This is a genomic window from Caldanaerobacter sp. (genome assembly GCF_049701115.1).
In the GTDB taxonomy this organism is placed as follows: Bacteria; Bacillota; Thermoanaerobacteria; order Thermoanaerobacterales; family Thermoanaerobacteraceae; genus Thermoanaerobacter.
This window is the reverse complement of the sequence record NZ_JBNATX010000001.1, coordinates 57479-115149: the sequence shown is the minus strand read 5'-3', so window position 1 is coordinate 115149 and position 57671 is coordinate 57479. Positions and strand designations below refer to the sequence as shown.

Annotated in this window: 65 protein-coding genes (1 of these 65 cut by a window edge); all 65 read right to left on the bottom strand. The window is 37.4% G+C overall.

The annotated features are described in order from the left end of the window. A protein-coding gene (locus tag ACPLVE_RS00660; protein ID WP_424609161.1) for a M16 family metallopeptidase crosses the window boundary here: on the bottom strand, positions 1-299 show its 5' portion. 958 nt of this gene lie to the left of the window's left edge; 299 of the gene's 1257 nt are visible here — the first part of the coding sequence; its start codon is at positions 297-299; the stop codon falls past the left edge of the window. A gap of 46 nt (positions 300-345) precedes the next feature. Further along, positions 346-1065, bottom strand: coding sequence for a polysaccharide deacetylase family protein (locus ACPLVE_RS00655; protein WP_424608905.1), 720 nt, complete (start codon positions 1063-1065; stop codon positions 346-348). A gap of 104 nt (positions 1066-1169) precedes the next feature. Continuing rightward, positions 1170-3296, bottom strand: a complete 2127-nt coding sequence (pnp, locus tag ACPLVE_RS00650; RefSeq protein ID WP_424608903.1) for a polyribonucleotide nucleotidyltransferase — start codon at positions 3294-3296, stop codon at positions 1170-1172. 64 nt (positions 3297-3360) lie between these two features. Next, the gene (gene rpsO, locus ACPLVE_RS00645) at positions 3361-3642 is read right to left on the bottom strand and encodes a 30S ribosomal protein S15 (protein WP_424608902.1); all 282 of its coding nucleotides are present in this window, start codon (positions 3640-3642) and stop codon (positions 3361-3363) included. 74 nt (positions 3643-3716) lie between these two features. Further along, entirely contained in the window at positions 3717-4667 is a 951-nt protein-coding gene (locus tag ACPLVE_RS00640; RefSeq protein WP_424608900.1) for a bifunctional riboflavin kinase/FAD synthetase, read from the bottom strand. Positions 4668-4680: 13 nt separating this feature from the next. Beyond that, positions 4681-5538: a tRNA pseudouridine(55) synthase TruB gene (gene truB / locus ACPLVE_RS00635; RefSeq protein ID WP_424608898.1), complete on the bottom strand. Its 858-nt coding sequence runs from the start codon at positions 5536-5538 to the stop codon at positions 4681-4683. After that, the gene (locus tag ACPLVE_RS00630) at positions 5535-6488 is read right to left on the bottom strand and encodes a DHH family phosphoesterase (protein ID WP_424608897.1); all 954 of its coding nucleotides are present in this window, start codon (positions 6486-6488) and stop codon (positions 5535-5537) included. Before ACPLVE_RS00630 ends, truB begins: the two co-directional genes overlap by 4 nt. After that, on the bottom strand, positions 6485-6844 hold the full coding sequence (gene rbfA, locus ACPLVE_RS00625; RefSeq protein WP_424608895.1) for a 30S ribosome-binding factor RbfA: 360 nt from the start codon (positions 6842-6844) through the stop codon (positions 6485-6487). The genes ACPLVE_RS00630 and rbfA overlap by 4 nt, the downstream gene beginning before the upstream one ends. Before the next feature lie 15 nt (positions 6845-6859). After that, positions 6860-8980 (bottom strand): translation initiation factor IF-2, encoded by a 2121-nt coding sequence (gene infB, locus ACPLVE_RS00620; RefSeq protein ID WP_424608893.1) that lies wholly within the window; start codon positions 8978-8980, stop codon positions 6860-6862. Beyond that, positions 8967-9290 carry a L7Ae/L30e/S12e/Gadd45 family ribosomal protein gene (locus ACPLVE_RS00615; RefSeq protein WP_424608891.1) on the bottom strand — a complete coding sequence of 108 codons (324 nt, stop codon included), beginning with the start codon at positions 9288-9290 and terminating at the stop codon, positions 8967-8969. The genes infB and ACPLVE_RS00615 overlap by 14 nt, the downstream gene beginning before the upstream one ends. Further along, a complete protein-coding gene (gene rnpM, locus ACPLVE_RS00610) occupies positions 9280-9552 on the bottom strand; it encodes an RNase P modulator RnpM (protein ID WP_424608889.1) in 273 nt (90 codons plus the stop codon). The genes ACPLVE_RS00615 and rnpM overlap by 11 nt, the downstream gene beginning before the upstream one ends. A 13-nt stretch (positions 9553-9565) precedes the next feature. Next, on the bottom strand, positions 9566-10606 hold the full coding sequence (gene nusA, locus ACPLVE_RS00605; RefSeq protein ID WP_424608887.1) for a transcription termination factor NusA: 1041 nt from the start codon (positions 10604-10606) through the stop codon (positions 9566-9568). A 24-nt stretch (positions 10607-10630) separates the two neighbouring features. Continuing rightward, positions 10631-11086: a ribosome maturation factor RimP gene (gene rimP, locus ACPLVE_RS00600; RefSeq protein ID WP_424608885.1), complete on the bottom strand. Its 456-nt coding sequence runs from the start codon at positions 11084-11086 to the stop codon at positions 10631-10633. Positions 11087-11193: 107 nt separating this feature from the next. Further along, the gene (locus ACPLVE_RS00595) at positions 11194-15396 is read right to left on the bottom strand and encodes a PolC-type DNA polymerase III (protein WP_424608883.1); all 4203 of its coding nucleotides are present in this window, start codon (positions 15394-15396) and stop codon (positions 11194-11196) included. Between the two features lie 15 nt (positions 15397-15411). Next, complete coding sequence (locus ACPLVE_RS00590) at positions 15412-16032, bottom strand: glycosyltransferase family 2 protein (RefSeq protein ID WP_424608881.1); 621 nt, start codon at positions 16030-16032, stop codon at positions 15412-15414. After that, the gene (gene ispG / locus ACPLVE_RS00585) at positions 16032-17096 is read right to left on the bottom strand and encodes a flavodoxin-dependent (E)-4-hydroxy-3-methylbut-2-enyl-diphosphate synthase (protein ID WP_424608880.1); all 1065 of its coding nucleotides are present in this window, start codon (positions 17094-17096) and stop codon (positions 16032-16034) included. The genes ACPLVE_RS00590 and ispG overlap by 1 nt, the downstream gene beginning before the upstream one ends. Positions 17097-17111: 15 nt before the next feature. Continuing rightward, complete coding sequence (gene rseP / locus ACPLVE_RS00580; protein ID WP_424608878.1) at positions 17112-18110, bottom strand: RIP metalloprotease RseP; 999 nt, start codon at positions 18108-18110, stop codon at positions 17112-17114. Between the two features lie 6 nt (positions 18111-18116). Next, entirely contained in the window at positions 18117-19265 is a 1149-nt protein-coding gene (locus tag ACPLVE_RS00575) for a 1-deoxy-D-xylulose-5-phosphate reductoisomerase (protein WP_424608876.1), read from the bottom strand. Between the two features lie 12 nt (positions 19266-19277). Beyond that, positions 19278-20063, bottom strand: coding sequence for a phosphatidate cytidylyltransferase (locus tag ACPLVE_RS00570; RefSeq protein ID WP_424608875.1), 786 nt, complete (start codon positions 20061-20063; stop codon positions 19278-19280). Positions 20064-20065: 2 nt separating this feature from the next. Continuing rightward, the gene (locus tag ACPLVE_RS00565; protein WP_424608873.1) at positions 20066-20809 is read right to left on the bottom strand and encodes an isoprenyl transferase; all 744 of its coding nucleotides are present in this window, start codon (positions 20807-20809) and stop codon (positions 20066-20068) included. A gap of 49 nt (positions 20810-20858) precedes the next feature. Continuing rightward, positions 20859-21041 carry a hypothetical protein gene (locus tag ACPLVE_RS00560; protein ID WP_424608871.1) on the bottom strand — a complete coding sequence of 61 codons (183 nt, stop codon included), beginning with the start codon at positions 21039-21041 and terminating at the stop codon, positions 20859-20861. Then, complete coding sequence (frr, locus tag ACPLVE_RS00555) at positions 21038-21592, bottom strand: ribosome recycling factor (RefSeq protein ID WP_424608870.1); 555 nt, start codon at positions 21590-21592, stop codon at positions 21038-21040. The genes ACPLVE_RS00560 and frr overlap by 4 nt, the downstream gene beginning before the upstream one ends. 1 nt (position 21593) lies before the next feature. Beyond that, positions 21594-22307: a UMP kinase gene (gene pyrH, locus ACPLVE_RS00550; protein WP_424608868.1), complete on the bottom strand. Its 714-nt coding sequence runs from the start codon at positions 22305-22307 to the stop codon at positions 21594-21596. 95 nt (positions 22308-22402) lie between these two features. Further along, a complete protein-coding gene (gene tsf / locus ACPLVE_RS00545; RefSeq protein ID WP_424608866.1) occupies positions 22403-23005 on the bottom strand; it encodes a translation elongation factor Ts in 603 nt (200 codons plus the stop codon). A gap of 72 nt (positions 23006-23077) precedes the next feature. Further along, on the bottom strand, positions 23078-23785 hold the full coding sequence (rpsB, locus tag ACPLVE_RS00540) for a 30S ribosomal protein S2 (RefSeq protein ID WP_424608864.1): 708 nt from the start codon (positions 23783-23785) through the stop codon (positions 23078-23080). Positions 23786-23932: 147 nt separating this feature from the next. Continuing rightward, a complete protein-coding gene (locus tag ACPLVE_RS00535) occupies positions 23933-24214 on the bottom strand; it encodes a hypothetical protein (RefSeq protein ID WP_424608862.1) in 282 nt (93 codons plus the stop codon). Between the two features lie 11 nt (positions 24215-24225). Further along, the gene (locus ACPLVE_RS00530) at positions 24226-25590 is read right to left on the bottom strand and encodes a DUF342 domain-containing protein (protein ID WP_424608860.1); all 1365 of its coding nucleotides are present in this window, start codon (positions 25588-25590) and stop codon (positions 24226-24228) included. Positions 25591-25605: 15 nt separating this feature from the next. Next, on the bottom strand, positions 25606-26346 hold the full coding sequence (locus tag ACPLVE_RS00525) for a FliA/WhiG family RNA polymerase sigma factor (protein ID WP_424608859.1): 741 nt from the start codon (positions 26344-26346) through the stop codon (positions 25606-25608). 24 nt (positions 26347-26370) lie between these two features. Continuing rightward, positions 26371-26859 carry a chemotaxis protein CheD gene (locus tag ACPLVE_RS00520; RefSeq protein WP_424608857.1) on the bottom strand — a complete coding sequence of 163 codons (489 nt, stop codon included), beginning with the start codon at positions 26857-26859 and terminating at the stop codon, positions 26371-26373. After that, positions 26840-27475: a chemotaxis protein CheC gene (locus ACPLVE_RS00515; RefSeq protein WP_424608856.1), complete on the bottom strand. Its 636-nt coding sequence runs from the start codon at positions 27473-27475 to the stop codon at positions 26840-26842. The genes ACPLVE_RS00520 and ACPLVE_RS00515 overlap by 20 nt, the downstream gene beginning before the upstream one ends. Further along, the gene (locus ACPLVE_RS00510) at positions 27472-27897 is read right to left on the bottom strand and encodes a chemotaxis protein CheW (protein WP_424608854.1); all 426 of its coding nucleotides are present in this window, start codon (positions 27895-27897) and stop codon (positions 27472-27474) included. The genes ACPLVE_RS00515 and ACPLVE_RS00510 overlap by 4 nt, the downstream gene beginning before the upstream one ends. 15 nt (positions 27898-27912) lie before the next feature. Next, positions 27913-29856 carry a chemotaxis protein CheW gene (locus ACPLVE_RS00505; RefSeq protein ID WP_424608852.1) on the bottom strand — a complete coding sequence of 648 codons (1944 nt, stop codon included), beginning with the start codon at positions 29854-29856 and terminating at the stop codon, positions 27913-27915. Further along, entirely contained in the window at positions 29834-30430 is a 597-nt protein-coding gene (locus ACPLVE_RS00500) for a CheB methylesterase domain-containing protein (RefSeq protein WP_424608850.1), read from the bottom strand. Before ACPLVE_RS00500 ends, ACPLVE_RS00505 begins: the two co-directional genes overlap by 23 nt. A 3-nt stretch (positions 30431-30433) precedes the next feature. After that, positions 30434-31057 (bottom strand): flagellar brake protein, encoded by a 624-nt coding sequence (locus ACPLVE_RS00495; RefSeq protein ID WP_424608848.1) that lies wholly within the window; start codon positions 31055-31057, stop codon positions 30434-30436. After that, a complete protein-coding gene (locus ACPLVE_RS00490) occupies positions 31058-31912 on the bottom strand; it encodes a MinD/ParA family ATP-binding protein (protein WP_424608847.1) in 855 nt (284 codons plus the stop codon). A gap of 4 nt (positions 31913-31916) precedes the next feature. Continuing rightward, the gene (locus ACPLVE_RS00485; RefSeq protein ID WP_424608845.1) at positions 31917-32942 is read right to left on the bottom strand and encodes an AAA family ATPase; all 1026 of its coding nucleotides are present in this window, start codon (positions 32940-32942) and stop codon (positions 31917-31919) included. Continuing rightward, entirely contained in the window at positions 32932-34953 is a 2022-nt protein-coding gene (gene flhA / locus ACPLVE_RS00480; RefSeq protein ID WP_424608843.1) for a flagellar biosynthesis protein FlhA, read from the bottom strand. Before flhA ends, ACPLVE_RS00485 begins: the two co-directional genes overlap by 11 nt. An 11-nt stretch (positions 34954-34964) precedes the next feature. Continuing rightward, on the bottom strand, positions 34965-36056 hold the full coding sequence (gene flhB, locus ACPLVE_RS00475; RefSeq protein ID WP_424608841.1) for a flagellar biosynthesis protein FlhB: 1092 nt from the start codon (positions 36054-36056) through the stop codon (positions 34965-34967). Next, the gene (gene fliR, locus ACPLVE_RS00470) at positions 36053-36838 is read right to left on the bottom strand and encodes a flagellar biosynthetic protein FliR (RefSeq protein ID WP_424608839.1); all 786 of its coding nucleotides are present in this window, start codon (positions 36836-36838) and stop codon (positions 36053-36055) included. The genes flhB and fliR overlap by 4 nt, the downstream gene beginning before the upstream one ends. Positions 36839-36844: 6 nt before the next feature. Next, the gene (gene fliQ / locus ACPLVE_RS00465; protein WP_424609160.1) at positions 36845-37102 is read right to left on the bottom strand and encodes a flagellar biosynthesis protein FliQ; all 258 of its coding nucleotides are present in this window, start codon (positions 37100-37102) and stop codon (positions 36845-36847) included. 23 nt (positions 37103-37125) lie between these two features. Continuing rightward, entirely contained in the window at positions 37126-37791 is a 666-nt protein-coding gene (fliP, locus tag ACPLVE_RS00460; protein WP_424608837.1) for a flagellar type III secretion system pore protein FliP, read from the bottom strand. Continuing rightward, on the bottom strand, positions 37791-38135 hold the full coding sequence (gene fliO, locus ACPLVE_RS00455) for a flagellar biosynthetic protein FliO (RefSeq protein WP_424608835.1): 345 nt from the start codon (positions 38133-38135) through the stop codon (positions 37791-37793). The genes fliP and fliO overlap by 1 nt, the downstream gene beginning before the upstream one ends. 11 nt (positions 38136-38146) lie before the next feature. Then, positions 38147-38506 (bottom strand): response regulator, encoded by a 360-nt coding sequence (locus tag ACPLVE_RS00450; RefSeq protein ID WP_424608833.1) that lies wholly within the window; start codon positions 38504-38506, stop codon positions 38147-38149. Positions 38507-38524: 18 nt separating this feature from the next. After that, the gene (gene fliY, locus ACPLVE_RS00445) at positions 38525-39616 is read right to left on the bottom strand and encodes a flagellar motor switch phosphatase FliY (protein WP_424608832.1); all 1092 of its coding nucleotides are present in this window, start codon (positions 39614-39616) and stop codon (positions 38525-38527) included. Continuing rightward, complete coding sequence (gene fliM / locus ACPLVE_RS00440; RefSeq protein WP_424608830.1) at positions 39609-40601, bottom strand: flagellar motor switch protein FliM; 993 nt, start codon at positions 40599-40601, stop codon at positions 39609-39611. Before fliM ends, fliY begins: the two co-directional genes overlap by 8 nt. 15 nt (positions 40602-40616) lie before the next feature. Beyond that, complete coding sequence (locus ACPLVE_RS00435; RefSeq protein ID WP_424608828.1) at positions 40617-41024, bottom strand: flagellar basal body-associated FliL family protein; 408 nt, start codon at positions 41022-41024, stop codon at positions 40617-40619. A gap of 12 nt (positions 41025-41036) precedes the next feature. After that, the gene (locus ACPLVE_RS00430) at positions 41037-41231 is read right to left on the bottom strand and encodes a flagellar FlbD family protein (RefSeq protein ID WP_424608826.1); all 195 of its coding nucleotides are present in this window, start codon (positions 41229-41231) and stop codon (positions 41037-41039) included. 46 nt (positions 41232-41277) lie between these two features. Further along, a complete protein-coding gene (gene flgF / locus ACPLVE_RS00425; RefSeq protein WP_424608825.1) occupies positions 41278-42519 on the bottom strand; it encodes a flagellar basal-body rod protein FlgF in 1242 nt (413 codons plus the stop codon). 78 nt (positions 42520-42597) lie between these two features. Then, entirely contained in the window at positions 42598-42927 is a 330-nt protein-coding gene (locus ACPLVE_RS00420; RefSeq protein ID WP_424609159.1) for a TIGR02530 family flagellar biosynthesis protein, read from the bottom strand. Positions 42928-42957: 30 nt separating this feature from the next. Further along, positions 42958-43353 (bottom strand): flagellar hook capping FlgD N-terminal domain-containing protein, encoded by a 396-nt coding sequence (locus tag ACPLVE_RS00415; RefSeq protein WP_424608823.1) that lies wholly within the window; start codon positions 43351-43353, stop codon positions 42958-42960. Positions 43354-43369: 16 nt separating this feature from the next. Next, complete coding sequence (locus ACPLVE_RS00410; RefSeq protein ID WP_424608822.1) at positions 43370-44575, bottom strand: flagellar hook-length control protein FliK; 1206 nt, start codon at positions 44573-44575, stop codon at positions 43370-43372. 15 nt (positions 44576-44590) lie between these two features. After that, a complete protein-coding gene (locus ACPLVE_RS00405) occupies positions 44591-45169 on the bottom strand; it encodes a MotE family protein (RefSeq protein WP_424608820.1) in 579 nt (192 codons plus the stop codon). 12 nt (positions 45170-45181) lie between these two features. Continuing rightward, entirely contained in the window at positions 45182-45625 is a 444-nt protein-coding gene (gene fliJ, locus ACPLVE_RS00400; protein WP_424608819.1) for a flagellar export protein FliJ, read from the bottom strand. 5 nt (positions 45626-45630) lie between these two features. Further along, positions 45631-46944, bottom strand: coding sequence for a flagellar protein export ATPase FliI (gene fliI, locus ACPLVE_RS00395; protein WP_424608817.1), 1314 nt, complete (start codon positions 46942-46944; stop codon positions 45631-45633). Beyond that, on the bottom strand, positions 46937-47701 hold the full coding sequence (locus ACPLVE_RS00390; protein WP_424608815.1) for a FliH/SctL family protein: 765 nt from the start codon (positions 47699-47701) through the stop codon (positions 46937-46939). Before ACPLVE_RS00390 ends, fliI begins: the two co-directional genes overlap by 8 nt. Continuing rightward, positions 47694-48701 (bottom strand): flagellar motor switch protein FliG, encoded by a 1008-nt coding sequence (gene fliG, locus ACPLVE_RS00385; protein ID WP_424609157.1) that lies wholly within the window; start codon positions 48699-48701, stop codon positions 47694-47696. The genes ACPLVE_RS00390 and fliG overlap by 8 nt, the downstream gene beginning before the upstream one ends. Positions 48702-48710: 9 nt before the next feature. After that, positions 48711-50231 (bottom strand): flagellar basal-body MS-ring/collar protein FliF, encoded by a 1521-nt coding sequence (gene fliF / locus ACPLVE_RS00380; RefSeq protein ID WP_424608813.1) that lies wholly within the window; start codon positions 50229-50231, stop codon positions 48711-48713. Positions 50232-50258: 27 nt separating this feature from the next. Then, entirely contained in the window at positions 50259-50555 is a 297-nt protein-coding gene (gene fliE, locus ACPLVE_RS00375; RefSeq protein ID WP_424608811.1) for a flagellar hook-basal body complex protein FliE, read from the bottom strand. Between the two features lie 14 nt (positions 50556-50569). Beyond that, complete coding sequence (gene flgC / locus ACPLVE_RS00370; RefSeq protein ID WP_424608809.1) at positions 50570-51010, bottom strand: flagellar basal body rod protein FlgC; 441 nt, start codon at positions 51008-51010, stop codon at positions 50570-50572. Between the two features lie 6 nt (positions 51011-51016). Beyond that, on the bottom strand, positions 51017-51412 hold the full coding sequence (flgB, locus tag ACPLVE_RS00365) for a flagellar basal body rod protein FlgB (protein ID WP_424608808.1): 396 nt from the start codon (positions 51410-51412) through the stop codon (positions 51017-51019). A 219-nt stretch (positions 51413-51631) separates the two neighbouring features. Next, positions 51632-52384 (bottom strand): GTP-sensing pleiotropic transcriptional regulator CodY, encoded by a 753-nt coding sequence (gene codY / locus ACPLVE_RS00360; protein ID WP_424608806.1) that lies wholly within the window; start codon positions 52382-52384, stop codon positions 51632-51634. Positions 52385-52414: 30 nt separating this feature from the next. After that, positions 52415-53791: an ATP-dependent protease ATPase subunit HslU gene (gene hslU, locus ACPLVE_RS00355; RefSeq protein ID WP_424608804.1), complete on the bottom strand. Its 1377-nt coding sequence runs from the start codon at positions 53789-53791 to the stop codon at positions 52415-52417. A gap of 16 nt (positions 53792-53807) precedes the next feature. Next, on the bottom strand, positions 53808-54338 hold the full coding sequence (gene hslV / locus ACPLVE_RS00350) for an ATP-dependent protease subunit HslV (RefSeq protein ID WP_011025718.1): 531 nt from the start codon (positions 54336-54338) through the stop codon (positions 53808-53810). Positions 54339-54415: 77 nt separating this feature from the next. Then, a complete protein-coding gene (gene topA, locus ACPLVE_RS00345; RefSeq protein WP_424608802.1) occupies positions 54416-56500 on the bottom strand; it encodes a type I DNA topoisomerase in 2085 nt (694 codons plus the stop codon). A 50-nt stretch (positions 56501-56550) separates the two neighbouring features. Continuing rightward, positions 56551-57639, bottom strand: coding sequence for a DNA-processing protein DprA (gene dprA / locus ACPLVE_RS00340; protein ID WP_424608800.1), 1089 nt, complete (start codon positions 57637-57639; stop codon positions 56551-56553). Positions 57640-57671 lie beyond the last annotated feature (32 nt).

Here is a 57671-nt window from a genome sequence, read left to right as displayed (position 1 = left end):
ATGTCAATTCCTTTTTCCAAATGACTGCCCAACACCTTTATGTAAAAGCAAGTATCTTCTTTTTCAGTAAAACCATTCAGCTGCCCACCTATGCTGTCCATTTCTTCGGCTATTTGTCTCGCACTTCTTTTATGAGACCCTTTAAATACAAGGTGTTCTATGAAATGAGAAACGCCATTTATCAGCTTTGATTCATACATCGAACCTGCTTTTATCCATATGCCTATGTATACAGAATTTACATGAGGGATTTTGCAGCTCACCACATTTACTCCTTCTATCTTCTTTTGTTGATACAATTTCATCCCCTCTGCTTTTGAAAATTTACTATATATTATAGCAAATTTATCTTTCCTCTACAATCACTTCTGAAACCTTAGTTATTTTAAAACCTTTTTCTTTAAGCTTTGCTATTATATCCGGAAGGGCTTCTACAGTATTTTTTGTAGGATGCATTAAGACTATTGCCCCATTGTGATACTTTGTCATCACTCTTTCTACAATAGTCTGGGGACTAGGATTGTTCCAATCTATTGTATCTAAACTCCAGAGAATCACCTTATATCCTAAACCTTCTGCAATTTTTACAACCTGCTCATTAAAATCTCCATAGGGAGGAGCAAAGAGAGAGGGCTTTTCTCCGGTTATTTTTTCTAACACTTCTTCACTTTTCTTTAGGTCTTTTTCACAGTCTTCCCTTGAGAGGCTTGTGTATTTAACATGAGAGTACCCATGACTTCCTACTTCGTGGCCTCTTTTATAGATTTCTTTCACCACCTCAGGATTTTTTTCAGCCCATTTTCCTTCAAAAAAAAAGGTTATATGTACATCATTCTTTTCAAAAATATCCAGCATCTTAGGTATGTATTCGTCTCCCCAAGCTACATTGCAGGCAAAAGCTATTTTTTTATCTTTTGTGTCACCGCGATATATGGGTTCGTTAGTGTTAAATACGGAGACAGCCTTTGTAAGTATGTAAATTAGAAGCATCAATACAAGCAAACCCGAAAGGATTAAAATCCAAACAGCTTTTTTATTGGGGTATTTTATATAAAAGATTTTCATTATAACACCACCTGTCTTCTATTCTCAATTTAATTTTATTCAGCCAGGCAGCGTTTATATTACTAAAAAATAAAAAACATAAACCGTGGGGGCGGTTTATGCCTTTATTTTTTCCTAATATCGACTTTCTTACGGTTTTGAGGGTCTTCTTCTTCAGGCAAAGCATCTTTGTGGGATAATACAATCCTACCCATGTTATCAATATCCGTGACTTTAACCAGAATGCTGTCCCCAACTTTTACTACATCTTCCACTTTGCGAACTCTCTTTTTTGAGAGATTGGATATGTGTACCAATCCTTCTTTGCCTGGTGCAATTTCTACAAAGGCTCCAAAAGGCGCGATCCTTAAAACTTTTCCTAAATAAATTTCTCCCACAGCGATGTCTTTTGTTATAGCTTCGATCATTTGTTTAGCCTTCTCCCCTGCTTCTAAATTAGGCGCCGTTATATAAAGCCTGCCATCTTCTTCTATGTCAATCTTTACACCCGTCTCAGATATTATTTTGGTGATGGTTTTTCCTGAAGGTCCTATTATGTCTCTTATTTTTTCAGGATTTACGACCATTCTTACTACTCTTGGTGCATATTTAGAAAGTTCTTTTCTCGGTTCCTTTATGACCTCAAGCATTTTTTGGAGCACATAAAGCCTTGCTTTTCTTGCTTTTTCTAAAGCAATTTCCAGGATGCTTCTGTCAATCCCAGGTATCTTTATGTCCATCTGAATAGCAGTTACACCTTTTTCTGTACCTGCTACTTTAAAGTCCATGTCTCCAAGAAAATCCTCAATCCCCTGTATATCTGTTAAAACTAAGACTTCATCCTCTTCTTTTATAAGCCCCATTGCAATCCCAGCTACTGGCGCTTTGATGGGAACTCCCGCATCCATTAAAGCCAGCGTGCTTCCACATACCGACGCTTGAGAAGTAGAACCATTAGAACTTAATACTTCAGATACCAAACGTATTGTATAAGGAAATTCTTCTTCTGAAGGAATTACAGGTTCCAGTGCTCTCTCTGCTAAAGCTCCGTGTCCAATTTCTCTTCTACCAGGGCCTCTTAAAGGTTTCACTTCCCCAACGCTATATGGTGGGAAGTTGTAATGGTGCATGTAACGCTTGAATTCTTCGTCCCCAATTCCTTCTAAAATCTGTATATCGCCAATTGCTCCAAGAGTAGCGACAGTTAGAACCTGAGTCTGCCCTCTTGTGAATATCGCAGATCCGTGGGTTCTTGGCAATACTCCTACTTCGCACCATATAGGCCTTATATCATCAAGCCCTCTTCCATCCACCCTTGTCTTTTCTTCTTTGATCATTTTTCTCATCTGTTCTTTCATTATCTTATAAAGAACTTCATCAATATCCGCAAGGTTGTCAGGATATTCGTCCTTAAAATGTTCAAGAACTTCCTGCTCTACCTTGTCTAAGTTGTCATTTCTTTCTTTCTTTTCAGGAGTTCGCAAAGCCTGATATATTTTCTCTGTTGCATATTCTCTTACTTTTTGTTCCAATTCTTTATCAACTTCATGCAAAACTACCTCTGCTTTAGGAACTCCCACTTCTTTTACGATACCTTCTATAAATTCTACGATCTGTTTTATATACTCATGGGCATACATTATTGCATCTAATATTGTTTCTTCAGGCACTTCTTTTGCTCCCGCCTCTACCATCACTATCGCATCTTTTGTTCCTGAGACTACTAAATGCATGAGACTTTTTTCTCTTTGCTCATGGGTTGGATTTATTACAAATTCTCCGTCTACCAGTCCAACTGCAACAGAGCCCGTCGGTCCATTAAAAGGTATGTCCGATATAGAAAGAGCCACAGAAGAACCTATCATCGCTACGATTTCGGGTTGGGCATCAGGATCTACTGACAGAACCGTAGCGATTACTTGTACATCATTCCTGTATCCTTCCGGAAATAAAGGCCTTATAGGTCTGTCTATCAAACGAGCCGACAGAATAGCTTTCTCGCTAGGTTTTCCTTCCCTTTTGATAAATCCTCCAGGAATTTTTCCGATAGAATAAAGTCTTTCTTCATATTCAACTGTCAAAGGGAAAAAATCGATACCTTCTCTCGGCTCCTTTGAAGCACAGGCAGTAACAAGCACAACCGTGTCGCCATATTTCACCCATGCAGCACCGTTAGCTTGTTGTGCAACCTTGCCTGTTTGAACTACAAGTTTCCTGCCTGCCAGCTCCATTTCAAAGGTTCGTTCTTCCATATTTCTTTTCCTTTCCTCCTTTCATTTGTAAAATTTATCAGAAAATAGAGCGAAAATAACCGCTCTATTTTCTGAGGTCTAATTTTTCAATTATAGCACGATATCTGTTTATATCCTTTTTCATCAAATAGTTCAGAAGTGCTCTTCTCTGCCCTACCATTTTAAGAAGGCCTCTCCTTGAGTGGTGGTCCTTTTTATGAACCTGTAAATGTTGTGTCAGTCTGTTTATCCTCTCGGTGAGAAGAGCGATTTGAACCTCTGGAGAACCCGTATCGGTATCGTGTAGCTTGAACTTCTCAATTATCTCCGTTTTCTTTGCTTTGTCGAGCAACTTTTTCACCTCCATTTATGTTAATTCGCCTTACGCACAGAATATCGCCGGAGGTGCGAATACTCTAAGCGTAAGGTAAATTCGCTATTTTATTTTATCACATAATGTTTTTGTTGTAAAATATTTTTAAAGTTTTTTGCGTATTCTATATCCCTAAATACCTGTTCTTTTAACTCATCTGAGCTTTTAAACTTGATCTCATCCCTTATTCTTTTTACAAACTCGATTTCTATGTTTTCTTCATAAAGCTGTTCTTGAAAATCTATTATATGGGTCTCAATAGTCAAATTCTTTTCTCCAAAAGTCGGTTTAAATCCTACATTTGTTACGGAAATAAAATCCTTTCCCCTTATTTTTACTATCGTCACATACACTCCTTTTTTTGGCAAAACCATTTCTCCGGGTATTTCTATATTGGCAGTGGGGAATCCGAGCATTTTTCCTATTCCCATTCCTTTTATTACTTTCCCTTTAATTGCAAAATAGCGGTTCAAAAGTAGAGCAGCTTTTTCTACCTCTCCACTTTTTATAAGTTCTCGAATAAGACTGCTGCTCACTACAATCCCCTCATAAACAACTTTAGGCACTACATGCACTTCATAAGAGTAAAGTGAAGAGTATGCTTTTAACACCTCTACATCTCCCAAACCTTTATGACCAAAGCGGTAATCCGGACCTATTACAGCTACCTTCATATTGAGTTTTTTTATGAGAATCTCCTCTATAAATTTCTCCGGAGAAAAAAGAGAGAGTTCTCTTGTAAAATCAAAGAAAATGCCGTAGTCAATCGAAAAAGAATTTAAAATTTCCATTTTCTGGTCTAAAGTGGTAATGAGTTCTGGTGGATTATCGGGCTCTAAAATTTTAGATGTATGTTGCTTAAAAGTGAATACAGCGCTTTTTAATCCCTTATTCCTTGCTATAAAAATGGCCTCATTTATTAGTTTTTGATGACCTATATGGAACCCATCAAAATTTCCAAGAGCTATAACTTTTTCTTCTGCATAGTTTGAAAAATTAGACTCGTCAATTACTTTCAAAATTGGTTCCCCCTCAAAAGAGTCTTTTTACTCGTATTCTTTTCTTTTCTGCAACTCCAATACCTATAAAATTTCTATGACCATCATATAGCTTTACCTGCGAATTTTCAATATTATATATGTTCTCTACAGGCTGTCCTCTTAAAATCCTGGAAGACGAATGCCTATCCAGAACTACCGAGGGTAATTTCAAAAAAGTATCTACAGGCAAAATTGAAGCTTTACCTTCTTCTATTTCTTCAATAGTATAGGAATTATCAAGAGTAAAATCTCCCGATTCTGTCCTTATAAGGAAAGACATGTAACCTAAAACTCCAAGCTCTTTGCATATATCCCTCACAAGAGCCCGGACATATGTGCCTTTAGAACATTTTACATCCAAAAGGAGATGATTGGGTTTCCTGTATTCCACTATATCAAGTTCGTAGATGGTTACTTTTATAGGCGGGATCTCTATCACTTCGCCTCTTCGAGCATATTCATAAAGTTTTTTCCCTCTTACCTTTTTAGCAGAATAAATTGGAGGTATTTGCTGTATCTCACCTTTAAATTTATTGATGACTTTCCTCAATTCATCTAAACTAAAAGAAGGGGTAGGACCAGTTTCAATAATTTTGCCGCTCTTATCTAATGTATCTGTAGAAATTCCGAAAGTTATTTCAAATCTATATCTTTTGTGGTGCTCCATTAGATAAGAAGAGAATTTTGTTGCTCGTCCTATACATAGAGGTAAAACCCCTACAGCATCAGGATCCAGCGTTCCTGTATGACCTACTTTTTTTGTATTGTAAATCCTTCTCACAAAGTCTACTATGTCGTGGGAGGTCATCCCTGGAGGCTTTAACACGTTTAAAACTCCATCGATACTCATACTTCTAACTCCTTAAAGATTTCTTCAAGGATTTTTTTCTTTACCTCCTCTATAGTCCCCTTCACAGTACATCCAGAAGCTCTTATATGCCCCCCTCCTCCAAATGTCGAGGCAATTTTGTTCACATCTACCCTATCTTTTGACCTTAAACTCACTTTTACTTCCCCATCTTTTTCTACAAGAAGCACTGCCACCTCTACTCCTTCAATGTTGCGCCCATAGGTCACGATATTCTCTAGATGAGAAAGGTCGGTTCCAGTCTCTTCAAAATCTTTTTTTAGAATTTCCATATAAGATACTAATCCATCTTTGTAAAGAATTAAACTATTTAGCGCTCTTCCTAAAAGCTTTGCTTTATTAAACTTTAGGGAGTTGAACACCTTTTCTGCCACCAGCGCAAAATCTGCCCCATTGTTTATCAAATCTCCGGCTATATGATGAGTCATAGAAGTAGTGCTCTCGTAAGTAAATCCTCCTGTATCGGTTAAAATAGCCGTATAGAAGCTCGTAGACACCTCTTTATCGAGATCCAAACCGAGAAGTTTTACAATCTGGTATGCAATCTCAGCTGTAGCAGCAGCGTTTGTATCTACATAATTCAATTTCGCATAAAGGGTATTAGAAATATGATGGTCAATATTGGCTGTCACAGGGCAGCTTTCTATAAATTTTTCTGCTGCCCCCAGTCTTCCTTTTTCTGCACAATCAAATATCAGTGCTAAGTCTGCTTCTACATCAAAAGGGAGAGATATTTTATCTATATTTGGCAAAAAGCTGTACATCTCTGGAATTTGATCGTCTATAAATGCATACACTTTTTTATCCAATTTTTTTAGAGCCTTGTACATTCCTGTAAGGGTACCCAAAGCATCTCCATCGGGTGCCAAATGGCTTAAAAGTACTATAGTATCAGCCTTTTTTATCTCGTTTATTATATCGAGAAGAATCAATTGCTCTCACCCTCTTGCTTGTTTAATTCTTTTAAGATTTCAGAAATTTTAGCTCCATACTCTATAGAGCGATCCAATTCAAATATTATCTCTGGTGTGTACTTCATTTTTATTCGACGACCTATTTCGTGTCTAATGTATCCAGCTGCACTCTTTAAACCTTCAAAAGTTTCCCTCTTGTCTTCTTCACTTCCGTATATGCTGACATACACTTTTGCATATCGTAAGTCTTTAGTAACTTCTATGTCTGTTATGCTAACCATGGCTTTAATTCTTGGATCCTTAATCTCTTCCATTATCATTTTGCTTATTTCTCTTTTCAATTCCTCAGACAGTCTATGACTTCTGTACTGCATTTTTACCATCCTTTCTTATTGTCGAGGGACCTCTTCCATTGTATAAGCTTCTATGATATCCCCCTCTTTTATGTCGTTAAATTTTTCTATCCCTATTCCGCACTCGAATCCCTGCTGAACTTCTCTTACATCATCTTTGAATCGCTTTAAAGAAGCAATCTTGCCCTCATATATTACTATGCCATCTCTCACAACTCTTACATCAGCATTTCTTGTAATCTTTCCACTCAAAACATAGCATCCTGCCACATTACCTACTCCAGGTATTCTAAACACAGCCCGCACTTCGGCTCTGCCAAGTTCTACCTCTTTGTATTTTGGTTCCAGCATTCCTTTCATAGCTGCTTTTATATCCTCAATGGCGTCATATATTATTCGGTAAAGTTTAATATCAACTTTTTCCTTTTCCGCAAGTGCCTTTGCATTTGTCTCTGGCCTTACATTAAAGCCTATTATTATCGCATTCGAAGCAGAAGCCAGCATGACATCTGTTTCTGTTATAGCACCCACAGCACCATGTATTACTTTTATTTTTACTTCATCATTGCTCAAGTCTTCTAAGGACTTCCTTAAAGCTTCCACAGAACCCTGAACATCCGCCTTTACTATTACGTTTAGTTCTTTTACAGTACCTTCTTGTATCTGTTTAAATAAATCTTCAAGAGAAACCTTTTGCTTCTTTTTAAGTTCTATTTCTCTTTGCACTTCTTTCCGCTTTTCTGCAAGCTCCCTTGCTTTCTTTTCATTTTCTACCACCACAAACTTATCTCCAGCCTCGGGTACTTCAGAAAATCCCAAAACTTCTACAGGCATAGAAGGGCCTGCTTTTTTGATTTTCTTACCTTTATCATCAAACATGGCTCTCACTTTACCATAAGTAGTTCCAGCAATCACAGCATCTCCTACTTGGAGGGTTCCATTTTGAACTATAACCGTAGCTACTGGTCCCTTCCCTTTCTCAAGTTTTGCCTCTATCACCGTTCCCCGAGCAGGTTTATTAGGATTTGCTTTTAAATCTTCCATTTCTGCTACCAAAAGTATCATCTCTAAAAGGTCATCTATTCCTATATTCTTTTTAGCAGAAACAGGAACACAAATGGTATTTCCTCCCCATTCTTCTGGAACAAGCCCTAATTCACTAAGTTCTGTCTTTACTCGGTCTGGATTGGCGGTCGGAAGGTCAATCTTGTTTATCGCCACAATTAGAGGAACGTTTGCTGCTTTTACGTGGTTTATAGCCTCAATGGTCTGTGGCATTACCCCATCGTCAGCAGCTACCACCAATACCACTATGTCTGTGACACTGGCTCCTCTTGCCCTCATTGCAGTAAAGGCCTCGTGTCCTGGAGTATCAAGGAAGACTATTTTCTTCCCATTTACTTCTACTACTGAAGCTCCTATATGCTGTGTGATACCACCCATCTCCTTCATTGTCACATTTGTTTTTCTAATAGCATCCAGCAATGAGGTTTTACCATGGTCTACATGTCCCATAACTGTGACTATAGGAGGACGGGGCTTTAAATCTTCCTCCTTGTCAGGTGTATCCTCAAACAAAGTTTCTAACTCATCTTTTACTTCTTCTTTATCAACTAAAAATCCATACTCTTCAGCTATTTTTGAAGCCATTTCGAAGTCGATCTGCTGGTTTACAGTGACCATAATTCCCTGAGCTATTAACTTTTTTATTATATCTGTTGGGTTTACTTTCATCTTCTCTGCCAATTCTTTGACCGTAAGTAATTCAGGAATCGTTATGATTTTAACCTCTTCTTCTTTTGGAGTAGCTTCAGACGTAAACTTCCTCTGTAATTTTTTATTTTTTTTCCCGCCTTTTTTGAAACTCTTCTTATAAGCCCTTGTTTCCTCTCTGTCCTCGTAAAAAGAATCCTCTTCGATTCCTTTTTCTTCTTTTTCTTCAAAATTTGCTTCATCAGTTTTGATTTTTTTCTCACCCTCAGGTTTCTCTGTAAGAAGGTCCTTAATAAGTTCTACCTCGTCATCTTCCAGAGTGCTCATGTGATTTTTTACCCTTATATCCAGATCATTTAATTTGGAAATAAGGTCTTTACTAGAAATATTTAATTCTTTTGCTAATTCATATACCCTTGTTTTGGACATATTATTCACCTCCATGGTTTTCCCCCCTTGCAGCTTCTTGAAGTAGTTTCATAAATCCTTCATCAGTAATAGCAATGATTCCAACTGCTTCCCTTCCTATTGATTTGCCTAAATCTTGTTTGTTCGAATAGACAAGATAGGGGACTCTTTTCGCTTCACAAAGATTAACAAACTTTTCCGCACTTCTTCTGGACAAATCTTCTGCCATTATTACTAAAAATACCTTACGAGTCTTCAAATATTTCTCCACGCTGTAACTTCCAGAAACTAATTTTCCAGCTTTCCTTGCAAGCCCAAGTATAGAATGAAACCTGTTATTCTTCATCCATTATCTCCCTCTTTAATTGTTCGTATATTTCCTGTGAAATGGGAACTTCTAAGGCTTTCTCCAGTCTTTTGTGCTTAAAAGCTTTTTCAAGACATTCAACTTTTCTACATATATAGGCTCCTCTTCCGGATACTTTTCCTGTAGGGTCTATTTGCACCACAGAATCATGAGCACGTCTGACTATTCTGATAAGCTCTTTTTTTGGTTTCATTTCCTGACAGCCAAGGCACATCCTCATCGGAACTTTTTTTACCTTCATTTCCTCACCCCATTTAACTTTTAACCATCGATTCGCTCTTTATATCTATTTTCCATCCGGTAAGTTTTGCCGCTAATCTCGCATTTTGGCCTTCTTTACCTATTGCAAGAGATAACTGATAATCAGGTACAATTACCCTGGCAACTTTTTCTTTTTCGTCTACAATTTCTACGCTTACCACCTTTGCTGGGCTTAAAGCATTCATTATGAACTCATGAGGTTTTGAACTCCATTTCACAATATCTATTTTTTCTCCTTTTAATTCGTTGACAACCGCCTGAACCCTTGCTCCCTTGTAACCCACACATGCTCCTATAGGGTCTACATTAGGGTCTCTGCTGAAGACTGCCATTTTAGTTCTTGATCCTGGTTCTCTTGCAATAGCTCTTATTTCCACGATACCCTGCTGTATTTCTGGAGATTCTAACTCAAAGAGTCTTTTCACAAGGCCCGGGTGAGATCTGGATATTATTATCTGAGGCCCTTTAGTCGTCTTTTTTACTTCTACAATATATACCTTTATTCTATCGCCAGGTGAAAATGTTTCTCCTGGGATTTGTTCTGAAGGTGAAAGTACTGCCTCTACTCTTCCCAGGTTCACGAGTACACTGTTCTTTGTGACTCTAGTAACAATCCCCGTCACTACTTCAGTCTCTTTTGCTAAAAATTCTTCGTAAATTACATTCCTCTCTGCCTCTCTTATCCTTTGTATTACCACTTGTTTTGCGTTTTGTGCAGCAATTCTACCAAAATTCTTTGGAGTAACCTCTACGTCTACAATATCACCGACCTGATACTTTTTATTTATTTTTCTTGCATCTTCTAAACTTATCTCTAAAAGGTCATTTTTTACTTCTTCTACTACTGTTTTTTGAGCATACACCTTTACATCCCCTGTATCTCTATCCATCACGATTTTTACATTCTGAGCTGTCCCATAATTTTTTTTATAAGCAGAAACTAAAGCGGCTTCTATGGCTTCAAACATCGTCTCTTTTGGAATTCCTTTTTCTTCGCATATTGAGTTTAATGCCTCAATAAATTCTGCATTCATCGTGCTTTTTCTCCCTCCTTAATTTTAAAACTTTATTACAGGTTTAACAAGCCTCACGTTTTTCATATCAAATTCTCTTTTTTCTTCTCCAGAAAAGAGAATTATTTTATCGCCGGTATAATCCAATAATTCACCTATAAATTTTTTCTTTTTGTCAATCGGTTGGTAAAGGTGTACTTCTACTTCTTTTCCAAGATTCCTTTTAAAATCTCGAGGAGTTTTTAGAGGCCTATCAAGTCCTGGTGAAGACACTTCTAATATATAACTATGGTCTATAGGATCTACTTCATCTAATCTATCACTTAGGTATTCGCTCACCAGCTGACAGTCATCCAGTGTTATTCCTCCCTCTTTGTCTATATACACCCTTAAATACCAATGTTTTCCTTCTTTTTTGTACTCTACATCCACCAGCTCGAAATTATTTTCTTCTAAAATAGGCATCACCAATTCCTTTGTAATTTCCTCAATTCTAGACATTACACGACCTCCTTAAATATAAACTAAAGAGTGGGGAATTCCCACTCTCTTTTAAGTCTTCTAAATTGCCATACTAATTATATCATACACCTTTTGGCAAAGCAACATCAAAATAGACTTAATTGATTGGATTCTGGTAAATCCTCTAAACATCCGTATTGTTTTAATATTTCAATCACAGTTTTGCTAACCTTGGTCCGACTTCTAAAGTCTTCAATTGATATAAATTTTCCGTTTTCTCTTTCTAAGGCAATCGCCCTTGCTGCCTGTATTCCCACACCTTCAAGAGAATTAAGAGGAGGTAAAAGTCCCTTTTCCGTAATCAAAAATTTCTCTGCATCAGATTTATAAAGGTCCACATTTGTGAATTTAAGTCCTCTCAGATACATCTCAAGGGCTACTTCTAACACTGTCAGCAAGTTTTTTTCTTTCGGGGTTGCGTTGTTGCCTTTTGCTTCAATTTCTTTTATTGCTCTTTTTATGTTTTCTTTGCCTCCCAAGACTATATCTAAGTTAAAGTCATCTGCTCTTACAGTAAAATAAGTAGCGTAAAAAGCTTCAGGATAATAAACTTTAAAATACGCGATTCTAAAAGCCATGATCACATACGCAACTGCATGAGCCTTAGGAAACATGTATTTTATCTTTTGGCAAGATTCTATAAACCAATCAGGGACTCCATGCTTTTTCATCTCTTCAATTTCTTCCTGAGTTAAGCCCTTCCCTTTCCTTACATTTTCCATTATCTTAAAAGAAAGCTTTTTATCCATACCCTTATTTATAAGGTAAAGCATTATATCGTCTCTTGCAGCAATTACTTCCTTCAGAGTAGCTATGCCATCCCTTATTAAATCCTGGGCATTGTTAAGCCACACATCCGTTCCATGAGAAAGGCCACTTATTCGTACAAGCTCATCAAAAGTTGTAGGACGCGTTTCAATTAGCATCTGCCTGACAAATTTTGTTCCAAACTCCGGAAGCCCTAGTGTTCCAACAGGAGTACCAAGTTCTTCAGGATCTATTCCCAGAGCTTCTACGCTGGTAAAAAGACTCATGGTTTTTTTGTCATCCAGAGGTATTTCTCTGGCGTTTACTCCTGTCAAATCTTCCAGCATTCTTATCACGGTCGGATCATCGTGCCCTAATATGTCCAGCTTAAGAAGTTTACCACTCAAAGAATGATAATCGAAGTGGGTAGTTATGACATCTGTGTCTTCTGCATCTGCCGGCCTTTGTACAGGTGTAAAATCGTAGATGCTTTTATCTTTAGGAACTACCATCACTCCCCCAGGATGTTGTCCCGTTGTCCTCTTTATTCCAGTACAGCCTATGGTCAACCTCTTTATTTCTGACTTGTGAACAGTGAGATTTCTCTCTTCAAAGTACTTTTTTACATATCCATATGCTGTCTTATCTGCCAAAGTTCCTATAGTACCAGCCCTAAAAACATGACCTTTCCCAAAAAGCTCTTCGGTATACCTGTGAGCTACAGGTTGATATTCTCCAGAGAAGTTCAAATCTATATCAGGCTCTTTGTCTCCCTCAAACCCCATAAATACTTCAAAGGGTATGTCGAAACCATCCTTTTTCATTAAGGTTCCGCATTTAGGGCAGTATTTATCTGGCATATCAACGCCACAGCCAAAGCTCCCATCTGTTATGAATTCAGAATGCTTGCATTTTGGACACACATAATGGGGCGGAAGAGGATTTACTTCTGTGATTCCGCTCATTGTAGCAACAAGAGAAGAACCTACAGAACCTCTTGATCCGACGAGATATCCGTCCTGTAAAGATTTCGATACCAACTTTTGAGCTATTATATACATGACAGCATAACCATTATTTATTATGGCGTTGAGCTCTCTCTCAAGACGTTCCTGTACAATCTGCGGGAGAGGCTCACCATATATTTCATGAGCCCTTTCTAAAGTAATCCTCCGCAGTTCCTCCTCGGCTCCTTCAATTACAGGCGGAAAAGTCCCTTCCGGTATTGGTTTTACATCTTCAATAATATCGGCAATTTTATTTGGATTTTCGATAACCACCTCTTTCGCTACATCTTCTCCTAGATATTCGAATTCTTTGAGCATCTCTTCGGTGGTTCTAAAATAAAGAGGAGGTTGTTTATCTGCGTCTTTATACCCTTTTCCAGCCATTAGTATCTTTCTGTACACATCATCCCACGGATCTAAAAAATGAACGTCTCCTGTTGCAACAACTGGCTTTTTATATTTTTTCCCCAATTCATATATTTTTCTATTTATTTCTTTAATCTCTTCTACACTTTTTACTTCTCCTCTTTCTATTAAAAATTCATTATTTCCAACAGGTTGAATCTCCAGGTAATCGTAAAAATTCACTATGTCTTCTATTTTCTTTTCTTCCAAATTGGAAACCAATGCCCTGAAGACCTCTCCTTGCTCGCAAGCAGACCCTATTATTAAGCCGTCTCTCATCTTTACAAGTAAACTCTTTGGAATTCTGGGAGTACGGTGGAAAAATTCTAAATTAGACCTAGATATTATCTCATATAAATTGCGCATGCCCTTCTGATCTTTTACTAAAATTGTCACGTGGTATACAGGCAATTTTTTTATGTCTACTTCCCTTTCCATCAAGACAGAATTTACCTCAGATAGCTTTTTTATACCTATCTCTTCTAATTTTTTTAACATCTTTATAAAGATTTCTGCTGTAGCCCTAGCATCGTCTACTGCCCTATGGTGATGGAGAAGCTTCACTTCGAAGAATTCAGCCAATGTATCAAGTTTGTAATTTTTTAAGTCTTGATAAAGGTGTCTACTAAGTTCAAGAGTATCCAAAACAGGATTTTCAACGATTAACCCTAACTTTTTAGCCTTTGATTTTATAAAGGATACGTCAAAATTAGCGTTATGAGCTACAAGAACAGAACCTCTTGCAAACTCTAAAAACTTAGGGAGGACTTCTTCTATTAAAGGAGCATCTTTTACCATAGTTTCATCTATTCCTGTGAGTTTCGTGATAAAAGAAGATATAGGTACCTGGGGATTTACAAAAGTTTCAAAATAATCAATTATTTGTTTGTTTTTGATTTTTACAGCTCCAATTTCTATTATTTCGTCGTTTATGTTGGAAAGTCCTGTTGTCTCTATATCAAAAACCACAAACTCATCCTGTAAGGTAGCATCAGTTTCCCCTGTAACAATTGGAATCCCATCATCCACCAGATAACCTTCCATTCCATATATGACCTTTACACCATATTTTTGGGCTGCCTCCATGGCTTCAGGAAAAGCTTGAACGACTGCGTGATCCGTTATAGCAACAGCTTTGTGTCCCCACTCTGCCGCCCTTTTTATAACTTCGGTGGCAGAAGGGACTGCATCTAAGGTGCTCATCTGAGTATGAAGGTGTAATTCCACTCTTTTTTCTTCAGCCAAATCCATCCTCTTTTTAGGCGGAACGACTTCCAAATCTTTTAAGTCAATTACAAGATCTCCCTCATATTTGTCATAAAGGACGTTTCCTCTTATTTTAACAAAAGTGCCAACTCCTATTTCGTCTTTTAAAATATCAAATTTCTCTTGGGTAAGAAAAGTTTTTACCAGTATAGAACTTGTAAAATCTGTAATATCAAATACCATAAGGACCTTCGATTTTAACTCTCTAAAATCCATAGCAAATATCTCGCCCTCAATTACAACCTCATCTGTTTCCGCAGTTACATCTTTAATTGGCACAGGAGAAGATTTAATTTCTCTTCCAAGCAGAACCTTTTTATCTTTAAGTTCTTTTCCTTCTTTCTTGAGCTTTTCTTCTCTTTGTACAATTTTCTCGATAGCCTTTATGTCTTCCTCGATTATCTTTTCAGTGATTTCCATATCCTCTGAGAGGACAAGTTCTACACTTACATCGAGTTTGTATCTTTTCCTCAAAAACTCCTTCACGGCAAAGTCTAATCTACTATCTTTTGCCATTTCGTATACTGCTTGTGTAGGTGCGTTTATGGTTATTTTATTCGTCCCTTGCTTTTTAATATAGCAAGTCTTCAAAAAACCTAAGGAAGAAGGATATTCTTCGCTTAACTCTAATATAACTAAATCCCAATTTTTAATGACATCTTCTACTGTATTAAAAAAGGGAGTTTCTAAAACAACCTCTATCTCATTTACAGTAGGAAAGTTCTCTTTCAAAAATGACTGAAATTCAGCCAGTTTTTTCCCGTCGTTAGAGGAATAAAAGAGAAAAACTGTTAACTTTCGTTTATCCCTTTCTATTCGTACCTTTTTCACCTGCATATCTTCTAAGAAAGCTGCTGGAACCACCTTCTATCCCTCTCTTTATAACCACATTTTTAAAATTTCAAAATACATCTTCATTCTTGCAGCAAAACCTTTTACAAACCCTAATTTTTCCTCCTTCATCACATGAGTCATGTTTTCTAAAGGCACAGTAACTACTCTTAACCTGTTTTTTTTAGCATATCTATTTAAGGCAACTTCAACGCCAAATTTGCTAATCTCCATTTCCTTAATGTCTTCTATAAATTTTCGCTTTATAGCTCTTTGTCCAGAAAGGAATGGAGCTATCTTTTGAGCCAAATCAGTAGAGGTTCTACCTCCTGAAAAAATTCCCACAGTCATGTCTGCTTCATCTTTTATCACAGGCATTACAAGAGCGTAAAAATGTTTCTCGGTAAATCCTATCAAATCAGCATCCAACATGACGATTATATCACCTTTTGAATTTAAAACTCCTTCTTTTAGAGCTTTTCCCTTTCCCTGATTTTTTTCGAGGTTTATCAATTTAACCCTGTACTTTTGAGCTTCTTCCCTTGTGTTATCTGTGGAGCCATCATTTACAACTACTATCTCATCTATTATTTCAATTTTTTCTAACACAGATAATACCCGTCCTATGTTTTTCCCCTCGTTATAAGCAGGAACTATTACCGAAATCATTATTTTTCTTCCTCCTTGGCCATCTCCTCAATTTCTTTGAGAAGTTCCTCTAAAAGGTCTTGTTCCTTGACTATTTTATATATTTTACCTCTTTTGAAAAGTACTCCTTCCCCGTCTCCTCCAGCAATTCCAATGTCAGCTTCTTTTGCTTCTCCAGGTCCATTCACCACACAGCCCATTACAGCTACTCTAAGAGGTTTTTTTATGTGACTCGTCCTTTTTTCAACCTCATTAGCTAATCTTATCACATCGATCTTTGTTCTGCCACAAGTAGGGCAGGATATTACTTCTACACCTTCCTTCAAAAGACCTAAAGCTCTAAGAATCTGACGACCAACTCTAACCTCATGAATAGGATCGCCTGTCAAAGAAACTCTTATAGTATCACCTATTCCTAAATAAAGAAGGGTACCTATGCCAATAGCAGACTTAATAGTACCACTTTCTAAAGTTCCGGCTTCAGTTATTCCAAGGTGTAAAGGATAATCTACTTTAGAAGAAGCAAGTTTATAAGCTTCAATTGTAAGAGGTACACTAGAAGTCTTAAGAGAAATGACTATATCATAAAACCCCATTTTTTCTAATAAATTTACGCTTTTTAATGCACTTTCTACTACCGCTTCAGGAGTAATGCCACCGTATTTATTTAATATATCCTTCTCTAAAGAGCCGGCATTTACACCTATCCTTATGGGAATGCCTCTTTCCTTGGCAGCTTCTACAACTTTTCTTACATTCTCCTCTTTCCCGATATTCCCGGGATTTATTCGTATTTTATCTGCCCCGTTTTCAATAGCCTTGATGGCAAGCTTATAATTGAAGTGTATATCAGCTACCAAAGGTATATTTATATGCTTTTTTATTTCTTTTATGGCTTTGGCAGACTTTTCATCGGGTACAGCTACCCTTATTATATCGCACCCTTCTTTTTCTAACAATTTTATCTGCTCCACTGTCTTTTCTATATCAGCAGTATCAGTATTTGTCATTGATTGCACAAGGATTGGATTATTGCCCCCTATTTTTTTATCACCTATTTTTATTTCTCGAGTCAATCTTCGCATTTTTTATCACCTAAATCAAAAAATTCGCATTATATCTCTGTAAGTGGCAAATATAAGCAGAGCAATTAAAAGTAAAAAACCTAAATAATGGATATATCCTTCTTTTTCTGGAGGCAATGGCTTCCCTCTAACGGCTTCTGCCAGCACAAACAAAATTCTTCCACCATCTAAAGCAGGAAAAGGAAGCAAGTTAAAAAGACCCAAATTTACGCTTATCAAAGCAGAAAAAGCCAGCAAATTTATCAGACCTGTCTTTGCTACCGTGCCCACTGCCTGAACAATCCCCACAGGGCCCATTATCTCATTTACAGATACTTTTCCGGTTATCAACATTTCTAATGAAAGTAAAATGAGTTTAGAGAAATATATGGTCCTATCTGCCGCTGTCTTTACAGCAAGTGAAAAAGACTTCTCGTATGCAGGTACTATTCCAATCATCAACTTCGACGCTTTTTGGTCAAAAACGGGAGCTATCTCTTTTTTAATTATTTTATTATCCCTTTCAATCTCCACAGTGAGAACTTTCCCCTGACTTGAGCTTATGGCTTTTTCTAACTGTTCCCATGAATTTATTTTTACATCATTTATCGCTATAATCTTATCACCCGGAAGTATTCCTGCTTTTTGGGCTGGATAGCCCTCCATTACAGTATCGACTTTAGGTACAGGGCTTCCGATATAGAAAAACACCACCACCAAAAGCAAAAAAGCCAGCAATATGTTCATAAGGGGACCTGCGGAAAAAACAGCCAATCTCACAGGCCACGGTTTGTTCATAATAGCTCTTGGGTCAGAAGATTTCTCATCCTCTCCTTCCAAAGCCACATATCCACCAAAAAGCAAAATCCTAAAGGAATACTCTGTTTCACCATATTTTTTCATAAAGAGTCTTGGACCAAATCCTATAGAGAACTCATTTACTCTTGCTCCAAAAGCTTTTGCTACTATAAAATGTCCAAACTCGTGGAACATGACAAGAAAACTTAACACTATTATGCTCAAGATTATTGTCAATTCCTATCACCTCATATACTTTTTCATTATCCTTTCCCTGGTCTCAAGGTCTACACTTATTATATCATCCAAAGTAGGATTTTGCATATTTTTATGATGGCTTAAAGCTTCTTCTATTATTTCAGAAATTTCTAAAAAGCTAATTTTATTTTGCAAAAACAAGGATACCGCTACCTCATCTGCTGCATTTAAAACGGTGGGCATCGTTCCGCCAAGTTTTGCTGCATGATATGCCAGAGAAAGACATTTAAAAGTTTCAAAATCTGGCCTTTCAAAAGTGAGTTGTCCCAAACTATAAAAATCAAGGAAATTTACGCCCTCCACATATCTTCTATTAGGATAGTTTAAGGCGTACTGTATCGCAATCCTCATGTCAGGCACAGAAAGTTGTGCAATCACACTCCCATCCACGTATTCTACCATTGAATGAATTATGCTTTGTGGATGCACTACTACTCTGATCTTATCGAGAGGTATATCGAAAAACCATCTAGCTTCAATAACCTCAAATCCTTTGTTCATCAAGGTAGCCGAATCTATGGTTATTTTCTTTCCCATTTTCCAGTTAGGATGTCTTAAAGCCTCTTCTACAGTGACATTTTTTAACTCCTCTTTTTTCTTGCCTCTAAAAGGCCCTCCAGAAGCAGTTAAAATAAGACTTGAAACGTCTTTTTCTTTATTACCTCTAAGACATTGTAAAATGGCAGAATGTTCACTATCTATAGGCAAAAACTCTATCTTTTTTTCTTTGACAAGATTCATCACTATTTCTCCTGCAGTCACTAGTACCTCTTTAGTTGCTAAAGCTATGGATTTACCCTGCTTTATGGCTTCGACTGTAGGAACCAACCCTGCAATACCCTCTAAAGCTACGACTACCATGTCTGCTTCATATCTCACAATTTCTTTTAGACCCTCTTTTCCCGTTAAAATCTCTACATTGCTACCTATATTATCCTTTAACTCTCTTGCTTTTTCTTCATCTTTTACCACTACTATCTTTGGCATGAATTCTTTTATCTGTCTTAAAAGCAAGGGTATGTTTCTATATCCCGTAAGTCCTACTACTTCAAATTCTTCTTTTAAACTTCTCACTACGTCCAAAGTCTGACTGCCGATTGAACCGGTAGAACCGAGTATTATAAGTTTCTTCATGACATATCCCCTTTACAGAAAATACTTGATAACAAAGTATACATAAGGTGAAACAAGAAGTATACTATCAAATCTATCCAAAATCCCTCCGTGGCCGGGGATGACATTTCCAAAATCTTTTATGTAGCAGCTTCTTTTTATATAAGAAGCCACAAGGTCTCCTGCTTGAGACATTAGACTTCCAATTCCTCCTACTATAATCGCCTCATAAGGACTCATATTAGTCTGAGGAAACAGCCATGCAAATAAAAAGCTTGCCAGGATAGCTCCTGTAATGCCTCCCACCGCTCCTTCCACTGTTTTTTTGGGACTGAGCTCTGGAGCCAATTTGTGATTTCCCAAAAATTTGCCTGTAAAATAGGCGGAAGTGTCAGTGATCCATGAAATAATGAATATAAGCCACACTGCATAAACTCCATTAGGCAAGCTTCTTACTTTTTGTATGTATATAAACAGAATCGGTATGTACACAATTCCCATCAGAGTAAAGGCATAGTCTTTGAGGGTGTATTTTTTGTTAGCTAAAAACAACAGAAAGAAAGCAATTGATAAAACAACAAAGAGGTCTATTTCAGAAAATCTCAGTTTATCAAAGGTTAAATATAAAAATATAGAAGCCAAATAGCCGAACAATTTGAAAGGTCTTAATCCTATGTTTTTGGTAGCATTATAGAACTCATTAAGTCCTAAAACGCTCACGATTATGAGTGAAAAAGTTAAAAGTGCCCCCCCTTTTATGAGAATAAAAAACAGAAGGGGCAATCCTATCAGAGCACTTATCACTCTGGTTTTCAGCATGTTTAAACTCCCCCAAATCTTCTCTTACGAGTCTGGTAGTAAAGCAGAGCTTCAAGAAGATGCTTCTTTTTAAAATCGGGCCACAAGACCTCGGTAAACCAAAACTCTGAATAAGCAGACTGCCAGAGCAAAAAATTACTAAGCCTTTTCTCGCCGCTTGTGCGTATGATAAGGTCAGGATCCGGCTGAAAAGCGGTGTACAGATGATGGGATATTATCTCCTCCGTTATTTCTTCTGGTGAAAGTTCTCCATCAAGAACTTTTTTGCATATACGCCGGGTGGCTTTTACAATTTCATCTCTTCCACCGTAATTTAAAGCAATATTTACAACAAGGCCTGTATTACCTTCGGTCAACTTTTCCGCCCTTTCTATAACTGACTGGCACTTTTTAGGTAGTTTTGTTATATCCCCAATGAATCTTAGTACTACATTATTTTTATTGAGTTCATCTACCTCTTTAGAAAGGTATTCTACAAGTAGGTCCATAAGAAAATTTACTTCTTCCTTAGGTCTTTTCCAATTTTCTGTAGAAAAAGCATAAAGCGTTAAATACTTTATTTGAAGTTCTCCGCTAGCTCTTATGACCTCTCTTACCGCATTTACTCCTGCTTTATGACCATAAATCCTGGGTAATCCTCTTTTTTGAGCCCACCTACCATTTCCGTCCATTATAATGGCTATGTGCTGTGGTAACCGTTCTTTATCAAGTTTTTTTAAAAGTCTTTCTTCATTGAAAAAAAACATATATTTTCCTCCTCATTTGGACAAGGATCCCCCTTCAAAAGGAGGGGGATCATATACGGACAACCGTTATCTCTATGAACTCATCCTTTTCTTTTATCCGGACGACTTTAAATGTCTTCCCTTCATATTTAAAAATCGGTTTGGTCTCCACAATTTCAATTTTCTTATTTTCCCCTTCCAGTTGTTTGAGAACTTCTTCAAGGTCTCTTCCAATCAAGTCATAGTACTTCAAATCTCCATTATCTCCTTTTCCTTAGCCTCTACTACCTTATCTATCTCTTTAATGTATTTATCGGTTAATTTCTGAATTTCTTCTTCTCTACGCTTTCTCTCGTCTTCGGATATTTCTCCATCTTTTTCCATTTTTTTGACAAGGTCATTGGCATCTCTTCTTATCTGCCTCACGGCAATTTTAGCTTCTTCAGCCTTTTTATGAACCAACTTTACAAGTTCTTTTCTTCTTTCCTCTGTAAGCTCAGGAAGAACCAGTCTTAGCACCTTTCCATCAGAAACCGGGTTAATTCCTAAGTCGGATTTCTGTATGGCTTTTTCTATTTCACCTATCTGAGACACATCCCAAGGCTGAACGATCAGCACCCTTGGCTCAGGAGCAGTAATAGTAGCAAGCCTGTTTAAAGGAGTCGGAGTCCCATAGTAATTCACTGTAATACGGTCTAAAAGAGCCGGATTGGCTCTTCCTGCACGTATTGTAGCAAGCTCACTCTTTAAGATATTTAGAGTTTTTTTCATCCTTTCTTCACTATCTTTCAGATAATCGCTCATATTAGCCCTCCTTTACAATTGTCCCAATATCATTTCCCATAACTACTTTCTTGATATTACCATAAGTGGTTAGGTCAAAAACGATGATGGGGATTTTATTGTCCATACAGAGGGAAGTCGCAGTAGAATCCATGACTCCTAATCCCTTGTTTAAAACATCTAAATAGCTCAATTCTTTAAACTTGACCGCATCTTTGTGCTTGAGGGGGTCTTTGTCATAAACGCCATCCACTTTTTTGGCAAGGAGTATCACTTCGGCGTCTATTTCGGCAGCCCTTAATGAAGCTGCAGTGTCTGTGGAAAAGAAGGGATTACCAGTACCTGCTGCAAAAATGACTACGCGCCCTTTTTCTAAGTGTCTTATAGCTCTCCTGCGAATATATGGTTCTGCAATTGCCCTCATCTCTATTGCAGTTTGCACCCTTGTGGGAACCCCTCTTTGCTCCAACGCATCTTGCAAAGCCAGAGCATTTATGACTGTCGCGAGCATTCCCATGTGGTCAGCAGTAGTTCTGTCCATCCCCACTGCATCTCGACCTCGCCAGATATTACCGCCTCCGACTACTAACCCGATTTGTACCCCCAATTCCCGCACTTCCTTTATCTCATCCGCAATCCTATTTACTACATTAAAGTCTATTCCAAACTCTTTGTCTCCGGCCAAGGCTTCGCCTGAGATTTTCAGAACTACCCTTTTATACACTACTGATGACACAATAACACCCCATTCTTATATAAGTTTCTATATAATTTCAAAAAATCCTTCTAAAATTTCAAAATTTCATAAAAAGGGGACACATCAGTGTCCCTTTATTTTTCTATGCCTTCTCCCCTCTCAAACCTTGCAAATCTCCTTATTACAATATTCTCTCCAAGTTTTGCTATCATTTCGTTCAGCAAATCCTTTACGGTTTTTTCAGGGTCTCTAATGTACTCTTGTTCAAGAAGGCAATTTTCTTTATAAAATTTTTCCAAACGACCTTCGACTATTCTGTCAATAACGTTAGCAGGCTTTCCTTCATTTAAAGCCTGAGCCTTTAAGATTTCCTTTTCTTTCTCTATAACTTCTTGCGGAACATCTTCCCTTGAAATATACTTTGGATTAGCAGCAGCAATTTGCATGCAAACTTCCTTAACAAAATTTCTAAATTCCTCTGTATTCGCCACAAAATCCGTCTCACAATTTACTTCCACAAGCACGCCAATTCTGCCGCCACCATGTATGTAAGCCTCTACCAAGCCTTCATTGGCTGTTCTCCCTGCTTTTTTAGCAGCTGCAGCTAATCCTTTTTCTCTTAAAATATCTATAGCCTTTTCTATATCACCATTCGCTTCAATTAAAGCATTTTTGCAGTCCATCATGCCTGCACCAGTTCTTTCTCTTAACTCTTTCACAGCTTGTGCAGATATCATTGTAACAAGTACCTCCTTGTTTTTAGTATAAATTTAGTGGTAAGGAAGCTTCCCTACCACCAACATAAAGATTTATTCTTCAGCAGCCTCAAACTGCTCACCCTGTTTGCCTTCTAAGACAGCATCGGCAATTTTGGAAGTAATCAACTTCACAGCTCTTATAGCGTCATCGTTGCCGGGTATTGGGTAATCTATTAACTCAGGGTCGCAGTTTGTATCCACAATCGCAACTATCGGGATTTCAAGGGCTCTAGCTTCAGACACCGCAATGGCTTCCTTTTTCGGGTCCACAATAAACAAAGCAGAAGGCAAAGACTCCATGTTTTCAATTCCACCTAAAAACTTCTGTAACCTCTCCTTTTCTTTTCTAAGCCTTATAACTTCCTTTTTAGGTAACACTTCAAAAGTTCCATCCTCTTCCATCTTTTTGAGTTCTTTCAAACGCTGAATCCTTGTCCTAATCGTTTTGAAATTGGTAAGCGTGCCACCCAGCCACCTCTGGTTTACGTAAAACATTCCACACCTTTCTGCTTCTTCTTTTATTGACTCTTGAGCCTGTTTTTTCGTCCCGACAAAAAGTATGGTACCTCCATCCATTACTAACTTCTTTACAAACTCATAAGCTTGCTCCAATTTTTCTACTGTTTGCTGTAAGTCGATGATATAAATTCCATTTCTTTCGGTAAAAATATACGGTGCCATTTTAGGGTTCCATCTTCTTGTCTGATGGCCGAAATGAACTCCTGCTTCCAGCAGTTGCTTCATTGACACTATTGACATAAATACACCTCCTTGATGGTTATTCCTCCGCCCAATTCATCTTGCAAAAAGACCCTTTTAGGGCACCCTTTTTGCAATCCTCAGGCGTGTGTGATAACTGCCAATGAATACTATATTATATATTCTCCCAAATGTCAATATCCGTAATTATATTTTAATGTCAATATGCCCTATATTTTTTTGTTTATCCTTTTTCCTGCCTTTTTGTTCTTCTTTTCTGTCGCGAAATCCTTTTTCTTTTATATAGGTTTTCTCAGATTTTTCTAACTCATTGGTCTTAGATTTTTTTATTTCATTTTCTCTGTTTATAGAAACCGATAACTGCTGGGAGTAAACATTAGGCTTTTGAAGGTCCACCTGCTTTAAATTACCAACTTCTACCGTTCGCGGAAGTATGGACTTTAAATCTATGGGATTTGGAGCAGTCATATTTTATCGCCTCACTTTAGAGGGAAGAATTTTACTTCATCTTCTTTTTTTACAAACATGGCATATTTTATAGGTTCCTTAATTTTTAAAACTGCATCGTCAATTACAAGTTTTGTTCCCGGGAAAATTGTATCCAAAACCTTTACTATCCCAGAACTAGAAGTCTTTATTTCTTCGTTCAAAATCCTCAACTCTTCTTCTAAATGATGATTGGTATATGAAAGTTCTTCCAAGGACTTTTCTGCCTTTTCTTTTATTTCCTGTTTCTCAGGGGGGAGTTTTTCAAATTTTTCGAGATAGCTTATTATTTTACGAAGTTTTTCCATAGCAGACCGGTTTTCTTCTATTTGATATATTAATTCCGCTATTTTCAAACGCTTTTGGGGGATTATTCCCACCTGAAGTTCAGTATACGTTCCCATCTTGGAACCAACAATAGCAGCATAAATTTCTCTTCCTGCCACGACTCTACTCCCTATAATCTGGCTTTTATTTCCCAAAAGCTTAACATTTCCCCCTGCCTTCACATCTGAATAGATTATTGCCTCTCCAAAAACGTCTCCTCCTGCTTCTACACTGCAATTTTGAAAGTAACGAGCAGTTACGTTCCCCTCTGCAATGATTTTTGCCTTTCCTCCTCCTTGGATTCCTTTGTGGATGTTTATATTTCCTTTAGCAATTATAGTAGCGGCTTCAACGACTCCAAAGATTTCTATATTGCCCTCACTTTCCACAACAAATCCTGATTTTACATTCCCGGTTATTTTTACACTCGCAACAGTTTTTATATTGCCAACAGAGGTATCTACTTCTTTTACTTCCAAAAGAGTCCGAACTTCTACTTTATTGTTCACTGCCACTATATGTCCATCCACTGCAGCAATTAAATTATCGCCCTCTATATAGGTATTTTTGCCCAGTGGAAGGCGCACATCTTTGCCTTTAATTGCGGGAATGGGTTCTCCAAAAACGTTTTTCCCGGGTTCTCCCTGTGTAGGAGGAATCCTTTGTGCTATGATTTGACCTTTTTTAACGTTTTTGAAGAGGTTAAGATTCTTATAATCTACAGTTCCATCCTCCAATATTTTAGGGGTAGTAGAAGAATGGATGTCTATCATAAAAACGATCTTTCCATCTTCTCCATTTACAGGCTTTTTCCCTTCTGCAACCAGGACGTACTTTGCATTCTGGGGATTCCTGCAAATTTCCTCTACGATATTCAATTTTATCCCATAAATTACTTTATAAGAAGCCAATACCCTTAATATCTCTTCCTGTGTTGGAATAATTCCTTCAGGATCTTCGACTAATGAAATATAAGCCTGCTGTCTATCCCTTGAAACCTCTACCAACACCCTATATTTTTTTCCATCCATTTCAAAGCCCCCATTTTAAAAATACTCGCCCATCATCTCCCGTATTTTTTTTATGGCTTTGGAATGAATTTGAGAAATACGTGATTCTGTCAAATTAAGTATCTTGCTTATATCTTTGTAATTTAAGTCCTCATAATAATAAAGAGTGATTACAAGTCTTTCTTTTTCTGACAATTTTTCAATTGCCTGGGCGAGCTTTTTCTTTAGTTCTTTATAGAGAAGTTCATCTTCCGGATTTTTTAAATCTATTTCTGAGATAGAACGAAGTCTCAGGTTGTTCTCAATAGCTTCTTCTAAAGAATTGATATTTGACACATTTATATAGCTTAAAGTCTTTAACACCTCTTCTTCTTCTAATCCACAAGCCTCCGTTATCTCTTCTACAGTAGGTTCTCTATTATACTTTTGCTGAAGTTTTTCAACTGTCTCTTCAATTTTTTTATACTTCTTCTTCAGGCTTCTAGGCATCCAGTCCCTTTTTCTTAGGTAATCTATGATTTCTCCCCTTATCCTTAAAGTAGCATACGTTTCAAATTTTACGCCCTTGTCTGGCTGGTATTTTTCAATAGCGTCTATTAACCCCAAAATTCCTTGATGGATGAGGTCTTCGTATTCTGACTGCGCTATATCCGATATAACAAGCTTTTTTACTATGTGTTTCACTAATGGCAGATATCTCACTATAACTTCATTCCTCGCATCAAGGTCCTTTTGAAAGTCGTAAATTTTCCAAACATCCTCCTCCACTACTGACATATGAATTCCCCCAGTTTCTATTTTTTATATGTACCTGACACCATGACCTATTGTCTTTACTAAAAGTTTTCCGTCTTCCGAGTAAAATTCTATCGTTCTTCCGTAATTCCCTCCCGTATCTTCTGCCACAATGGGTATACCAAATTTTTTTAAGATTTCTTTTGTGGCTAACACGTTTCTTTCTCCTATATTCATGAGGTCAGAATTTATTTTAGATGAAAACATTTGCGCGCCTCCAGCTATTTTGCTTATCAGTCTTTTGGAATTTGCTCCCTCTTTTACCATTTGTTCTACTAAGAGTTCTATTCCAGTATCTGCAAACTTTAGTTTGTTGGAGTTGTCCGAGATTTTGTTGCTATAAGGGAGCATGATATGTACGAGCCCCGCAATTTTTGAAATAGGGTCATAAAGTACGATACCTACGCAAGACCCCAGCCCGATTGTGGTCAATATCCCCGGACTTTTTGTAACTTTTGCATCTGCCATTCCAACCCTAAGAATTTTGTTCTCCATTTACTTCAACCCCAAGCGCCTTTAATATCAAATCAAAAGAATTTATATCAGGTATAAGGAAAAAATCTCCTTTTATCAGCCTTTCCCCTTCTATAAACTCTGTTTCTATAAACAGTATCTTATCGGAAATCTCTCCATACTGTATTGCAGGAACGCTTAAAATGGCTCCCGCCATGTCTATGCTCAACGCAGGAGGCGATATCTTCATGTTGAGGGAAGTAAGAGTAGAAAGAGAAGCTACATAACTTCCTGCCATTATATTTCCAATTTCCTCTAGTGCAGACTTTTCAAGGTCGTCAAATTCTTCTTTTGCTTCTATTCCCATGAGATTCCATATGAGAGAAGAAGCACTTTTAAGGTCCAAAGCAAATAAAATGTTCCCTTTTACGTCTCCATCAAGCCCGAAGTATATTCCTACGATCACGGTATCAGGAGACCCAAATATGTCTGGAACTTCTATTAGTTCTAAAATTTTTATAGTAGGAACTTTCATGTCCACTTTCTTGCCTATCATAGTAGAAAGTGCTGTTATAGCATTTCCAGCTCCTATATTGCCTAATTCTTTTAAAACATCTAAATATATCTCATTTAACCTGTTTATATCCACATCTCTCACATCCCAATCCCTAAAAGTCTGTGCAAGTCCAGTAGTAAAAGTACCCTATCTTTGATTTTTCCAACTGTAGTAACAAATTTCGAATACTCCTCTTTACCTTCGCTAAAAGAAAGCCTGTCCATATCTTCTTCTTTGATATCTACTACTTCATTAGCATTATCTACGATAAGCCCCACCACCATGTCTTCATCCTTTAAGACTACTATTCTCGTGTCTTCATCGTATTCTTTTTCAGGAAGCCCTAATTTCAACCGTAAGGATATTACCGGTATTATTTCCCCTCTTAGGTTTATAACCCCTTTAACATAATTTTCTGTCTGAGGTACTCTTGTTATAGGCAAAATCTTTTCTATAGTCTGTACCTTTTCAATTCCTATAGCATATTCCTCATCTTCTATCCTGGCCACAACAAAAAGACCCAAAGTCCTCCCTCCCATTTAGAACAAATTATTGGCATCTACAATCAATGCTACCTGCCCATCCCCTAATATTGTCGCTCCCGCAATTATTTTGACATTGGACAAGTATTTCCCTAGCGGCTTAATAACTATTTCCTGCTGCCCTATTAAATCGTCCACCGTACAGCAAGCGAGGTTCTCTCCTTTTTTTATTATCACACAGACCAAGTTGCCATTTGTTTGAGTTTTTTTGGTCTGAAGTACTTCATTTAGGCGTATTATTGGTATTACTTTGCCTCTATAAAGCACTATTTCTTTCCCTTGAACATTTCTTATCTCTTCTTCTTTTTTGTGTATTATCTCAGAAATAGAATTTAAAGGTATCGCAAACTTTTCATCCCCTACTCTCACTAGTAAAGCTTGAATTATGGCAAGAGTCAGAGGAAGTTTTATTAAAAATTTTGTACCTTTATCAAGGTCAGAAAAAACTTCAATTGTGCCATTTAAAGATTCGATCTTATTTTTAACTACATCCAATCCCACGCCTCTTCCAGAAATATCTGTAACTTTATCTGCTGTACTGAAACCTGGCTTGAATAAAATCTCAAATATTTTATCTTTTGAAAGATTTGCAATTTGCTCTTCAGTATATATACCTCTTTCAATAGCTTTTTCCTTCACCTTTTCAATGTCAATTCCTCTCCCATCATCACTTACTTCTATTATCACATTGTTACCTTCATGGTAGGCTTTCAAATTGATAGTACCTACTGAAGGCTTGCCTTTTCTTTGCCTCTCTTCTGGTGGTTCTATCCCATGGTCAATAGAATTTCTTATAAGGTGAACAAGAGGATCCCCTATCTCATCTATCACGGTTCTATCTACTTCTGTATCTTGCCCGTACATGTTAAGATTAATTTTCTTTCCGAGTTCAAGGGACAGATCTCTAACCATTCTTGGAAATCTATTAAAAACTCTTTCTACCGGGACCATTCTTACCTTCATAACCGCGTCGTGTAAACTTGTAGTAATTCTTTCTAGATATTCAATTGCACTTGAAGTCTCTGGATTTTTGTTCTCAGCTTCTAAACCCTCTAACCTGGTCTTTATTATTATAAGTTCACTAACAAGATTCATCAGATTGTCTAACCTGTCTATATCAACCCTTACACTTTTGGAAGTTTTATTCGAGCTTAATGTTTTTTTAGTTGCTTCTAAAATCTTTACATCCTCGTTTTCTTCTTTTAAAGAAGTTACATGTATTTCTTCTATCTCTACCTTTTCTACTTCAGGTATGGATAAAAGGGTTTCTTTTAGTTTTTCTTTATCTTCTTTTGTAAGAAAATGAAGGGTAAAGGTATAGTCAAATTTTTCATCTTCTATATCTTCCACCGGAGGAAAAGAATTTATTATTTCTCCCAGCTTGTCGAGGCTGTTAAAAATGACAAAAGCTCTGGCCGACTTCATCATGCAACCTTTGTCTATGTCGATGGTTATTCTAAAAGCCCTGTAATTTTCTTTATAGGCCTCTCTTATCACATCTTCTTCATACTCATTAATAGAATTATTATCATATGAGGAGGTTAAGAGAGCTTTCTCATCAGAATCTTTCTCTTTTATGCCAGATAATAGAAATATCACCTCGTCGGCTGGAAAATCTTCTCCTGTTTGTGATATAGAACTTACCATTTCACTCAATACATCTACGCCTTTGAAAAGCACATCCATTATAGCGCTGTTAATAGAGATTCTACCATTTTTTATCTCTTGAAGAATATCCTCCATTTTGTGGGCCAACCTGTTCATATTTTCAAAGCCCATTGTAGCCGCCATTCCTTTTAGGGTATGAGCAGACCGAAAAATTTCGTCGATCACGCTCCTATTCTGAGGGTCTTTTTCTAAAAGAAGGAGGTTAGCGTTTAAATTTTCTATGTGCTCTTGAGATTCCTCAATAAATATTTCAATGTATTGATTGGTTTCCATAAAACTCCCTCACTTTCTCTATTATTTCCTGCGGAATCTTATCTAAAGGCAAGACCTTGTCTACAACCCCTGTTTTTATAGCACTATAGGGCATCCCTTTTGCAATAGAAGATTCTACATCTTGAGAAATTATGTAAGCATTTTTATCTTTTAAAAATCTTATCCCCTTTGCTCCATCACTTCCCATTCCTGTTAGTATAACAGCTATTATGCAGTAATCAAGTTTTGAAGCACTTATAAAAGTCGCATCTATTGATGGTTTATAGATAGAATCGAATTGTTCAACGAGCTTTACTTTGACTTTCTCCCCTTCCTTTTCAAGAATTAGATGTTTATCTCCCGGAGTTATATAAGCTACATTATTTCTTATTACTTCATTATCCTCTGCCTCTTTAACCTTTATCCTGCACTTTATGTTGAGCCTTTCCGCCATAAGGCCTGTGAACCTTTGCGGCATATGTTGAACCACCACCAAAGGTACCCCTATATCTTCAGGTAAACTGGAAAGAAGGTATTCTAAGGCTCTCGGACCCCCAGTAGAAGACCCAATCAGTACAATGCATTTGTCTTTCATACCCTATTCAATCCCTTTTTGCCTTATTTTTCTCTGCTCTTCAAATATGTAGCGTATTATCTTTTCTCTCATTTTTTCATCTATGTCCACATAACAAACGCCTATTTCATATCCCTTTTCTAAACCCTCTTCATATCTCACAACTTTCCCTATGACCCTTACCTCTTCATCCAAGATAAAATTACATTCTATCTGAGTTCCTACCTCTAATTTTTTGTCTACTTGACATCTTAACCCCCCACCACTTATGTCTTGTATCATTCCCCTGTATTCTTCATCTTCACCTACTATTTTGTAAGTAAAGGGTATTAATTTTTCCAGCCTAAAGTACTTCCTTCTCTGCAATCTTTCTACACCGCTTATAGGCATTAATTCTAAAAGCGGTATGCTACCTGAGAACCTGTTCAAAACCTTTGCGTAGAATATGAAAAGTCCCTGCTTTGTAAAGTAAATAACTTGGACAATAGAATCAACCCTTATAGGTACAAGGTGACCGCGGTAAACTGGAGTGTCAACCAGCAAAGTTCCATCCCTTGATACATCCTGCACCTGGGAAGAGTACATGACCTTTCCTTCATTTAATCCGATTTTAATTTTCTGTCCCGGTTGTAAGTTTACTTGATTCATTTACATCCTCCCTCTATCTTTGTTTAAAAGTCTCGCAAAAATCCCCCACAACCCTTTTGATTCTTCGGGAGGAGGCTCATTAGCTAATTTAGCAGCAATTTGAAGAAACCTTTTTGCTGTCTTACCATTATGGTATTTGATGATTATGGGAGTCTGTTCGATTATGCACTCAGTCATCTTTTCATCAATTTCCAGATATCCCAGATCTGAAAGTTCTACTCCAAGATAATTGTTTACTACTGCTTCAAATCTTTTATAAATTTTTCTGTATTCTTCAAAGTTCTTTGCCTTATTAATGATGATATTTATCTTTTTTTTCTCTTCAACTAATGAATGTTTTATCAACGTATAAGCATCCATTATGGAAGTAGGTTCAGGAGTAACTATCAATATTACCTCATCTGCCGCTTTTAGAAATTGGTTTACCACTTTGTTAAGACCTGCACCTGTATCTATAATAATAAAATCGGAATAATAGTCTAAAATTTTAATATTGCTAAGGAAAAGAGACAAATCAACCCCTTCGCCAACAGAAGCAAAATCTCCTCCAGAGGAAATGTATTTAACTCCCAGTGGACCTTCACTTATCACTTCTGTTATCATTTTGTTATTGTACAAGACATCAAACAGCGTATATCTAGAAGTTACACCCATTTCAATTTCTACATTCGAAAACCCTAAATCAGCATCAATTATGGTGACGTTGTAGCCCAGTTTTTTTAATGCCAAGGACAAGTTTACTGATATGCAAGTTTTGCCTATCCCTCCTTTTCCTCCGCTTATCGTCACTACTCTGCTCTTTTTGATAGCCTTTTGCTGGGAAACCAATCTTCTCAAGCTTTCTGCCTGGTCCATCGCTTTAATACCCCTTTACTATACTTGAAAAAATGATTTCGCTGTCTGCAAGCATCAAATCATCCGGTACTATTTGCCCGTTTGTGAAATAAGAAATTGGTTGCCCGGAATAATAAACTGCATTCAATATAGAACTATAGTTGTCCGTCTCGTCCAACTTTGTAAATATAAGCTTATAATTTCCCGCAAAATCGTATTTTTTTATTACTTCTTTTAAATCTTGAGGCCTTGTGGTAGCACTTAAGCATAAGTATATTTCGTCGCATTCGGCATACTTCATGAAGGTTTTAAGCTCATTAACACGCTTTTCATCTTTATGGCTTCTTCCTGCGGTATCTATTAAAACTACATCGTAATTTTTAAATTCCGGTTGTAGCTTGTGAAATTCAAATACATTGCTGACCACTCTAACTGGCACTCCTAAAATGTCACCATAACTTTTAATCTGTTCGTAAGCAGCAATTCTAAATACATCTGCCGTAACAAGCATTACTTTTTTCCCTTCGTTTAGAATAAGATGAGACGCTATCTTTGCTACCGTCGTAGTTTTGCCTACACCTGTAGGACCTATAAAAAGTACCTTTTTACTCTTGCCACTGTCAAGGGGTTGAGGAGCTCCTAAAAAAGCTTTAATCCTTTTTTTAAGCAGTTCTTTTCCCACCTCATCCAGTTCATCTATTCCTTCTCCTAAGAGTTGAGAAAGTTCCTTTTCAATACCATACTCAAGGAGTTTCGAAGTAATTGATTTTACTCCGTTTTCAAAAATTTGTGTATTTTTTTCTGTAGCTATTGTCTTTATAAGGTTTTTAAGTTCATTTATGTCCTTTTTCGTGATTATATCTTTCGGCACGGAATAGGGAGTGTCCTCTACAGCAGCTACTACTTCCACCTTGCTTTTTTTAAAAAGTCCCCTTAATCCTTTTTCTTTTACCCTGTGTTGATGAAGAATCACGGCATTACTTCCCATTTCTGCTTTCACCATCTTAAGCGCTTCTTGAAAGTCATTGGCTATATACTTTTTAATTTTCACCCAATTTCACCGTCCCCACAGAAATTACTTCTACATTGGGTAAAAGCTCGTTATAGGATAAAACAGCAATATCTGGAGAAAGCTGTTCTACCAATTTTCTCAAGTAAAACCTTGTAACAGGTGCAGTAAGAATAACAGGCTGTATCCCCTTAATATTTAAATTTCTTGCAGTCTCCTGGATGCTTCTCAAAATCCTCTGTGCGGTCACAGGTTCTATGGCAAGGTAAGATCCGTGTTCAGTCTGTGTAATGCTGGAAGATATTATTTGCTCCACCGAAGGATCTAAGGTTATCACTTTTATCTTGCCATCAGGAGCATATTTGTTCGAGATGGTACGGGCAAGAGCCTGTCTCACGTATTCGGTTAATACATCAGTATCTCTTGCTACAGGAGCATAGTCTGCCAAAGTCTCTAAAATTGTAACAAGATCTCTAATAGGAATTCCTTCCCTTAAAAGGTTTGAAAGCACTTTCTGTATTTCTCCCACCGTCATAACTTTAGGTACCAGCTCTTCTACGAGTGTCGGGTGGGTTGATTTTATATTGTCAATGAGATTTTGCACCTCCTGTCTGCCCAAAAGCTCGTGCGCGTGTTGCTTGATGATGTGGGTAAGGTGCGTTGCTATCACAGTAGGAACATCTACCACCGTATAGCCTCTCGCTTCTACTTTAGACCTCTCATTCTCATCTACCCAAATAGCTTCGAGGCCAAAAGCGGGTTCTCTTTCCCTTATACCTTCTACGTCCTCTTCAATTTCTCCAGCCGTCATAGCCATATATCTGTCTACATATACTTTGCCACGAGCCACTTCATTTCCTTTTATCTTTATGACATATTCATTTGGCATAAGCTGTATATTGTCCCTTAAGCGCACCATTGGAACCACAATACCAAGTTCCAAAGCAATTTGTCGCCTTATCATCACAATCCTATCCAGAAGTTCACCGCTTGCAAGAGGTATAAGCTCATATCCGAACTCTAACTCGATTGGGTCTATCTGGAGTATTTCATATACTTTCTTCGGATCTCTTATACTTTCGAGTTCTTTTATGCTTTCTTCCTGGTCCTCTTCTTTCAATTCAACCTTTTTTGTAGTAGCAAATCCAAGATAAGCAAACAAGCTTCCCATTAAAATGAGAGGAAGTTTAGGCAAAAGGGGTACAAAAACCAATGCAAACAAAAGCAAAGAAGCAATTTTTAAAATCCGCGGCTCGCTAAATACCTGCCGTACCATATCAAGACCTAGATTAAAATCTGAAGAAGCGCGAGTTACAATTATACCTGTTGCAGTAGAGATTAAAAGAGCAGGTATTTGATTAACAAGGCCCTCTCCAACAGTTAAAAGGGTGTAAGTGTGAAGTGCAGTATTTGCATCCATTCCTTTCATTGCCATTCCAATAATAAATCCACCGATTATATTTATGATTATCACAATTATGGAAACTATGGCATCTCCTCTCACAAACTTGCTGGCTCCATCCATAGCACCGTAAAACTTAGCTTCCTGCTGAATCTGTTTTCTTCTTTCTATCGCTTCCCTCTCCGTTATAATACCAGCATTTAAGTCGGCATCGATAGCCATTTGCTTTCCTGGCATAGCATCCAATGTGAAACGGGCAGCTACCTCTGATACTCTTTCGGCTCCCTTGGTTATGACAATAAATTGTACAATGGCGATTATTAGAAAAATTATGAAGCCTACTACCGGATTTCCTCCTATTACAAAACTTCCAAATGCTTGTATGACACCACCTGCATAGGCATTGGTGAGTATGAGCCTTGTGCTTGATATATTAAGGGCCAATCTTATAAGGGTAGTCACCAGAAGTATCGAAGGAAAAACGTAAAAATCCAAAGAATCCTTAACGTACATGGTAGTCAAAAGTATTATAATAGACAAAGTGATATTGAAAATTAACAGAAAATCCATAACCAAAGGAGGAACAGGAATTATTATCAAAAAAACTATTCCAACCACAAAAAGCGCTATTGTAAATTCAGAGGTTTTCAAGATATCCCTCCTTATTCTCCTCGCAGGCTGTAGACATATGCTAGAACTTCTGCTACTGCCTGGTAAAGTTCGGGTGGAATCATCTGACCGACTTCCGTGGAATTATAGAGAGATTGAGCAAGAGGTTTATTCTCTACAACGGGTATATTAAGCTTTTCCGCCTCTTCTCTTATTTTCAGCGCCAGCAGGTCTTTCCCTTTGGCTACAACTACAGGTGCATCATTTACTTCACTGTCATACATGAGAGCTACTGCAAAATGAGTGGGGTTCGTTATTACTACATCTGCCTTTTTCAATTCTTGCATCATCCTTCGAGTAGATATTTGTCTTTGCCTTTTTCGCACCTCTGCTTTTATTTGAGGGTTACCCTCCGTCTCCTTAAATTCCTCCTTTATGTCCTCCTTGCTCATCTTGAGGCTATTTTCGTATTCTCTCCACTGAAAGAAGTAATCAATAACTCCTAAAATCACCAGAACAACTCCCACTCTTATAGTAATCCCGAAAAGCAAGTTAGAAACATACCTTAAAAGGTCCTGAACCCTCATGTCAAGAAGCATGGGTATTCCTTTATACTGAGAAGCCAAAAAGGAATACATTATGTAAAACAGTACCACTACTTTTGCAATGGATTTAAAAAGCTCTAAAAGCGCTCTCCTTGAGAATATCCTTTTAAATCCTTCCACAGGGTTTAATCTTTCAAACTTTAGTGTCAACGGTTCTGTAGTAAACACAAACCCCACCTGAAAATATGTAGCAGCTAAAGCTATTGTAAAAACTGTAAATACAAAAGGAAAAACAATCAACGCAGTTTGGCTTAGAACATAGCGAAAAATTTTCCATATTCCTATTGTATTAAATACATCATCGTTTGCCCCGGAATAGGTAAAAAGAAGAAATTTTAAAAGGGTTCCCACTCGCCCCAAAAAACCCTCTAAAAAGAAGGTAATCATCAAAAAACCTATGACTATGACGAGAGCCGAGGTTATTTCTCTACTTTGAAAAACCTGCCCCTTTTTTCTAGCCTCCTGTCTCCTCTTAGGTGTAGCTGGCTCTGTTTTTTCTCCTGCAAAAAGTTGAAGATTTATTTTATTCACTTTTATCACCTTGGCATCATCAATTTCATCAATCTAAAGATGTCTGCATTCATGCCGTTGAATATCACATCCACAACAGTTATGTACATTGGCAACATGATGAGAAGTGTAAAGATCCCAACAAACACCTTTGCAGGCATTCCTACCATAAACACATTAAGCTGCGGTATTGTCCTTGAAATTATCCCTAAGACCAAATCCGTCAGAACTGTAGTCAATATTATGGGAACACTTATTCTAAACCCTATTGCAAACATATCTGCCACCATTTTAGTCAAAACCTGCGATATCCCTGAAAAATCAAAATAGGCTTTCCCAATGGGTATAATTTCGATGCTTTTTGCCAAAAAGGTAAAAAGCACATAATGTCCATTCATAAGCATGAATATCAGGATGGTCATGATGTATATAAAATTTCCCATTAAAGGCACCTGTGACTCACTATGAACATCCAGTATATTCACAAGTCCAAAACCAATCTGATAATCGATCAGCTGCCCTGCTAAGTATACGGCACTAAAGGCTATCATAGAGGCAAGTCCTATAACAAGTCCTATCAAAAATTCAGAGATCACTGTCAAAAAGTAGCTTATAATATTGTCTATGTTAACAGAAACAGAAGGCATCACGTCAAAGACGAGGAGAGAAGCAAAAAATCCTAAACCTATTTTAAAAGCCGTGGGAACATGTCTTGTTCCAAAAAAAGGAGCAAGTATGAAAATTCCCAACATCCTTACAAAAAGTAATATAAAAACTTGAGCGTTTTGCAGTATATAATTCATAATATCCATAGCACATCACTTAATAAAATTATTTATATTTAGAAAAAGCCTCTGCGTATAGTTTACAAGAGTTGTCAACATCCAGGGACCAAACAGTATCAAACTTAAAAGTACGGCTACAATTTTAGGTACAAAAGATAATGTTTGCTCCTGAATTTGAGTCGTAGCCTGAAAAATGCTTATTAAAAGCCCTACCCCAAGGGCTACTGCCAACATAGGGGTGGCCACTGTAAGAGCTACAGATAATGCCTCTCTTCCAAGGTCTACCGCCATGCTACTTGTCACTATTCATCCCCCTATCTAAAACCCAAAATAAGAGATTTTACTACTAAATTCCACCCATCTACCAGCACAAAAAGCAGCACTTTAAAAGGCAGTGAAATTAAAACAGGCGGCAGCATGAACATCCCCATCGACATCAGCACACTGGCTACAATTATATCTATCACTAAAAAAGGTATGTAAATTATAAAGCCTATCTCAAAAGCTGTCTTTAATTCGCTTATTATGAAAGCAGGTATGACAACTCTCATAGGGAGATCTTCTACTTTGTCTACCTGGATTTTTGCTATATTTACAAAAAGTGCTAAATCGCTTTGCCTGGTCTGCCTCAGCATGAAATTTTTCAAAGGTTTTTCTGCCCTCTCATAGGCTTCGTACTGGTTTATCTGCCCTTGCACATAAGGTTTTATGGCATTATCATTTATCTCATAGCCAACAGGTGCCATTATGTAAAGGGTGAGAAATAGAGCCAGCCCAATCAAAACCTGGTTAGGAGGCATTTGTTGAAGTCCCAAAGCATTCCTTAAGAAAGCCAACACGATAACTATTCTCGTAAAGGAAGTCATCATTATGAGTATAGAAGGCGCAAGAGTTAAAACTGTTAGTAAAAGTATAATCTGCAAACTAGTAGATAAATTAGAGGGAGAAGTAACAGATGATACTAAGTTGTTTAGATCCATTACTTATCACCGTCTTTTTTTAAGAATTTTCTAAATTTCTCTAAAGAAACGTTGAAATCTGAAGCAAAACTCTTTGATTTTTCGAAATTAAGCTTTTGTTCTTCTAGGTCTAATAAATAGGTTATACTGTTGTTAGTCACCCCGATTAATATGACTCTTCCTCCAACCCTCACGATGAAAAGTCCCTTGTCTCTTCCTAATGAAGCAAAATCTAATAACTCTATATTGTGGCTTTGACTAAATTTCACGGAAGCTTGCCCAATAAATCGAGTGATGTAAAAAGCAGCACCAATCACTAAGAAAAACGCCACCAAATACCATATAAGTTGAATCCAATAAGACACTCCAAAACGCCTCACTTCAATAATTTTTTGATGGCTTCTACTACTCTGTCGGGTTGAAAGGGCTTGACTATAAAGTCTTTCGCGCCCGCTTGTATAGCTTCTATTACCATTGCCTGCTGTCCCATAGCAGAACACATTATTATCTTGGCATTGGGATCTTTTGCACGAATTTCTTTTACTGCCTGAATTCCATCCATTTCCGGCATGGTAATATCCATTATGACAAGATCCGGTTTTTCCTGTACGTATTTTTCTACGGCCACTGCTCCGTTTTCAGCCTCTACAACACTCCCAAGGTTGTTTTTTGATATTATGTCTTTTATCATCATCCTCATGAAAGCAGCATCGTCCACAATCAATATTTTGCTCACAATGATTCCTCCTTGTCTTTATTCTATATTGCCAATTCTTTTGCTAGGATGAACGATATCTGTTATCCGCACCCCAAAATTTTCATCAATTACCACTACTTCTCCCTTGGCAATATATTTGCCATTTGCCAGTATATCCACGGGTTCACCTGCCAGCTTGTCAAGCTCTATTATAGAACCTTCTGTCAGTTCCAGTATATCCTTTATCAGCTTTCTGGTTTTGCCAAGCTCAACAGTGATAGTAAGGGGTACGTCCAATATCAAATCCAAATTATTCTTCTCTCCTTTCGATTCCTGTTGAGTTTCCTCATCAAAACTTTGGAAAACAACAGGACTTACGTGTACTTTTTCTTCCTTCTTTATGGCCTTTTCGCCAGCCATCTTTTCACCAGATTCTCCTTTACTATTTTTTTCTTCTACCGCCTTTTCGGCTGTTTGTAAAGAAGATGTGGCTGTGGCTTGTTGAAGGACGGTTTCCACAAGATTTTTAGCAAAATCAAAAGGAAGAAGTTGCATTATTTCACTGTCAATTATATCTCCTACCTCCATCTTAAAAGCAACTCTTACCACATCCCCATCAGGAAATGCTATGTCTTCTGGCAAGGCGGTAGAAAAGTCAACTATAAAAGCCTTTGGAGGAGATATATTTATCTTTTTATTCAGTAAGGTCGAAAGAGAGGTAGCAGCTGAACCGATCATCTGGTTCATTGCCTCACCAACAGCACTTAAGTGAAGTTCTGTTATTTCTCCCTCTTCTATGCGACCGTCTCCCCCCATCATCAGGTCTGTAATTTTTAGTACATCTTCCTTCTTGAGAATCAAAAGATTATGCCCTTTTAAACCTTCGGTATATTCTACCTGTACTCCCACATAAGGGATATTGAATTCTTCCTTTAATTCATCCCACGAAAGCACTGAAACTCTTGGGGTCGTTATTGTCACCTTATTTCTCAAAAGCGTATAAAGGGTCGTAGCGGAGGTGCCAAAACTTATATTCCCAATTTCTCCCAATATATCTTTTTCCTCATCCGTAAGCTTCTTTTCTTCGCTGTTTTCCTGCAATCCCTTTAAAAGCGCATTTATTTCTTCTTGCGACAAAAACTCATTCACTTTCTTCATCTCCTTTGTAAACAACTTCTGTTATTTTTACACTGTATCTTCTCCCTTTAATGCCAGGTATGCCTCGTAGTTTAACTTTCTTATCTATTATTACATCTATAGGTTCATTGTATTTTTTGTCTAACATTACCACGTCTCCCACCTCAAAGTTTAAAAGGTCTTTTACTGTAACAGTAGCACGGCCCAATTCAACCGTCAAAGGAATATAGGTTTTATCGATTTTTTCTTTTATCAATTCAGGATTAACTCTTTCCTCCTTTTTCATACTTGAAAACCAGAACTTTGTAGTAAGTTTTGGAACTATCGGCTCCAGTGTCAAGTGGGGCATACAGAAGTTCAATATTCCCTCTGTTTCATTTATTTTTACAGACAGAGTACATAAAGCCACTGTCTCATTGGGAGAGATGATCTGGGCAAACTGGGAATTGGTTTCCACTCTCATGAGGGAAGGAGTAAGCTCAATTATATTGCTCCATGGTTCCTGCAATAAGGGCAATACTTGTCTCACAATCTTCGTAAGAAGATTTATTTCAATCTCTGTATAATCTCTATCTAGAAATTCTCCCTTCCCCATCCCTCCCAGAAGCCTATCAAGTATAGCATATGTGGTGTTGTTGTTAAGCTCCAGGAGGAAGGGCCCCTCTAGAGGCGATGCATCAATTATGGCAATAAATACGGGGTTATTTAGTGAATTACTGAATTCATAATAGGTTAATTGGTCTACAGAAATGACTGCTACATTTACAATTGTCCTGAGGTACCCCGAAAGAAAAGAGGTAAGAGACCTTGAAAAATTCTCAAATATCATCTGCAAAGTCCTCAACTGCTCTTTTGAAAACTTATTAGGGCGTCTAAAGTCATATGCACGTATCTTTTTTGCCTTTTTTTCTTCTACATTTTGTAAATTCTTTACTTCTCCTTGGCTAAAAGCCTTCAATAGCTCGTCTATTTCACTCTGAGAGAGTATTTCTGCCAAGAGGTACCCTCCTCCCTACTGCACAATAAAATCATCGAAATAAACATTCACTACTTTACCTTCGCCAATCAATTTATTTACCTCATTTTTTATGTCATTTTTAAGCATTTCTTGTCCTTGAGGCCCTTCTACCTCTTGTCCTGTCTTACTTCTTAAAATCCTTATTATGGCATCTCTTATCTGAGGAGTGTTTTCCTCAAGCTTTTTTACGACTTTTGGATCTGTGACTTGCAGCTCAACTACTACTTTTATAAATTTACCATCACCCTTTAAATTCGTGATAAATTCTCCTCCCGGGGAATAATTGTAGTAGGTTACCTCCGGCGTTTTATTAGGGTGAGCGAAATTGTTAAAATACACAAAAGCTACGCCAAAGGACAAAACCATAGCTATTACTACTATGAGTATAGTTTTTGTATTCATCATAACACCTCTTTACTCATTTTCTCCTGCAAAAATTTTTCTTTTGTATTCAATCACTTTTTTTACGACCTCTTCAGGTGTTTCTTTTACTACAATCTTTTTCCCTGTCGTAAGGCTTATGACCGTATCCGGTGTTTTTTCTATAGACTCAATGAGGTCAGCATTCAATACAAATTGCTCATCATTGAGCTTTGTAACGTAAATCATGTATTTCCTCCATCACGCCTGCTGGGAAAACCCAGCAGGCTAAATTTTATCTTTTCATGTTTACTAAGTCCTGAAGCATTTCATCAGAAACGGTTATCACTTTAGCATTGGCCTGAAAACCTCTCTGAGTCGTAATCATATCTACAAATTCATTGGCCAGATTGACATTTGACATCTCTAAGGTTCCAGGGTTTATGCTGCCTCTGGTACCACTTCCTGCTGCTCCTATCATGGGTTCTCCTGAGTTAACTGTATTTATAAACATCGTATTGCCTACCTTTTCTAAACCCATAGGGTTCTGGAAGTCAGCAAGAGCTATCTGCCCGATGACCTGCCTCCTTCCATTTGAATATATTCCAGATACAACTCCATATTTATCAATGTTTATGCTCTGCAAAGCTCCTGCTTCACTGCCATTTTTGCTCAATTCTCTAAGGTCTGTTTCTGTCGAGAACATTGTAAGCTTCGAAAGGTCAAGATTAACGGGTCCAATTGTCGCATTTGTATTACTTGTATTCATGTTAAAAGTTAGAGTTCCAGTAGCTGGCGTATTAGTATCTATCTTTCCATCAGGTCTAAAAGTGATTGTCCCTGAACCATCAACAGAAGAAATGTAAGGGTCCTGCGAAGTTACACTCCAATTCCAGTTATTAGCATCTTGCCTTGTAAAAGTTATTGTAGCTACATGGCTTCCACCCTGTGTGTCATACACAATTATATTGTAGCTTACACTCTGCCTTATTCCTGTAGAAGCATTTAAATTTCCACCTATCTCTAATTGAGTAGTAGTAGAGGGTTCCATCCCAAACCAATTTTTAAGGCTTATAGGAACTAAATTCCCTGTGTCGGTGTTTACGGTCTTTCCATCAGTCGACATCCAACCTAAGACCTTGTATCCATCAGGAGTAACAAGGTCCCCATGAGAGTCAAAGCTGAAATTCCCCGCCCTTGTATAAAGGATCGATTCTCCATTTGATACTATGAAAAATCCATTTCCATCAATTGATAAATCGGTTGGGTTGTCTGTTCTTTGAGCTCCTCCCCTTGTGAACAGCGTATCAATAGAAGCTATAGCAACTCCTAAACCAATCTGCTGAGGATTTGTTCCTCCTCCATTTCCATGAGGTGCAGAAGCTCCTTTTATGGTCTGGCTGAAAATCTCTTTAAAAGTCATCCTGCTCGCTTTATATCCCACAGTATTTACATTGGCAATATTATTTCCAATAACATCTAACCTTGCTTGATGGACCTGCAAACCTGAAATTGCAGAATACATCGACCTTAACATTCTTTCTCCTCCTTTTTTATTGGCGCTGCCCACCTTCTCAGTCACTCAAAGGTGGATGAGCCTCCGTTAAGGTCCAGCTCATATTATAACAGCACCATCTATATTTGTAAAAACACTGTTTTTTAACATGCTTTTATCCATTGCTGTTATTACTGTTTTAGATTTTAAATTCACTACAAAAGCTTTATTGTCCATTATTATAAGAGAGTCTTTTATTCCCTTGCTATTGGCTTTTTCAACTGCCTCTAAAAGCTTTTTGCGCTCTTCATCTGTAAGCTTGACGTTTCGAGTCTCCATCCGCAAAAGGGAATGCTTTGAAAATTTGAGCTCTGATAACTTTTCTTGAAAAACCTGATTGAAGTTTTCACTTTTATGGGGCTGAATACTCTTTACACTATGCTCATTTATGGGGCTAAAATTGACCTTCAAACTATCACCTCACTCAAAGACAGCTTTTACAGCATCCAACGGTACATCTAACCCTCTTACATTGAGAAAATACTGACCATTTTCTCTGTAGACTCCTTCAACTTTTCCAAAAACCTCTCTGTAGTTCCCATTTCCATCATTTATAGAGGCATGAATATTTTTCCCTATAAAAGACATAGCTTTTACAGAAGTAAAGCTTTCATTTAAGTTTTGCATTTGCTCTAAAGCCGAAAACTGAGCGAGCTGTGCTAAAAATTCCTTGTCATCTATAGGATTTAAAGGGTCTTGGTTTTTAAGCTGGGTCACCAAAAGCATCAGAAAATCATCTTTACCTAATTCATTTTTTGCAGCAGTTCTATTTTGACTAGAAATAGGTGGAAAAATATAATTTGTGTTTACATTCATTAAAATCCTCTCCTTTCTATGCCTTAAGGTCAAGATGTCCATCTTTCAAAGAGATACCCTGAGAAAAAGGCTCCACTTCTTCGGTCATCAAATAACTCCGTGAGGCAAACCTTCGAAAACCAGATGTGTCGTCATTGTCGCCGTGAGAATATTTTTGATAGTTTCCTTCCCCTGTGTATTGATATGTAAACTGGAAATTTCTATCTACAGTCACATTTACACTCTCAATTTTTATTCCCTTCAAATCCAGTTGTGCCTGAAGTAAAGACAAGTTCGATTCAATCTGGTGCTTTGTCTTTTCACTTTCTGTAATAATAGTTGCAACTACACTGCCATCTATTGACCTTAAGTTAATCTGAAGTTTCCCAAGTACTTCTGGTTTTAAATGCACAGTGACAGAAGAAAGGCCTTTAATTTTTGCGGCAAATACACTATCCACTACTTGCTGAAACAACTTATTTATGCTTTCATTTGTTTTATGAGCTGGTTCTTTTTTTAACCCCTCAAAAAACTTTCCTTTATTTTCTAAAAGAGTAAACTCCTGTTTTAAATCAAATCTGTTTTCCGTTGTTTTTTCTTCTTTTGTCTCTCCTTGAATAGGATTCATTCTCATGAACATCTTGGGCTTAAAAACCTTACTTTCAGGTTCTGTTTTATTTTCTACTGGAAAATTTTCCTCCATTAAATCTTTAGAAACAGGAGTTTTCGTGCTTTTTTCAATCGCAATTCTCATTTGTGTTTCAATATCTTTTGGAGAGAGCTGTATATGAAAGTTTTCCCTTAAAAATTCACTTATTTTTTTTGCAATCTCACTGAAGCCGTGGGTTCCGTTTTTCATTAAGTTTTGTAAGACGCTTTTTAATTTTTCCTCAACTTGTCCTACATCTAATTGAATTTTTTGCTCAGGTATATTTGACAATAGAAAAACCACATCCTCAACTATAAAAGGTAAAAAATCTTCTAATTTGCTTTTTTCGATGTTTTTCTCATGATTTTTACAGACTTTAATTTCGTCAATCCCGTCTTTTGAAAAAGATTTGCTCTTTTCCAATTGTGAAGGAAATACACCCAAAGCTTCTTCTTTTTTTTCGCCAGTAAGTTCCATTAAAAGGAAATCAAGAAAATTTATCTCTCCCTTTTCTGTTTCACCTCCTACTCTAATCTTCCCTTCCCCAAGTTTTAAAAATGGCAACAATTCTTGGACCGCAAGCTGTTCACTCAATTCCTCACCTCCTTTCTAAGGCACCATTGTGGCTTCTTTTAAGAGTATATTGGTTATTTTTGCAGCCTTTTCTGGTTTTAAAGCCTCTAGTATTTTTGAAGCGCTGTCTTTATTCATCGTAATAAGAACATTTATAATTTCTTGATCCGATAAATTGCCCAAAATCTCAGCGGCTCGCTGGGGATCCATATTTTGATAGTATGTAGCTATATCTTTTAAACTGTTTTGCCTACTCTCAAACTGCTGTTTCAAAAGAAGATTTTCACTTTTTAACTCCTCTATCTCTTTTTTTAGGCTTTCTATTTGAGCCTCCTGCTCCTTTATCTTCTGTTCGTTTTCTGAAATAATGGCCTCTTTTCTTTGTATTTCTTCATTCAGTTTTCCAATTATGGCGTCTTTATCCTCTCTGACAGAAGGAGAAACAACTCCCTTCAAAAAGGGAATGCTCGAAAGCTTTTTCGTGATGAAAGTCTGGCTTCCACCTACATTGAAAAACACCAAAAGGAAAGTGGAAATCACGATTAATATGAAGGCAAGAATTATGAATAATTTGACCTTTGGCCTTTTTACCTCCTGAACCTGTTCTTTTTGCATGGAAATATCCTCCTAATAGGATTTGGCGATCTTATAACTTATATGCTCATCTATGACTTTTGCTTGCTCCAGGTTTAAAAGGTACATATATTCAGAAAATCGTCTTTCCTTGAGATTTTCTAAGGCTTTTTTTTCTTTAGACAATCTTAGAAGTTCCTCTCTTACCTTTTCTGCTTCTTTCTCTAATTCAGAAATATAGTACTCCTGCATCTCAATCATCTTCCTAACTTTTCCCATATAAGCTTCTGCCTCTGCCAATTTGTACATCGTAGTCCCTGCTTCAATTTCCTGATTAAAATTTTCCATTACCTCCCGAAGATGTGTTTTTAACACTTCCAATTTTTTCTTTTCTCTATCTATTTCATTTAAAATTTTTGCTAAATTTTCCTTTTCAATTTTTTCTGATTGTTGTTTTAAGTTTAACACCGATTGAAGGCCGAACACAAATTTTTTCATCCTCATCACCTTTCAAGAGAGTTAGCTAAAAGTTTCTTAGTCGTTTCAAAATCATAAGCTTCATCTATTTTCTGCCTTAAAAAATTGTTCATTTTCTCATTGAGCTCAATAGCCTCATCAATTTTAGGATTGGTGCCAAAATTATAAGCTCCTATGTTTATAAGGTCTTCGGCTTCTATGTAAGTAGCTAAAATATCTTTGAATTTTGCTACAAGTTCTTTGTGTTCCTCAGTTATGATATCATTTATCACTCTGCTGACACTAGCCAATACATCAATGGCTGGATAATGATTCTTGTTTGCAAGCTTTCTTGATAAAACTATATGACCATCCAGTATGCCTCTCACGGCATCGGCGATGGGTTCATTCAGGTCATCTCCATCTACCAAAACAGTGTAAAGAGCTGTTATTGTTCCTTTTTTGGAAGAACCTGACCTCTCTAAAAGCTTTGGAAGCACAGAAAATACAGAAGGTGTATATCCTCTCGAAACAGGAGCCTCTCCTATTGATAAACCTATTTCCCTTTGAGCCATAGCAAAGCGCGTTATAGAGTCCATCATCAAAAGAACATCAAGCCCCTCGTCCCTGAAGTACTCCGCTATAGCAGTAGCAGTCATAGCTCCTTTTACCCTTACAAGAGCCGGGGTGTCGGAAGTTGCTACCACCACCACAGACCTTTCTAGTCCCTCTTTTCCTAAATCTTTTTCTATAAATTCATTCACTTCTCTTCCTCTTTCACCAATTAAGGCAATTACGTTTAAATCAGCTTTTGCATTTCTTGCCATCATACCAAGAAGAGTGCTTTTCCCAACACCACTTCCAGCAAAAATTCCAATTCTCTGGCCCTTACCACAAGTCAAAAGTCCATCTATTGCTTTTATACCAAGAGGCATTACTTCTTTTATTCGCTTTCTTTCCAAAGGGTCCGGTGGTGTATTATTTACAGGGATAGACTTCTCGTATCTTAAAGGTCCTTTCCCATCTATTGGATTGCCAAGCCCATCCAGCACCCTTCCTAAAAGTGATTTCCCCACATTGACTTTTAGAGTCTGTCCTGTAGCTATAACTTTACTACCGGGTCCAATCCCTTCCATATTTCCAAGAGGCATAAGATAAACTTTTTCGTCTTTAAAACCTACCACCTCTGCTAGCACTTCTTTCCCGTCAATCGTCTTTATGTGGCATATTTCACCTACGTTAGAAAGAGGTCCTACGCTCTCTATAGTAAGTCCTATGACCTGAGAAACTTTTCCATAGTATTCTACCAACCTTTTTTCCTTTAACACTTTTGAATACTTTTCTAGAATTCCGCTACTCATTTAACACACCTGCAAATAAACTTTTTAGAGTTTTTAACTGAGTGGTTACACCGGAGTTCACCACTCCAGAATTCGTCTCAATTATGCAGTCTCCCTTTCTCAATGAGAGATCTTTGACAATGTTTATCTCATCTAAAAGCTCCACGTCTTTCAAAATCTTGTCTTTATTTTTAAGACAGTATTCATAGTCATCTTCACTAACTCTCACAGTCACCTTATCGAAAGCGTTATAATTTTCCATTCCCTTTTTTATCAGGGTGAGTATCAAGTCCTTATCCTCTTCCACATGTCTGCCTACTATTTTTTCTACGGCTTCTAAAATCACATTTACCATTTCACTCTCTGCCGCCTTATATAATCTCTTTTTCTCTTCTAATATCTCATCTTTTAGGGCTTTTGCTTCCTCAATTAAAACTTTCGCCTTCTCTTCCCCTTTTTTATATCCTTCTTCATAACCAGCTCTGTAGCCGTCTTCGTATCCCTTTATTCGATATTCCTCTTCCAGCTCCTTAGCCCTTTTTTCCGCTGCCCTCAGCATTTTTTCAATGTCTTCTCTTGTTTTCGAAAGCACCTCTTTTTGAACCTGTTTAGCTCTTTCTATCATCTCTTTCGCTAGGGCAAGGTCATTTCTCGCCTCATGACTTTCTTTTTTCTCATCTGCATCCGTTTCAATATCTCTCCTTTTTTCAGGAACCACGAGTTTTAGGAAGAAAGGAGAGGAGATGGAAACTTCTTTTTCCTTATAATACCTATACAATAATCTCGTCCCCTCCTCCTCTTGAAATTACTATTTCGCCCGCTTCTTCCAGCTTTCGTATTATGTTGACAATTCTCTGCTGAGCTTCTTCCACATCTTTTAACCTAACAGGGCCCATGTACTGTATATCCTCTTTTATCATCTCTGCAAGGCGTTTTGACATATTGCTGTAGATAACCTTTTGCACTTCTTCGCTAGCACCTTTTAAAGCAAGAGCAATATCGTGATTGTCTACCTCTCTTAGCACTCTCTGTATAGACCTCGAATCCAGTGTAACAATATCTTCAAATACAAACATTCTTTTCTTTATTTCTTCCACAAGTTCTATATCTATCGTCTCTAGCGTATCCAAAATGTTCTTCTCTGTACTCCTGTCGACAGAGTTAAGTATATCTACAATAGTTTGAATTCCGCCTGAAGAAGTATAATCCTGAGTAACAAGAGAAGAAAGCTTCCTTTCCAGAATCCTCTCCACCTCTTTTACCACTTCAGGAGAGGTGCTTTCCATTTTTGCAATTCTCATTGCTACTTCTGCCTGCAGTTTCTCAGGCAAGGAAGAAAGAATTGCGCCCGCCTGTTGAGGTTTTAAATAGGATAAAATCATTGCTATCGTCTGAGGGTGCTCATTCTGTATGAAATTGAGAACTTGAGAAGGATCTGCTCTTCTTATGAAGTCAAATGGTCTTACCTTCAAAGAAGAGGTCAGTTTATTGATTATCTCAAAAGCCTCTTGACTACCTAAAGCCTTTTCCAAAACGGTTTTTGCATATTCTATTCCGCCTTCTATTATGTATTCCTGTGCAATGCACATATTATAAAACTCGTCTATTATCCTCTGTTTTTCTTCAGGGGTGAGATTTCTTATGCTGGCAATCTCTAATGTTAACTGCTCTATTTCTTCTTCCCTCAAGTGCTTGTATATTTGAGCGGAAAGCTCCGGACCTAAAGCTATAAGAAGCATTGCACTTTTTTGTCTACCAGTTAAAGAACCTCTTGCCATAATCATCACCTACTCTTCGTTAAGCCATGTTCTTATAAGTTGTACCACTATATCTGGCTTTTCTTTTATCAATTTTTCTATTTGCTTCTTCTTTTCATCCCTTTCAGTTATCACTATCTCTTCGACAGGCTGTGCTGTAGCCAGTGTTTCCTCTTCAGCAGCAGCAATAGCTTCTTCTGGTTTCCTTCTTCTAGTCATTATAAAAGCTAACAAACCTCCTCCCAAAGCTACTGCAGCTATAATAGCCCAAAGGTAAACAGGTACACCTTGTGCTACTTTCTTCTGGGCCTGCATTGCCTTTAGCAAATCCTGGTTAAAAGGAATTCCCTGCACCGAGACTTTTACATTGTTACCTCCTGCAGCATTTTTAACTAAGTCCGTGATTTGCTGCTGCATAGAAGTATTTAGAGACTTATTTACAACAACGGCAACCGATATGTCCTCTATTTTCCCTTGAGCTTCTTCAAGCGTCGTCTTGATCTGATTTATTTCATAATTTATAGTAGTCTCCGTTTTGTCATAACTGGAGGTATTATTATTTTGTGCAGAAAGTGCTCCACTTCCTGGTGGGGTAGCTGAAGCGGTTCCTGTAGGGCTGCCGCTCTGTGAACCTGTGGCCTTTTCTTTTAATTCCTGCACACTCCTTATAATTCCTTTGTTATCATTGCCCTGAACAGGAACATATTCGATTCTGTCTTCTGTTTTTTTGTCAAAATTTAACCTTACACTTGCTCTAACTACTACATTGCCTGGACCAAAAACCTGTTCTAAAAGGGTCTGAAGGCTGTTTTGCAGTTCTTCCTGAACCTTTTTTTGAAGGGCAAACTGATTAGTGGCATTTTCTGCAATAGAGTCGTTTTCTGGTATCAAAATCTTTCCAGTACTATCAATTACCGTAACGTTCTCCGGTTTCAATCCCTCCACACTTTTTGAGACGAAATCCACTATTCCTTTGACTTGAGAAGGGGTAAGAGTAGCACCCGGCTTCAAAGTGAGGAGGACTGCAGCCGTAGCTTGGGTAGTATTTGTAGAAAGCACAAAAGCGTTTTGATCAGGAACCACAATGTTTACAATAGCATCCTCTACACCTTCTATAGTCTTTAAAGAGTTTTGTATCTCATTCTGCACAAAATACAGATACTTCTGCCGCCTTTCTTGGTCTGTTGTTGAAAGAGAATTGTTCATCGCTTCTTGGAAACTGAATCCCCCTTGTGGGATTCCCTCTGTTGCCAGTTTCATTCTTATTTCATCTTTATACTGAGCAGGAACTAAAATTGTGGTTCCATTATCCGATAATTTATATGGGACTTTAAATTCACTCTTCAACTTTTCTACCACTATTCCAGCATCTTTTAAGCTCAAATCAGAATACAACACCACGTAATTAGGTCTATTGGCTATGTATACAAGTAAACTTATGCTTACAAAAATGAGAATCGCTATAACTGTAAGCTGTATTTTTTGTCTCTTGTCAAACTTATTCCATAGGTTTAAAAGCTGTTCTTTAAAATTGGAGATAGCTTGTGGCATTGATTCACCTCATTTCATAGCAAGGCCTTAAAGCGGCATCCTCATTATTTCTTGATAGGCCTCCAATACCTTATTTTTTATCTGTATTGTGAGCTGAAGTGCGATATCTGCCTTAACAGCATCTATCATGACTTTATTTATATCATCAATTTCCCCTGTAACTAACTTCTTGTCATCCTCTATTGCTTGAAGCTGTAAGTCGTTTACCTTATTTAGCGCCTCTTTTAAAAAATCAGAAAAACTATTTATCTTATTGGTTGAGGGTGAAATATTATTGGTCTGTGTAAGAGTAACAGGCTGTACATTAGTAACTTGGTTTATCATTTTACTCTACTCCTTTATTTTCCTATTTCTAAAGATTTTTGAAACATAGCTTTAGCAGCATTAAAAGCAGTTACATTGGCTTCGTAAGCTCGAGTTGCAGAAATCATATCTACCATCTCTGCCACGATATTCACATTAGGATAGGAAACATATCCTTGTTCGTCCGCATCCGGATGTCCAGGTTCATAAACCCGCCTTAAAGGAGTTTGCTCATCCTCCATTACCCGTACTACTTCTACTCCCTTACCCGTATATTTTCCTCTGACTTTTTCCAATACACTTTGGAAGCTATCCGGTTGAATTTCTTTGAATACCACTAATTTCCTCCTATAAGGGCCGCCTTGAATAGTCCTCGTAGTATTAACATTGGCAATATTTTGAGATACGACATCCATCCTCACCCTTTCAGCTGACAACCCGCTCGCACTTATATCCATTGAACTAAATAAGCCCACTTCCAATTACCTCCCATCTTTTACAGCTGTCATAATTGAATTAAGTTCCCCACTCACCCTCTGCACAAGGGCATAATAGTAAAGCTGATTTTTAGCAAGCTGAGACATCTCATAATCTATATCCACATTATTGCCATCCAGTCTCATTGAGGTGGTATTAATTTGATAAATCTCTGGTCTTATGGAATATACTAAGGGAGGACCTATTGGAATGTGAGATGGATGCGTTACATAGCCCTTTAACTTATTACCATATAAGGCTTCTTTAAGAATTTCTTCAAATTTGACTTCAGACCTTTTAAAATTCGGTGTATCTACATTAGCTATATTATTCGCTATAACATTGCTTCTCACCGTAGAAGCGTACAAACCTTTTGCTAGAAGGTCTATATTCTCCCACATTTTCTCCCCTCCTTCGACCACAATATACTTAATTCGACAAAAATCTCAAAAATCCTGCTAAATTACTCCAAAAAATAAATATTTAACACTTTTTTAACCTTACCTTTTTTGTAAAATAATATCAAATTTTATCGAATATTATTATACCATGTCTTAACATTTTCCTCCATAAGAAAAAAGTCCTATTTTCCAAAATAAAAACCCCTGCTTTAGCAGGGGTTAATCTTTTTTCATTTTTTCAAGTTCTTCTAAAAGTTTTTCATTCAATATCCTTATGTGGGTCCCTTTCATACCTAAAGACCGTGACTCAATTATTCCGGCACTTTCAAATTTTCTCAAAGCATTTACAATCACAGACCTTGTAATTCCTACTTTATCAGCTATTTTGCTGGCAACTAAAAGTCCCTCTTTCCCTTTTAATTCTTCAAATATATTCTTTATGGCTTGAAGCTCGGAATAAGAAAGGGTACCCAAAGCCATTTGAACAACAGCCCTTTTTCTTGCCTCTTCCTCAATTTCCTCATTCTTTGCCCTCAAAATCTCAAGCCCTACTACTGTTGCCCCATATTCTGCTATTATCAAATCATCATCGGTAAATTCTTTTGTAGCTCTTATAAGAAGCAGGGTGCCTAGTCTATCTCCACCCCCATTTATGGGAACCACAGTAACTATCAAGTCAGATAAAGCCTTCTCTTCTTTAAAGAGCTTCCCTTTATCATTTGCTAATGTTTCAGTAACCTTTAAAAGCCTGTCATTGTATTCTTCAGGAATAGCCTTATCTTTTATAAAAACTTCATCTCCATAGTCCTTTAAAGCGCTGTATCCTAAAACTTTTCCTTTTCTACTTAGTATATAGACATTGGCTTCAATTACCTCCTTTAAAATGGAAGCCATTTCCATGAAGTCTACTGGTTGTATGCCAGTTTTTTGTAGGATCCTATTTAACTTCCTCGTTTTTTCCAAAAGAGTCATTTTTCAATCCTCCTGTGCTTTTTATTTTTATCACAGAATGTATTTATTCACTTCATACTTGTTTAAACTATCCTTTAATTGTTCCTTTACGTAATCAGCCGTTATTAGTATTTCCTGCCCTTTAAGTTCAGGTGCATGAAAAGATAGATCTTCAAATAGCTTTTCCATGACCGTATGCAACCTTCTTGCTCCAATGTCTTCAGACTGCTGATTTATGAGGTAAGCAACTTCTGCAATGGTTTCAATTGCTTCTTCAGTATACTTTATTTCCACGCCTTCTGTCTTTAAGAGTTCCTGATACTGCTTTGTAAGAGCATTCTTTGGTTCTTTTAATATTCTGACAAAGTCTTCTTTAGTTAATGGCTTTAAATTCACTCTTATGGGAAATCTACCTTGAAGTTCCGGTATCAAATCAGATACTTTAGCCACATTAAAAGCGCCAGCAGCAATAAATAGTATGTGGTCCGTCTTCACAGGCCCATATTTTGTCATAACAGTACACCCTTCTATTATTGGGAGAAGGTCTCTTTGTACTCCCTCCCTTGATACGTCTGGACCTGCCGCGTATCCTGTGCTGGCGATTTTATCAATCTCATCGATAAATATTATTCCATCATTTTCAGCCCTTTTTACAGCCTCCTCTATTACCTCATCCATATCGATAAGGTTTTGTGCCTCTTCTGCTTCCAGTATTTTTTTTGCTTCTGCTACAGTAACTTTTCTTAATTTCTTCTTTTTAGGTAGAAGGTCAGAAAACATATCTTGAAGCGTTATATTAAGCTCTTCTGTTCCTAAATTTGTATACATCTCCAGCATCGGAGGTGTAGTATCGGTCACCTCTATCTCCACCATGTAATTGTCTAGCTCTCCATTTTTGAGCTTCTGCCTTATCTCTTCTCTTTTGTAATTGTCGGTATCTGATGGTTCTTCAACTCTTTCAGTGGAAGGATAGTTAAAAATCATTTCAAAAGGGTTCTTAGGCGTTTTTTTCTTTTTACCTAAAAGATAATCTATAAGCCTCTCTTCTGCCAACTTCTTAGCCTTTTCTGTAACAGCTTTTAATTTTTCTTCTTTTACCATCCTAACAGCCGCTTCTACAAGGTCTCTCACCATCGAATCTACATCTCTTCCTACATATCCTACTTCGGTAAATTTGGTAGCTTCTACCTTTACAAAAGGAGCCTCTACTAGTTTAGCTATTCTTCTTGCAATTTCTGTCTTACCCACTCCAGTAGGTCCTACCATCAAAATGTTTTTGGGGGTGACTTCTTCTTTGAATTCCTCTGGTAGGAGATTCCTCCTGTATCTATTTCGCAACGCTACTGCCACGGATTTTTTTGCTTCCTTTTGCCCTACTATGTATTTATCCAGCTCTGCTACAATCTCCTTAGGTGTATAATTTTTCACCTCATTCACCCCCTGTCTAAAGTGTTTCTACTGTAATGTTGTTATTCGTATAAACGCATATCTTTGAAGCTATTTCCAAAGCTTTTCTTGCAATTTCTTCTGTATCTAAATCCGTGTTGTACCTTAAAGCTAAAGCGGCAGCCATGGCGTAATTACCACCAGAACCTATACCAATGACATCTTCATCTGGTTCTATAACTTCTCCTGTGCCGGAAATGAGCAAAGTATCCTTTTTATCAGCCGCAATCAGAAGCGCTTCCAACTTTCTTAAAATCTTATCTTTTCTCCACTCTTGTGCCAGCTCCACTGCCGCTCTTTTTAAATTACCTCCATATTGTTCTAGTTTTTCTTCAAACTTCTGAGATAAGGTCATAGCATCTGCTACAGACCCAGCAAAACCCACTATCACTTCTCCGTTGTAAAGTCTTCTTATTTTTTTTGCGCCATGTTTTAATATAGTACTATCTCCAAAAGTAACTTGCCCATCTCCTGCTACAGAAACTCTGTCTCCCCTTCTGACAGCAACTATAGTAGTACCTCTAAACATAATTACACCCCTTTAAACATTTATAACACATTTTGTGGGAAGCATCAAGCTCAATTCAAAATTTTTGATAAATTCTTTTAATTAGTTTCTTTCTGATATCCACATTGAGGATTGGAACATTTTATCACTTTTCCGTTCTTTGTGTTTTTTTCTACCATAAGGCTCCCACAAACAGGACACTTCTCATTCACCGGTTTATCCCACAATATAAAGTCACATTGTGGTGAATTCTCACAAGCGTAATAGACTTTACCTTTTTTACTCCATCGCTTTAAGATTTCTCCCCCGCACTTGGGGCACTTTACCCCCACCTTTTCGAAATAAGGCTTTGTGTTTTTACATTCAGGGAAACCAGAGCAGGCCAAAAATTTACCGTATCTTCCTTTCCTTACTACCATTGGCCTTCCACAAATTTCACATTTTATATCCGTAACTTCTACCTTCTCCTCTATTTCTATTTTTTCCATCCTTTCTTCGGCCACTTTTAAGGTTTGATAAAAATTCTGGTAAAAATCTCTTAACACCTCATACCACTCTGCTTTTCCTTCTTCTATTTTGTCTAACTCTTCCTCCATCTCAGCAGTAAAGCCCACATCCACTATCTCTGAGAAAAACTCTTTTAAAGCATCTGTCACTATAAATCCAAGCTCTGTAGGTTTTAAGACTTTTTTATCTTTGACCACATATCCCCTTTCCAACAGAGTGGCAATAGTCGGAGCGTAAGTGCTCGGCCTTCCAATACCTTTTTCTTCTAATTCCTTAATGAGAGAAGCCTCGGTGTATCTGGGGGGTGGTTGCGTAAAATGCTGAGTAGGCTTTAGTTCCTCCAATTTTAGCTTAACACCCTCTTCTAATACAGGTAATGTTTTTTCTTCCTCTTCCTCTTGAAAGTCACTGCCTTCTACGTATACGGTCATAAAACCTAAAAATCTCATAGTAGAACCCGAAGCCTTGAAGATGTATTCACCATTTTTAATATCCATGTTCACAACGTCATAAATTGCGGGCATCATTTGACTCGCTATAAATCTCTCCCATATCAGTTTGTACAATTTATACTGGTCTGGTGTTAAAGAATCTTTTATGACTTCTGGAACTCTAAACACAGAAGTAGGCCTTATGGCTTCATGTGCATCCTGGATATTAACCTTTTTCGAGACATATTCCGCATTAGGATTAGCGAACTCCTTTCCAAACTTTTGAGAAATGTACTGATAGGCTTCTTCTTTAGCTTCTTTCGCTACCCTTGTTGAATCCGTCCTTATATAGGTCACAAGACCTACACTTCCCTCTCCCTTTATCTCAATTCCTTCATAAAGTTGCTGTGCAATCAACATGGTCTTTTTTGCTGTAAAGCCTAATTTGCGGGATGCCTCTTGTTGCAATGTACTGGTAATAAAGGGGGGAGGTGGATTTTTCCTTTTTGTCCCTGTCTTTACCTTATACACAATATACTCGTTGGAAAGGGAATTTATTATTCTATCTACATCTTCTTTGGTCTTAAGCTCAATTTTTTCTTCCTCTTTGCCGTAAAATTTTGCTTCAAACTTTACAGAGTTTTTTTCATCAAAGAGCACTGCGATGATATTCCAATATTCCTCCGGCACAAAAGCTTCTATTTCTCTCTCCCTATCGCAAACCAACCTCGCAGCTACCGATTGCACTCTCCCTGCACTCAAGCCCCTCTTTATCTTCTTCCAAAGAATAGGACTAATCTTATATCCAACGAGTCTATCCAGAATCCTTCGCGCCTGTTGAGCATTAACCAAATTGAGATTTATTTTCCGAGGATTTTTTATAGCATTTTGAACCGCATTTTTTGTAATTTCATGAAATTCTATTCTACAAGGTTTTTCGATATCTAGGTCTAAAAGCTGAGCAATATGCCACGAAATTGCTTCTCCTTCCCTATCAGGGTCTGTAGCAAGAAAAATCTTTTCTGCATCTTTTGCCTCTTTTTTCAACTTTTCAATTATTTCACCCTTACCCCTTATCGTTATGTATTTGGGAGCAAAGTTGTTTTCTATATCTACTCCCAACTGGCTTTTGGGAAGGTCCCTCACATGGCCCTGGGATGCAGCAACTTTGAAATTTTTCCCAAGGAATTTCGAAATGGTTTTGGCTTTAGCAGGGGATTCTACTATAACCAAAGACTTTGCCATGACTTCACCTCCAGAACAACTACTAATTATATCAAAGTTTTTTGCAATTATCAAAAAATTTTTTTAGCGTACTTATTCCCGGGAAGTCTATCAATCAATCCCTTTACCATGAGGGAGGTCAATATAACATTTAATTTGTACGGCTTTATACCTAACTCGATGGCCATTTCCTCAACATCCCTTGTGGCTTCTTTAATAAACTCATACACCATTTTTTCTTCTTCTGTTAAAGAAGGACCCTCTTCTTCCAAAAAAGAAACAGCAAATTCTTCTCTAAAACTAAATTCTTCTAAAATGTCCCAAATTCCTGTCACAATCTTTGCTCCCTGCCTTATCAAGTCATTTGTCCCTGCACTGTAAGCGCTTGTCACATTACCTGGAACAGCAAAGACTTCCCTACCTTGTTCTAATGCAAACTGCGCCGTTATCAAAGCTCCACTCTTTGCTCCGGCTTCCACTACTACAACTCCTTGAGAAAGTCCGCTTATTATCCTGTTCCTTAGCGGAAAGTTTTGAGAAAGAGGAGGATAATCGAGAGAATATTCAGATATCAACAGTCCTTCTTCTCCGATTCGCTCCATCAACTTCTTATTCTCTGTAGGATATGCAATATTTATTCCACATCCCAAAACCGCTATAGTACTTCCCTTTCCCTCTAAAGCACCTATATGTGAATATGTATCTATTCCCCTTGCCAATCCACTCACAACCGTTATTCCCTTTGAGGAAAGCTCATAAGAAAGTTTTTGAGCAATTTGCCTTCCATAATAAGTAGCTTTTCTAGATCCTACCATGGCTATTGAAAATTTATCTTTCAAATTTAACCTTCCCTTAAAATACAGAGCAACAGGAGGATTGTAGATCTCTCTTAGAAGAGCAGGATACTCATCATCCTCCAGTGTATATACTGTCACCTTCAATTTTTCCAATCTTTCTACGTATTCAAAAGGATTCAAGCTTTGCGCCCTCACTATTTTTTCCGTAAGACTTTTTTTACCTATAGCCTTAAATATGTCAATTTCCCTCGCTCTGTAAACTTCTTCTGCCTTTTTAAAAAAATCTATCAGCTGGCGATAAGAGTTATAACCAATACCTGCCACACTGCTTAACCATATCTTAAAAACCTTTTCTCTATCCACTTATACCACCTTTTTGTAACTTTCTTTTTCAA

Excerpts from the sequence above, each read along its gene's own strand:
- ACPLVE_RS00655 (WP_424608905.1), bottom strand. The coding sequence starts at position 1,065 with ATGAAAATCTTTTATATAAAATACCCCAATAAAAAAGCTGTTTGGATT.
- pnp (WP_424608903.1), bottom strand. The coding sequence starts at position 3,296 with ATGGAAGAACGAACCTTTGAAATGGAGCTGGCAGGCAGGAAACTTGTA.
- rpsO (WP_424608902.1), bottom strand. The coding sequence starts at position 3,642 with ATGGAGGTGAAAAAGTTGCTCGACAAAGCAAAGAAAACGGAGATAATT.
- truB (WP_424608898.1), bottom strand. The coding sequence starts at position 5,538 with ATGAGTATCGATGGAGTTTTAAACGTGTTAAAGCCTCCAGGGATGACC.
- rbfA (WP_424608895.1), bottom strand. The coding sequence starts at position 6,844 with ATGCAGTACAGAAGTCATAGACTGTCTGAGGAATTGAAAAGAGAAATA.
- infB (WP_424608893.1), bottom strand. The coding sequence starts at position 8,980 with ATGGAGGTGAATAATATGTCCAAAACAAGGGTATATGAATTAGCAAAA.
- ACPLVE_RS00615 (WP_424608891.1), bottom strand. The coding sequence starts at position 9,290 with ATGAAGAATAACAGGTTTCATTCTATACTTGGGCTTGCAAGGAAAGCT.
- rnpM (WP_424608889.1), bottom strand. The coding sequence starts at position 9,552 with ATGAAGGTAAAAAAAGTTCCGATGAGGATGTGCCTTGGCTGTCAGGAA.
- nusA (WP_424608887.1), bottom strand. The coding sequence starts at position 10,606 with ATGAATGCAGAATTTATTGAGGCATTAAACTCAATATGCGAAGAAAAA.
- rimP (WP_424608885.1), bottom strand. The coding sequence starts at position 11,086 with ATGTCTAGAATTGAGGAAATTACAAAGGAATTGGTGATGCCTATTTTA.
- ACPLVE_RS00590 (WP_424608881.1), bottom strand. The coding sequence starts at position 16,032 with ATGATTTCGGTAATAGTTCCTGCTTATAACGAGGGGAAAAACATAGGA.
- ispG (WP_424608880.1), bottom strand. The coding sequence starts at position 17,096 with ATGCGAAGATTGACTCGAGAAATAAAAATAGGTGATAAAAAAATAGGG.
- ACPLVE_RS00575 (WP_424608876.1), bottom strand. The coding sequence starts at position 19,265 with ATGAAGAAACTTATAATACTCGGTTCTACCGGTTCAATCGGCAGTCAG.
- ACPLVE_RS00570 (WP_424608875.1), bottom strand. The coding sequence starts at position 20,063 with ATGCTGAAAACCAGAGTGATAAGTGCTCTGATAGGATTGCCCCTTCTG.
- ACPLVE_RS00565 (WP_424608873.1), bottom strand. The coding sequence starts at position 20,809 with ATGTTTTTTTTCAATGAAGAAAGACTTTTAAAAAAACTTGATAAAGAA.
- frr (WP_424608870.1), bottom strand. The coding sequence starts at position 21,592 with ATGAGCGATTATCTGAAAGATAGTGAAGAAAGGATGAAAAAAACTCTA.
- tsf (WP_424608866.1), bottom strand. The coding sequence starts at position 23,005 with ATGATATCTGCACAAGCTGTGAAAGAGTTAAGAGAAAGAACTGGTGCA.
- rpsB (WP_424608864.1), bottom strand. The coding sequence starts at position 23,785 with ATGTCAATAGTGTCAATGAAGCAACTGCTGGAAGCAGGAGTTCATTTC.
- ACPLVE_RS00535 (WP_424608862.1), bottom strand. The coding sequence starts at position 24,214 with ATGACTGCTCCAAATCCCATAGATTTAAAGTCCATACTTCCGCGAACG.
- ACPLVE_RS00530 (WP_424608860.1), bottom strand. The coding sequence starts at position 25,590 with ATGGATGGAAAAAAATATAGGGTGTTGGTAGAGGTTTCAAGGGATAGA.
- ACPLVE_RS00525 (WP_424608859.1), bottom strand. The coding sequence starts at position 26,346 with ATGTCAGTAGTGGAGGAGGATGTTTGGAAAATTTACGACTTTCAAAAG.
- ACPLVE_RS00520 (WP_424608857.1), bottom strand. The coding sequence starts at position 26,859 with ATGGAGAACAAAATTCTTAGGGTTGGAATGGCAGATGCAAAAGTTACA.
- ACPLVE_RS00505 (WP_424608852.1), bottom strand. The coding sequence starts at position 29,856 with ATGGAAACCAATCAATACATTGAAATATTTATTGAGGAATCTCAAGAG.
- ACPLVE_RS00500 (WP_424608850.1), bottom strand. The coding sequence starts at position 30,430 with ATGAAAGACAAATGCATTGTACTGATTGGGTCTTCTACTGGGGGTCCG.
- ACPLVE_RS00495 (WP_424608848.1), bottom strand. The coding sequence starts at position 31,057 with ATGAATCAAGTAAACTTACAACCGGGACAGAAAATTAAAATCGGATTA.
- ACPLVE_RS00490 (WP_424608847.1), bottom strand. The coding sequence starts at position 31,912 with ATGGACCAGGCAGAAAGCTTGAGAAGATTGGTTTCCCAGCAAAAGGCT.
- fliR (WP_424608839.1), bottom strand. The coding sequence starts at position 36,838 with ATGGATATTATGAATTATATACTGCAAAACGCTCAAGTTTTTATATTA.
- fliQ (WP_424609160.1), bottom strand. The coding sequence starts at position 37,102 with ATGGCGGTAGACCTTGGAAGAGAGGCATTATCTGTAGCTCTTACAGTG.
- fliP (WP_424608837.1), bottom strand. The coding sequence starts at position 37,791 with ATGGATCTAAACAACTTAGTATCATCTGTTACTTCTCCCTCTAATTTA.
- ACPLVE_RS00435 (WP_424608828.1), bottom strand. The coding sequence starts at position 41,024 with ATGAATACAAAAACTATACTCATAGTAGTAATAGCTATGGTTTTGTCC.
- ACPLVE_RS00430 (WP_424608826.1), bottom strand. The coding sequence starts at position 41,231 with ATGATTTACGTTACAAAGCTCAATGATGAGCAATTTGTATTGAATGCT.
- flgF (WP_424608825.1), bottom strand. The coding sequence starts at position 42,519 with ATGTTAAGGTCGATGTATTCTGCAATTTCAGGTTTGCAGGTCCATCAA.
- ACPLVE_RS00415 (WP_424608823.1), bottom strand. The coding sequence starts at position 43,353 with ATGAATGTAAACACAAATTATATTTTTCCACCTATTTCTAGTCAAAAT.
- ACPLVE_RS00405 (WP_424608820.1), bottom strand. The coding sequence starts at position 45,169 with ATGCAAAAAGAACAGGTTCAGGAGGTAAAAAGGCCAAAGGTCAAATTA.
- fliJ (WP_424608819.1), bottom strand. The coding sequence starts at position 45,625 with ATGAAAAAATTTGTGTTCGGCCTTCAATCGGTGTTAAACTTAAAACAA.
- fliI (WP_424608817.1), bottom strand. The coding sequence starts at position 46,944 with ATGAGTAGCGGAATTCTAGAAAAGTATTCAAAAGTGTTAAAGGAAAAA.
- fliG (WP_424609157.1), bottom strand. The coding sequence starts at position 48,701 with ATGGCAAGAGGTTCTTTAACTGGTAGACAAAAAAGTGCAATGCTTCTT.
- fliF (WP_424608813.1), bottom strand. The coding sequence starts at position 50,231 with ATGCCACAAGCTATCTCCAATTTTAAAGAACAGCTTTTAAACCTATGG.
- fliE (WP_424608811.1), bottom strand. The coding sequence starts at position 50,555 with ATGATAAACCAAGTTACTAATGTACAGCCTGTTACTCTTACACAGACC.
- flgB (WP_424608808.1), bottom strand. The coding sequence starts at position 51,412 with ATGTGGGAGAATATAGACCTTCTAGCAAAAGGTTTGTACGCTTCTACG.
- codY (WP_424608806.1), bottom strand. The coding sequence starts at position 52,384 with ATGACTCTTTTGGAAAAAACGAGGAAGTTAAATAGGATCCTACAAAAA.
- hslV (WP_011025718.1), bottom strand. The coding sequence starts at position 54,338 with ATGTTTAGAGGTACTACTATAGTTGCTGTCAGAAGGGGAGACAGAGTT.
- topA (WP_424608802.1), bottom strand. The coding sequence starts at position 56,500 with ATGGCAAAGTCTTTGGTTATAGTAGAATCCCCTGCTAAAGCCAAAACC.